Raw genomic sequence first — 57,671 nt, forward strand, 5'->3', positions numbered from 1 at the left:
GCGGCAGCGTCAGATGGGATTATGCGACAGCCCCATTACAGTTTGAGCCGGCCCTCGGGCCGGCTCTTTTGTATTAGCCCGCATTCCGGCAATACGATGGTGTCGACCCCGAGGGGTCGCTGGCCGACCGCCCCGGACGGCCCTTCCGCCCTGCCTCTCGCGAAGGCCCGGGGGGTGTTGCCGCCGGGGACGGCTCGCCGCGGCAGGCGACTGATAGAGACATGCCGGGGGACGCCCCCACGGCTCCGTAATGTGGTTGTCGCTCCCGCGGCCGGCGGTCAGCCAACTTGAGGAGAGGATACACCATGGGAGCGAAGTCAAAGGGGGCCGCCGCCTTCCTGGCCTTCGACGTCGGCAAGGCGGCGCACCGCGCCCGCGCCGTCGGGGCCGCCGGGGAGGTGCTGTTCAACCGGGAGGTCGCCAACAGGCCGGCCGACATCGACCGCGCGCTCGCCGATGCCGGGCCGGGCGCCAGGGTCGTCGTCGACCAGAAGCGCAACATAGGCGCGCTCGTCGTCGCGAGGGCGCGCGCGGCGGGCAACCCGGTCTCCTACCTGCCCGGGACCGCGATGAAGAGGGCCCGCGACATGTTCCCCGTCACGGCGAAGACCGACGCGATAGACGCGGAGGTGATCGCGCGGACGGCAGCGGGCATGCCCTGGACGCCGCGCGAGGTCGCCGAGGAGACGCCGGCGGCGGCCTCGCTCAGGATGCTCGCCGCCCAGAGGGACTTCGCGGTCGGCTCGAGGACGCGGGCCGCCAACAGGCCGCGCGCCGTACTGCTCGAGGCGGACCCCGCCTTCGAGGCGGCGGTCGATCCGTCGAGCCGCTGGCAGCTCGCCGTGCTCGCGGAGCTCGGCGGGCCGTTCGGCATCAGGGCCGCCGGGCTCAGGCGCTTCCGGTCGGTGGCGGAGCGCGCGCACGGGGCGAGGAGGCCCGCCTCCGACCGGCTCTGGGCCGCCGCGGTAGCGTCGGCGTCCTCCGGCAGGCCCGAGCTCGCTGCGGAGTCGGAGCTCGTGCGCTCGCTGGCCGCCAGGATAGCCTCCGACGCCGCCGAGGCCGCGCGCCTCGACGCGCTCGTCTCCGACTCGCTCGCCGGCGACGAGGCCTACGAGGCCCTGCTCACCGTGCCCGGCGTGGGACCGAAGACGGCCGCGGCGCTCGTGACGCTCGTGGACGTGTCGATGTTCCGCAGCCACGACGAGCTCGCCGCCTACACGGGCCTCGCGCCCTGCAACCGGCAGTCGGGGACGTCCCTCAACTCGTCGTCGCCGTCGCGGAGCGGCAACAGGACCCTGAAGAACCTGCTCATATACTCCTGCACGTCCCTGGTGGGGACGCGCAACCGCTTCGGGCGCTACTACGACGCCTGCAGGGTGCGCGGCATGCGGCACAACAAGGCGCTCAAGGCGGTCGCGCGCAAGCGCCTCAAAGTGATCTACGCGGTCATGCGGGACAGGGCACCGTACCGGGAGGGCTGACGCCGCGGGAGACCCGGCTTCGAGGCGGCCCCGCCCGCGGGGCCGGCGCCAGCATGCCGAGGGGCCGCGGGCTCGAGGCTTGACAAAACTATAGAGACACCCCCCTCGCTACTGCCTCAAGAAACGAGATTCCGACTCATTTACTTTATCAACGCGGGGAAGAAGAGGCTCTCTCGATGAACACTTCGTACTTCCTCGCTCGTCATCCCATCGAGAATGATTGTATCGATGAAGACGCTGAAATTCCGCATCGATGCATATTGTCAGCCACCTAGGAGGCATTTCCCAAGTTTGAAGGGGGCGCTTCCAGAACAAACAAACTCGGAATATACAGAATCCCTTTTATAGCAAGATTAAGCTTCGGATGAATTGAGCGACTTGAGTGAATGAGATAAAAAACTGTCTCAAACTTGCACTACAGGGCATCCTTCAGAAAGGCATCTGCTTGAAGAGCATCTATAGAATCCAGCTACATCATGCATTCAGTGAGCAAGAATAAGGCAAAGCTATCAGCCGTCCTTCACTGATGAAGATATGTTCGAATCAACGCGGGCATATTGATACCGTTATTCTGAGTTAAAAGATAGCTAAAGCCGCCGCGAGCAGTCAGTCCCATGTTGGGTGCCCCTATCGAATAGATCCAACCTAAACGATTTCGAACCTGTTTTTCTCCGAATTATAATTACTGAAAAAGGAATCGGCTTAGATTAAGGATCCCCTATGCCCCTGACCCAAGACGCCCAACGTACCGAGCTGCATAAAACCATCTGGTCCATCGCCGACGACCTGCGCGGGAGCGTGGACGGCTGGGACTTCAAGCAGTACGTGATCGGCACGCTGTTCTATCGGTTCATCTCCGAAAACCTAACCGACTACCTCAACGAACAGGAGGGCGACGGATTCGACTACGCGACCCTCCCCGACGAGGAGGCCGAGAACGGGCGCGAGGAGACGGTCAACGAACGTGGGCTCTTCATCCTGCCAAGCGAGCTTTTCGCCAACGTCCGCCGAGACGCCCTCGCCGGCAAGCACGATGAGGACCTGAACGAGGTCTTGGAGCGAGTCTTCAAGAACATCGAGGCAAGTGCCGCGGGCACCGACAGCGAGGACGACCTCAAGGGGCTTTTCGCCGACTTCGACGTGAACAGCGCCAAGCTGGGCAACACCGTGCTCGAGCGCAACAAGAAGCTCAAGATCCTGCTGGACAAGATCGGCTCCATGGACCTGGGCAGCCGCTACCAGGACAACCGCATCGACGCCTTCGGCGACGCGTACGAGTTCCTCATGAACATGTACGCCAGCAACGCCGGCAAGTCGGGCGGCGAGTTCTTCACCCCGCAGTACGTCTCCACCCTGCTCACCAAGATCGCTCTGGCGGGTAGGACCAGCGTGAACAAGGTGTACGACCCTTGTTGCGGATCAGGGTCGCTTCTGCTTAATACTGCCAAGCAGATCGGCGCGGCGAACGTGCGCGAGGGCTTCTTCGGCCAGGAAATCAACCTGACCACCTACAACCTGTGCCGCATCAACATGTTCTTACACGATATGAACTTCGATCATTTCAGCATCAAGCTCGGCGACACGTTGAAAGATCCCCGTCACTGGGATGACGAGCCGTTCGAGATGATCGTCTCCAACCCGCCCTACTCTATCAAATGGGAGGGCAAGAACAACCCGCTCAACATCAACGACCCGCGCTTCAGCCCCGCGGGCGTGCTGGCACCCGCCAGCAAGGCGGACCTCGCCTTCACCATGCACATGCTGAGCTGGCTTTCCGCCGACGGCACCGCCGCCATCGTCGAGTTCCCGGGCGTGCTCTACCGCGGAGGTGCCGAGGGCAAGATCCGCACGTACCTGGTCCAGAACAACTTCGTGGACACGGTCATCCAGCTGCCGCCGAACCTCTTCTACGGCACCACCATCGCCACCTGCATCATCGTGCTCAAGAAGTCCAAGAAGACGAGTGACGTGCTCTTCATCGACGCGTCCAAGGAGTTCGTGCACGTAGGCAACCTCAACAACCTCTCCGATGAGAACATAGAGCGCATCTACCGCACCCACATGGACCGCGAGGAGGTCCAGTACTTCAGCAAGCTCGTGAGCAACGATGACATCGTGACAAACGACGCCAACCTCTCCGTGAGCTCATACGTGGAACAGGAGGACACCCGCGAGAAGATCGACATCAAGGAGCTCAGTGCCCAGATAGAGCAGATCGTGGCCCGCGAGGACAAGCTGCGCCGCGCCATCGACGCCATCGTGGCGGATCTGGAGGCGTAGGAATGAGCAGGATCGATGAGCTTATCGAGCGTCTTTGTCCCGATGGAGTAGAGCACAAGGCCCTTGGTGAAGTTGGCACTTTTACACGCGGAAGCGGCATACAGAAAAAGGATTTCGTCGATGAAGGCATCGGCTGCATCCACTACGGGCAGATTTACACCTCTTATGGCTTGTTTGCCGATAAAACCCTCAGCTTCATCTCTCCCGATTTTGCCAAAGGCAAACGCATGGCAAAATCGGGTGATTTAGTAATCGCAACAACAAGCGAGAACGAAGAGGATGTTTGCAAGGCAGTCGCGTGGCTAAGCGATGAGGAAATTGCCGTAAGCAATGATGCCTATATTTACAGCCATTCTCTTAACCCTAAGTATATGGCCTACTTCTTTCAATCAGACCTGTTCCAAACGCAAAAAGCACCTTATATCACTGGAACTAAAGTCCTCAGGGTTTCTGGGGATAGCATGGCGAAATTCAGAATTCCCGTCCCTCCCATGGAAATCCAAGAGGAAATCGTGCGAATACTGGACTCCTTCTCGGAGCTCGAGGCGGAGCTCGACGCGGAGCTCGAGGCGCGTCAGAAACAATACGAATGTTGCATAAATCAATTATTTGAGTATTGCGATTCATTGCCAGTATCTCGACTCACCTTGAACGATGCATTTGAAATGAAAGCGGGACAATCGATTAAATCGGACTTGATACATCCAGTATGTAGCACCGGCCACACGGTTCCATGTTATGGCGGCAATGGCATCAGAGGGTATGTATCTGCTGCAAACCAACACGAAGGTGCTGTGTTAATTGGACGACAAGGGGCGCTTTGCGGAAACGTTTGCTATGCACCAGCGGGTTTCTATGCCACTGAGCATGCTGTCGTAGTTAGGCCTAAAATCGAAATGAATATACGCTTTGCTTACTACTTGCTGTGCCAAGCAAATTTGGCACAGTACAAGACGGCGGGAGCTCAGCCAGGTCTATCTGTGAATCGACTAAAAAGAGTAGAAGTAGTTGTCCCAGACATTAATGAACAACACCGTATCGTCGACATCCTCGACAAGTTTGACGCCCTCGTGAACGACCTCTCATCCGGCATCCCCGCTGAGATAGAGGCACGCCGTAAACAATACGAGTACTATCGAGACAAGCTCCTCACCTTCAAAGAGAAACCCGGAGACTAGCCATGCCCTCGAGCGACATCGAATACGATTCGTCGGATCGCCAGACCCTGGACGTCGAGTACGCCTCGGCCCCCGATGCGCCGCAGGCGTCCGTCCTCGATGGCCTCCCCCGCGATGTCTCCTTCGATGTGCTCGCCACGGGCGGTCAGGCAACCGTGTGCTCCGTGAGCCCGCTCGATGGCCCCCGCTCCGAAGGCTACCAGAGCGAGGCCTCGCTCGAGCATGCCTTCATAGAGCAGCTCCAGCGACAGGCATACGAGTACGTCACCTTCGCAGACGAGGCCTCCTTCATAGCCAACCTGCGCCGCCAGCTCGAGTTCTTGAACGGTTATCACTTCACCGACGGCGAATGGAAGCGCTTCTTCCGTACCAGCATCGCCGCCGCCAACGAGGGAATCGTGGAAAAGACCCGCCGCATCCAGGAGGACTACATCCAACCCCTCCAACGCGACGACGGCACCACCCGCAACATCCGCCTCATAGACAAGCGCAACATCCACAACAACCGCCTGCAGGTCACCAACCAGTACACGCAGGACGGCGGGAGCTACGAGAACCGCTACGACGCGACCATCCTGGTGAACGGCCTGCCGCTCGTGCACGTGGAGCTCAAGCGCCGCGGCGCTGCCATCAAGGAGGCGTTCAACCAGATCGAGCGCTACCAGCGCGACAGTTTCTGGGGAGGTTCGGGGCTCTTCGAGTACGTGCAGATCTTCGTGATCAGCAACGGCACGCACACCAAGTACTACTCCAACACCACGCGCTGGTCCCACCTCAAGGAGATGCAGGGCAAGCGGCCCGGCGGCAAGAAGACCTCCAACAGCTTCGAGTTCACCAGCTGGTGGGCCGCGGCGGACAACGAGCCCATCCGCGACCTCATCCCCTTCACCAAGACGTTCTTCGCCAAGCACACGCTCCTGAACATCCTCACGCGCTACTGCGTGTTCGACACCGAGCAGGTGCTCAAGGTCATGCGCCCCTACCAGATCGTGGCCACCGAGCGCATCCTCAACCGCATCCTCATCTCCGAGAACGACAAGTCCATGCTGGGCACCACGCGCGCCGGCGGCTACGTGTGGCACACCACCGGATCGGGCAAGACGCTCACCAGCTTCAAGACCGCACGCCTCGCGAGCGGCATGGAGGGCGTGGACAAGGTCATGTTCGTGGTGGACCGTCAGGACCTGGACTACCAGACCATGCAGGAGTACGAGAAGTTCGAAAAGGGCGCGGTCGACGGTTCAAAGAATACTGCCGAGCTCACGAAGAACCTCGCGGACGACACCAAGCCCATCCTGGTGACCACCATCCAGAAGCTCTCCCACTTCATCAAGGCCAACCCCAAGCACGACATCTACGCCAAGCACGTGGTGATCATCTTCGATGAGTGCCATCGCAGCCAGTTCGGCGAAATGCACCAGGCCATCACCAAGCACTTCAAGAACTACCACCTGTTCGGCTTCACCGGCACGCCCATCTTCGCCGAGAACGCCCTTTCCAGCGGCAACCCGCACCTGCGCACCACCGAGCAGGCCTTTGGCGACAAGCTGCACACCTACACCATCGTGGACGCCATCCGCGACGGCAACGTGCTGCCCTTCCGCATCGACTACATCCAGACCATCAAGAAGAAGGATGACTTCTCCGACGAGAAGGTCTACAACATCTACCGCGAGGGTGCCTACAAGGACACCCGCCGCGTGGACCTGGTGACCAACTACATCCTGGACCACTTTGACCAGAAAACCAAGCGCCAGTACGGCTACAAGCTCAAAGACAAGCGCGTCATGGGCTTCAACTCGATCTTCGCCACCGCCTCGATCGACATGGCGAAGCTCTACTACACCGCCTTCAAGCGCGTGCAGGCCGAGCGCGGCGGCGAGCCCCTCAAGGTTGGCCTCATCTACAGCTTCGGCGTGAACGAGGACGATTCGGGCTGCGGGCTGCCCGAGGAGAACTTCGACGTGGACAGCCTCGACACGCCCGACCGAGACTTCCTGGAGGGGGCCATCGAAGACTACAACGCGATGTACAAGACGAACTTCTCCACCACAGGATCGGGCTCCGACGGGTTTAACAACTACTACAAGGACCTCTCGGCGCGCCTGAAGAACCGCGAGATCGATCTGGTCATCGTGGTGAACATGTTCCTCACGGGCTTCGATGCCACCACCCTGAACACCCTGTGGGTTGACAAGGACCTGCGCCTGCACGGCCTCATCCAGGCGTTCTCGCGCACCAACCGCATCTTGAACGCCGTGAAGGACTTCGGCAACATCGTGTGCTTCCGCGACCTGGAGGATGAGGTCAACGCGGCCATATCGCTCTTCGGCGACAAGGACGCCAGCGGCATCGTGCTGCTCAAGCCCTACCGCGAGTACCTGGCCGAGTACCGCGACCGCCTGGCCCAGCTGCGCGAGATGCTCGCCCCCGGCGAGGAGCCCTTCGGCGAGGAGGCCGAGAAGGCGTTCATCCGCCTGTGGGGCACCATCATGCGCCTGCGCAACATCCTCACGAGCTTCGACGAGTTCGCCGAGGACGATGACCTTGCCGCATGCGACGAGCAGGACTACCGCAGCGTCTACAAGGACCTCTACCAGAAGTACCGCCCCAAGGAGGGCGACGCCGCCATCATCAACGACGACCTGGTCTTTGAGATCGAGCTGCTCAAGCAGGTGGATATCAATATCGACTACATCTTGATGCTGGTGCAGAAGTACCACGACGGCAACTGCAAGGACAAGGTCCTCATAGCCGACGTGGAGCGAGCCGTCGCGGCGAGCTACGAGCTCCGCAACAAGCGCGACCTTATCGAGCAGTTCATCGACAGCTTGGACCACTCCGACGACGTCGAGGCCGACTGGCGGGCCTACATCGCCAAGAAGCGCGAGGCGGAGCTCTCGGCCATCATCGCCGACGAGAAGCTGGACGACGAAGGGACCCACGAGCTGGTGGAGCGCGCCTTCCGAGGCGGCGGCATCCCCGAGAGCGGCACCGAGGTGGTGGACCTCATGACCAAGAAGCCCAGCCGCTTCGGCGGGGGTGGCGCCTACGCCACGGTGAAGCAGCGGATCCTGGACAAGCTCAAGGCGTTCTATGAGAGGTTCGCGGGGATGGAATAATCCTTCCACAAGGCCTGCTGAGGTGACTGTCGCCATAGCAAAGAATCACGTCCTCTACGCAGTCGCTTTCGGCTAAAGCAGCTCCTCCTTGCGATTTTGCCGGCATCGATAGAAGGCCGATAATCATTTCGAGCCTGAGAATCGCGATATAATCGGCATATCGGAGATGAAAACACGACCCCGTCGGGTAGTCGGGGTGCGGGCGGCGCCCGTCAGTAACCTGCCTCCTTGGTTGTCCCTTCTCCGCGTGGCTTCTACATAAAGGAGGAATGTGCCATGCGGAAGACAACCGTGTCCTCCACCCTTGTCGTGCGCTTCGACGGCCAGTTTTGGGTGGGGTATGTGGAGCGCGTCGAGAACGGGCTCCTCAGCTCGTGCCGTGTTGTATTCGGCGCCGAACCGTCAAATGAGGAAATATTCGAGTTCGTGCTCAGAGAGTGGACGAGGCTCCCCCTCAATCCAACCGTTGTCTGCGAGGTAAAGGGGGTGGCGGGCAACCCAAAACGCCGACAACGCCAGGTCGCGAAGGAGCTGAAGAGGTGTGGTCCTTCCACCAAGGCGCAAATAGCCCTTTCCGAGCAACGCGAAGCCCGAGCACGGGAAAACATCGCCCACGAGAAGCAACGCCGAGAAGAGGAGAGGCGTCTGCACTTTGAGCAAAAGCAGGAGAAGGCGAAGAGGAAACGCCGTGGTCACTAGCGAGGCGGCGGCTTGGACAACACGCCATCCATTACTGTTCGACAAGCATGACTGCCACATATCGGTCATCGTAGGAATTCGTATAGTCAGGGACACACGCTAGCAAACAACATGCCAACATATATCAATTAACATATCTAGTACGAAACAAATTGTTTTTCTGAGACAACCTTGAAACGTGCTTGGATAAAATGGACACTCACAGCAGCTGTGAAGCAATTATTATCCACTTAGTCTTTTTTATCCCCACCCCGAGAGCAAGGAGCCATCAGGGCGTAAGAGTAAATCCTCCCGAGGCAAGATAACAAGGGCGGATCAACGAAAAAAAAGCATCACAGAAACGAGACCCGTCCATGGACAGTTACGAGATAATCCCGGTTTCTGACGAAGGTGTGTCAGAAATCGATATAGATACCCCTGGAAATCCTTCAATTGTCGACTCCTTCGAAGCGCTGGAGTTCGAGTTCGATGAAAGCGTCGACAAGGCCAGCCGCATCGATTACGGGGTCGCCGCTGGCAGCGGCCTCATCACCGGCCTGCTCAGCGTTCTCCTCGGAAAGCCGCTTTCGATCGAAGAGGCATCGAAGGTCGGTGGGAAAGAGGCGGACAGGATCGTCGTCGGTACCGCGCGCTCTCTCGGCTGCAAGCTTCCGAATGACAAGGTCATCTTCGGCAAGGACGGAAGATGCGACGTTGAGGCGTTGGCCAAGGCAATCGAGTTCCTGGAAGGCAAGTTCCCGATTCCCCAGGACAAGCTGACCCCAGAATTCGGCGGTGGCCTGCAACACCACCTCAGGGACTACGCGCACCACCCGACCCTCCTCGGCCTGTTCTTCTCGATCCTCGCCCAGCTCACAGGCGTGGGGTACGGAACGGACACTGCGGGAAACTTCATAAAGCCCCCACTGCCGGCCGATGCGCTAGTGGAGAAGAACATCCCAGAGAAGATCGCGATAGGAACGTTCAACTGGCTCTTCCACCTGATTAGCGACATCGACGGATCGCATGCGAACGCGGGCAAGGGCACCGGCATACCCGGCCCTATCCTCTCCGTGTTGAAGGAGCTCTCGTCGACGCCGCTCTTCCAAAACATCAAAGTCAATTTCAAAGACAGCGAGATCCCGTTCTCGCAATGGCTCTCCAAGCTGTTCAACGGCACCTATTTCAAGGATTCCGATGGCAAGGTCGTCCGCTTCGACTTCAGAACCGAGATGGGCCTGGCAACGCAAATCGCCGAAGAGTCACTTTTCGTCCTGGCAAACGAGGTCATCGTCCGCGTCTTCTACATGGTCTCGAGGCTCGCGTCGGAAATAAGGTCCAAGAACATCTCCTCGCCGCGTGATCTCGACAGGCTCGACCCGAAGAGCTTCATCCCCATCAGGAGCCGCGCCCTCACGAGAATGTGCACCGTGTCGAGCGGCACGTTCGTCGCCGTCAACTCCGCTGGAAGCGCAATCAAGGCGGGAATAGCCTCGAAGGGCAACGCCGGCATGTTCGCGAGGGCGTTCTTCCTCAACGTGAACTACCCGGGAATCGGCAGATTCGCGATCGCGTGCTTCTTCGATGCGGGATATGTCAAAGAAGACCTCTCCGCCGCATACGAAAGAGCCGTGAGGAGGCAGGAGGAGCTCAAGCAGAAGCGTGAAGACGAGCTCCAGCGGCTGTCGGCCAAATACAAGTTCTTGACGCTCGATACGAGCCAAACCAGACTTCTCTATTCGTTCGAGTCAATGATGGTCGCATTCGACATCCTGAACACGAAGAAGGAGGAGGACGCGAAGGAGAAAACCAAATGGAAAGATGAATGGGAGGCGAACGTCTGCGAGTCCCTAGACGTCAATTGCGAGGACTATTTCATCCGAAGCGGAAGGCAGGCGTTTGACCTGATGGATGAGATTTCAAGCAACGTTGGGGACAAATCCTGGATCGATCTCATGGTGCTCGAGCTCTCGCAGTTCAAGCCTTATTTCCAGCTCGGCGAGGAAGGGAGCAAGCCCCTCAATAAAGTAAAGCTTGAAGTTGATTACCTTATCGACGTATTCTGCAAAGGCCAGGACTACTTAAGAGCGGAAGACATAAAGGCCATCCGGAGGGCGTATTCATCGGCTGTCGGCACCGTGACCGGAAGCCATAAACGAGCCGCAGTAACGGTAGCCGCGGTTGCCGCGGCAACCGCCGCCACAACGGGCGGAGCCTTGGCCTTCGCCCCTCAGATTGCTGTGCTGGTCGCGGGAGACGCCGTCGCTGGCCTTTCGGGAGCAGCGCTGACCAGTGCGAGCCTCGCATTCGTCGGCGGGGGCTCCCTAGCAGTGGGAGGTCTGGGAATGGCAGGGGGTACGGCCATCCTGACAGGAGGCGGAGCTCTCATCGGACTGGCCGGATCGGGAGTCGCCAGCGCGGCGTCCATCATCGCCCAATCATCGGAGGCGTTCGTTCAGAGCGAGTGCTCGAAGCTCCTCGCATTCTGCAAAGAGATCGCACTAGAGAAGTACGGACGAGCCGAAGACGTCGTCCTCGCGCGGGAAGGAATTGCGGGCTGCATTGCCGAACTTGAAACGGAAATCGATAAACTCACCGATGCAGATAGCAAAACGGATAGGAAGCTCATTTCTCAGATGAAGAAGAGCCTAAAGTGCCTGACACGATGCGAGAAGGCGCTATCAAAACTGAGCGGCAGACCTACAGAGCACAGGGCACATTGCTCCCCAATAGAGTCGAAGGATGGCATCGATGGCCGAGCATGAAGGATGGAGTTACCTAGACTCGGATAACTTGGAGGAATTCTCCGAGCGCATAAGTGAAGATGGGTCTGCCTACACGAATGATGACGGTAGCAGCTCGTTCTATGGCGATGACGGAAGCTGGGGCTACACAAATGCCGACGGCAGTGGATCGTTCTATGGAGCAGACGGCAGCTGGGGTTATAGAAATGCCGATGGAAGCGGCTCCTACTATGGGGAAGATGGCAGCTGGGGATACAGGAATGCCGATGGAAGCGGCTCGTTCTATGGTGATGGTGCCGATTGGGGCCACTGGGACGGTGATGGCAACAAAGCGTATTACGGCGATCTTGATGACGTATCAAACGACATCGATGATGGCAAGCCCGTTTTAGACGAAAGCTCGATTGCCAGCGTGGCTGCTGCGGCAATTGGGGGCGCTCTTTTTTTGGCAGCCGCTAGAAGAAATAGCAGAAAGCGCAGGGAGGCAGAACCCGAACGTGCTCAAAATGAAGGGGATGGAGAGCAGCAGGAAAAAGCAAAGAAGCCGAAAGCATGGATGAAAAGCCCCGCTGGACGCAAAGCCCGAAAAGCCGGGCTTATCTCGCTGGCGATTCTGACCGTAGTCTTCTTGGCCGCCTTGCTAGTAAGTTCTCTGAAAGTCGTTGGGCGTTCTTCGAGTGAGTTAATTGGTAGTCGATATGATATCGTCGCAGACCACCTTCACCAAGCGGGTTTCTGGGATGTTGAACAAACGGAGATTCCTGATCTCGCCCCATCGCAAAGCGATGAAGATGGCCTGGTCACTCAAGTGAAAATCGGACCTATTGAGGACTTCTCGGCAGACCTCAGAATACCGTGCTTCATTAAGCCAGAGATTATCTACCATACATTAGCGCTCCTCAATCCTCCGATTTCTAGCGAAGATGCCAACGGGATGAACTACCGGGAAGTTGTGTCTATATTCAAGGGCGCCGGTTACTTGGATGTCGTTGTCGAACCGAAGAGAGATGTGATCTTTGGCCTCCTTAATAAAGAAGGTGAAGTTTGCGAAGTCCGCATTGGTGATACGGGAACATTTACTTTAGACGATGAGTTCAGGCCCGATTTGACTGTAACCATCGTGTATCACTCCAAAGTATTCGGATAGCAGAAGCTAACTGGAGGCAATCTATAACTAACCCCTTGCTGTTTATATCGGATCGAATGCCTGCCGGCTAGTGTGCCCTCGGTGATAAAGGCGAATTATCAACTGAAAGCGCTAATCATCACAACAAAACAACTTCGTTTAGACCAACTGATGAGTGATTTACATAGCGAGTAGATGCTTCATCATCTCACTCTAGATTTGATTATTATCATGATTCAATTCATCACGAGCATTGTAATGTATGATTAGCTGACTCGACAAAAGGCTTGGTGGAAAGAATGAGCGATAACGTACAACGCGCAAGAGAACTGATACTCCATCAAATTGAGGAACTAAAAAAGTCTCCATATCTAAATAATATTGTATTATTGCGAAATGATATATGGCATTTTGCACAGAATCATTGCCCAATAACTTTATATCGGTATAGGCCAAACAAGCCTTATGAACTTGATGCATTAGTAAGAAACGAGATCTATCTTTCTCAAATTTGCGAGTTTGAAGACCAGTTGGATACGTTCCCCTCATTATGCCCTGATAAAATTGACGAAGTTATCGATTCACAGTGTACGGAATCGAATATAAGAATGCTCGTCGAAGAACAATCCCCATGGTTGTCCGACGAAGAAAAAGACCAGCATTGTTCTATTTTTACTCATTGGCTCACCACAAAGAGCTATGACGACTTTAAATGCCAAATCAAAGAAAAAATGCGGCGGAGGGTCGACGAGTTGCGACAAAGACTTCGCTGTGCTTGTTTTACCGAGACAAGCGAATCGGAATTCATGTGGAATGAGTATGCCAATAATGGAAAGGGCTTCTGCCTCGAATACCGATTGAATTTCAATATGCCCGAGTGCGAATGCGGTCTTTTTGGTCCATGTGGTACTAATTTGGTGACATCGTTGCTTCCTGTTGTATACGATGGACAGGCAGAAATATACCAACAATCCTATGTTCTTGCTGGGTACTATGACAGTTGGCCCATTCCGTCCGGTGAAGAGCATCTTGTAAAGTTGATAATGGCGCTGCATAAGCGGCCGCAATATAGAAACGAAAGAGAGTGGCGCTTACTGGCGGAAGACTGCGGCGAATGCGAGGGTAATGTTTTCGTGAAAAAATCCCCATCAAAAATCATTATCGGACCTAGATGCTCCGATGAAACGCGTCTATGTTTGAAGGGGATAGCAAGTGAACTGAACATTCCAATCGTAGACTCAATATGCGATAGGAGCCCCACGGTTGATGTTGATTGATTCGCATTCCGCTAGCATTCTGGCCATTACGCTAAGTCAAACAGAGCGAATCATATTCAAACCAGCACGCGACATCGATGCTACAGCACATCTAATGCCTCTCGATATTGATTCGTAAGATCGTGCATGGCCGGATTGTGATATACATCGTTTGTCGTCGTAATTACCCAACCGTTTTGCCGTTCATTGAGCTTCGCTAGCGTGTGTGCCTCGCCGGCCTCGATTTCTCCAGCAAAATGCAGACTTCCATCTGGGTTAAATAGAAGAATAGCCAGCAGGTCAAAATCCCATGACCGAATGATGCCGAGTGAGGTAGCAGTGCCTTGTCGCAGCATTCGGGACTTGACTTGAACCCTTGTACCGTCTTGCAGGATAACGTCAGAGGACTTCGAGGAAGCCGGGAGCAGGGCTCCATCGTGAACTCGCGCAACAAGAAGCTCAGATATTTCTCCCAGCGCATTCGATGATCTGCCGAGAGCCCCAACGAGAGCGTTGAGTGCCTCCGAGTACGCGCGCCAAAGAGCAGCAATCTCCCCATTGCCAGCTTGGACGGCATTCTGTTGCAACATATGAGTCGAGCAACCACTCGAAGTTTCTGATAAGGGAGCCGCAGGTTCCCCGCCGCCCATCGACGATCCGTTAAGGAGGCCCTCGACTGGGTTATGCAGGAGCCACGTCCGAAATTTAGAATACAGATTAACTGAGCTGCGATACGTTGCGAGATTGGTATTTGCGTCACCATTAATGAGGTGAACGAGCTGATAGGAATTCCCGTCGTCGCGGGAAAGCATCGCAAGCATACTGACGCACCTATCGCAATCGAATGCGACATCGAGGTCGCCAACGTTTGCCTCGATCCATTTGCAATTTGAAATGCGAGCACTGATGGTACTGTCTGCAAGGCCATGTATCGTATGAGACCATGCCCTAAACAACGCTTCTTTCATAATGCAACTCTCCATAGAAACGAATGAGTCAAACAAAGGAATGAGAAATAGAGATAAAAGGAGCGTTGATATTATATAACGGAATAAACAAACAAAAGAGAGGTCACCAACCAAGCTCGATTCCAAACCCGTGCGCAACCGACTCTCATGATCCGCCTGCACATCGATCAATACATGGAACTCGCCTTTCGCCCTCTCGCCTAGATTCATAAGAACGGAGTAACCGTGAACACCAATAATGCCATTGCCGCCATTTCAGCCATAATCAGCGGACTAACCGCCATTGTCGGACAAGCGATAACCGCCTCGGGCTTATTTGATGGATGGACTCGCCGCGTAGCAAAAATGATCGAGCTCTACGAGCGTCTTCCATCAGACAATTACACGACCGCACTAGAGGAGTTCGCCAAGGTGCTACTACGACGGGAGATATTTACCAGCGTGTACAAAAGGTTTGGCTATAAGATCGAAGATGAAATACCGGTTCCATACGAGCGGAAAATGCCAACAAGCCGTGAAACATTGATGCAAATCACATGTTCCCTTTTTGCATCGCTCATTGTTATCGGAATACCCGAGTCTCCAAGAGAGTGGCTGTATCTCCTTCTCGGTCAAGCAGCAGGGTGGCTAATCGTGAGAATGGGCGGGGATGTTCTTCGCCATTGGCCCGCAATCAGCAGAAATCCATTTTATCAAGCAGAGCAACACAGAGTCGAGCAGCTGAAGAAAGACAGGGAGATGACTAGAAAGACACTCGAGTTAGTTGACCGAGCATTAATCATGAGGCAGCCCCGGAGGGGGACAAGCAAAAACGAGTGATGAAATGGGATCCTCGCAAGCAATGCCATATGTAACAGTGCTGGTGGCAAGGGTCCTGAAGCATTTGTAGGCACCCACGGGAATACTCCTTTCCGCAAAGATCAGGTAAGACTACTGTCGCCGCTGCCAAATAGACAGAGCTCTCGCGTATACGAACGGCAATCCTACGAACGACAGCGTAGAGAATCCACCCGAATTCAAATGAGATATCTTCAGATGAATTGAAAGGTGATATTAGGACCTATTCTTATTTCAATTATTACGCTGGTTTCCCCTGCTCGACAGGATGCATGTTTTAGTCCAGCCCCCCCACACAGCTCCACGCACCGCTCCAGCCACCTGCAGTCGTTCTCCTCGCGCATAATGGCGTGCGTCAGCACCAGGTAGTCGCCGAACTCGGGCGTGTCCCGCGGCGGTACCCCGTTAAACTTCCGCTGGTTGCCGCGCAAGTGCTCCAGGCGCTCGCGGTGGAGCTCCAGCTGATGGTTCAGCATCTCAACCTGCCGCTCCGCCGGCAAGCAGCCCGAGAAGAACACCTGCAGCCTGGGCTCGCTCCTGGGCGTGGGCGGAAGCTCCAAATCCGCGTTCATCCACCTCATGAACTCCTCGCGCCCCCTGGGCGTGATCAAGTAGAGCTTCCTCTCGAGCGACGCCCCCACGACCTCCACCCGGTACTCCGTCAGGCCGTCTTCGGTCATCCTCTTCAGCTCGGGGTAGATCTGGCTGTGCTTGGCGCTCCGCAAACTCGTTGAGCGCGTCCTGGAACTCCTGCGCCATCTCGTAGCCGCTGCAGGGCCGCTGATAGAGCAGGTCAGCGGTCTCGGCCATCGCCCCCTATATCGCCCTGCTCTGCCGTGACAATACCGCCGGATACGTCTGCACCCGGTATGAGCCTCCCCTCTCCCGGGTACCCACCTAGCAAACATCCGCCCCGCCCTCACGGCGCCCATCCCGCAGGAGAGACCCATGAACCTCGCGCGCATCCCCCTCATCGCATCGATCTCGCTCGCCCTCGCGTCCCTCGCGGGGTGCGGCGTCTCGCCCGAGCAGGCGGGCTACCGGAAGGTGAGCGCCGCCGAGGCCCAGCAGCTCATGGAGACCGAGCAGGACTATGTCATCCTCGACGTGCGGACGCGATCCGAGTACGACTCCGGCCACATCCCGGGCGCCGTCTGCCTTCCCAACGAGGACATCGGCTCAGATGACCCCGCCGCTCTGCCGGACAAAGACCAGCTCATCCTCGTCTACTGCCGCAGCGGCAACCGCAGCGCCCAGGCGGTGCGCAAGCTCGCCGCACTCGGCTACACCAACGTGGTCGATTTCGGCGGGATCAACGCCTGGCCCGGGGAGATAGAAAGGTAGAGGGCCCTAGGGGATCCCCGCTCCCGCATCGGCCGCCATCTTGATTGGCCCCGCAGCCCACCGTCGCCCCGGTGGTATGCATGTGAAATTGGGTCAGACGCAATTTCACATGACCCCTGCTCGCTCGGGTCCGCAACAACCCGTTTCTTGCCGCACCGCCCCCGCCGCCGCACAATCAAGACGCAGGGGGCGGACGGCGCCCCGGGCGTATGCGAGGAGGAACCATGGCAATCAAGGACACCATCGCCCAGATCCGCCAGGAGGCGGGCGTCACGCAGGAAGAGATGGCGCGCAGGCTCTACGTGACGCGCCAGGCCGTATCGCGCTGGGAGACCGGCGAGACCGCGCCCGGGATCGACATGGTCAAGCTCATCTGCGTGACCTTCGGGGTGCCGCTGGAGCGCTTCTTTGACATGCCGCAGAGCTATTACTGCCAGTGCTGCAGCATGCCCATGCCCGAGCCCGATCTGCACGGCACCGAGGCCGACGGCTCCCCGAGCGAGGACTTCTGCCGCTACTGCTACGACCACGGCGACTTCACCGCCACCGGCGTCACCATGGACGAGTTCATCGAGGCCACGGCGCCGATAGAGGCCGAGGCCCTCGGCATCTCGCGCGACGAGGCGGTGTCCCTCATGGCGACGCTCCTGCCCCACCTCAAGCGATGGCGCGAGGTGGCCGCAAACGAGAAGGCCTACGGGGAGGAGCTGCGCGCCGCGCACGGCGACGAGGTGATCGACGCGGCCAACAAGCGCTACGTGGGCATGGGCGAGGCTGCGCACCTGCGCGCCGACGAGCTGGAGCTCGCCATCAAGGAGAGCTGCGACGCGCCCTGGAAACGGGTGACGAGCATGGTCCCGAGGCCGAACAGCTCGTGCGCATGCACGCGACGTGGCTTCAGATGTACTGGCCCGAGGGCCTCTACTCCCCCGAGGCGCACCGGTCGCTCGCCGACGGCTACCTGGCCGATGAGCGATTCCAGCGCTACTACGATGCCGTTGCCCCAGGAGCTGCGCGCTTTTTGCGCGACGCCGTGCACACCTGGGCGTGACGGTGCACGCGTCGGGGGCGGCAGCCGCGCAGGCCGCCGCCCCCGACAGAATGGCACGGTGTTGTCTTGGCTCGGGCCCGGGGCTTACGAGCGTCGCGACCGCATCATTGCGAACGTCCCCGTAGCGACGGCCGCCGCCGCGAGAGCGCAAAGCGCCGCCACGACGGACACGGAGCCATCGCCTGTCTTGGCAAGCGATTCTCGATCGTCATCGGCGTTGTCCGTTGAGGTGGAACTGGAGCGCATCGCACCGCAAAGCTTGCAACGGCCGTCTTCTCCCCAGTCGTGACCGGTGGCGGGAACGGCTTCGCCCTCCGCGAGCACGAAGCCGCACACGGAGCAGACGGCATCGCCCGAATAGCCGTCCTCGGTGCAGGTGGGCTCCTTCGCCCCGACAACCTCCGGCTCGTGCCCGGCGTACTCGAGCCTCTCGCCGCAGCCGTTCAGGCAGGAGCGCCAGTGCCCGCCGGCGTCGCCCTCCCACCCGTCGGCGGGGTCGTGGCCGGTGGCGGGAATCGCGACGTCCCCGAGCTTGATCTCCTCGTTGCCGTCGGCGTCGCCGAAGACCTTGTCGCAGGCCTCGCAGGCCCAATACTCGTCGTTGCCGTCATCGGTGCAGGTCGCGGACTTCGCCTCGACCTTGACCAGATCGTGCACCACGGAAGCGGAAAGCTCGAGAGCCGCGGTGGCGGTGTTTTGCCCGTTGACGCCGGAGATGACGACGCTCTCGCTGTATGTGCCCGCATCAAGGCCGTCCTTGGGCACGATAGAAACCTCGACCGCGTCGCCGGGATCTAGCTGGCCCGATGACGCCTCGAGCACAAGTTCGAACGCCTCCGACTGAGAAATCCGAATCTCAAGCGGCTGGTTGCCCGTATTGGTAATCGTAACCGTCACAGGCTGGACCTGCCCCTGAAGCGAGCCCTCAACGAGCTTGCCGAAATCCACGTCAGCCGGATCGAGGGAGATCTCGAAGACGGGTTTGGCGATAACGGTCAGGGTCGCGGGATCGCTCGCGGCCATGCCGAGCCCGCCGGTGACGAGGCAGCGGAATTGCATGCCGTCCATGTCCGCCGTCGTCGCGGGCGTGGTATAGGACACGTCGTTCGCGCCCTCGATGTTCGTCCACTCCCCCTCAGTGCCCGAGCGCTGCTGCCACTGATAGGAGAGCGTGCCCGTCCCGCTGGCGGATACCTCAAACGTGGCGGAATCGCCCTCGTCGACCGTCGCGCCCTTGGGCTGCACGGAGATGCGCGTGACGTCATCGATGCCACCGCTCGCGCAGCGGAAGTACGACGCGCTCTGAACCAGGTCGACGATCTGCTGCTCGGCAGTAAACGGGGAGCCGTCGACCGGCGCGGCGCTCTTCTCATCCGCGCCCGCGATGCCCGCAATGGCCTGGTCCTGAGCAGGAGCGATTTTGAGGGTACCCGGATCGGTCTTGCCGGTAGACGCCAGACTCCTACCAGCCCCGACGGCGCTTACCCCTTTGTACGTTTGAGCGATGACGGTGCCGCCGGTGATGGTGACGTCGGCGCCGTTTCCCGCCGCGCGGTCCCCGATATTGCCCCCACCGCCGATTGCGGCGGCATCGCTGACGCTGTCCGAGACATAGACGGTGGTCGCCGTGACGACACCACCCTCGACCAAGACGGTTCCGCCGTCGCCCCCAAGTCCGCCTCCGATTGCCGCGCCGAAGCTTTTTCCGCCCGTCGCGCTGACGACGCCGCCGGCGACGGTGAGGCTTCCGCCGTCGCTTAGCTGACCGCCGCCGATGCCCGCGGCGTTCCACCCGCCGAACGCCGTGACGACGCCGCCGGTGATGGTGACCGTTCCACCCTTTCCGGCGTCGGGATACCAGTAGCCTCCGCCGATCCCCGCCGCACGCGAGTATCCACCCGCGTTGTCGGCCGTGACCGCCCCGCCGTGAATCGTAATCGTTCCCGCATCCGCAGTGTCCTCCGTAGCGCCTCCGCCGATAGCGGCGCAATCGGCGAAGCCCGAGTTCCTCGTCGTGGCGGTCAGCGATCCCATCGTGGCTTCATCCGTGGATTGGGCGTAGATGGTGAGGCTGTTGCCCTTCGTCACCTCGATGCCGCCCTTGACGTTCAATGCGTTTCCATCGGTTAAAATCAGGTTCACATCGCCATCGACGACGATGCGCCTCTCGACGCTCACGTTTGAATCGACCGCATACCAGCCGTCTTTCCATTGCTCGTCGCCCGCAACAACCGGCAAGCAATCGGTCCTGGTCCGCTCGACGCCGTTCTCGTCGAGATGGGAAACGGTCAGGAGCTTTGTGGTGCTGCAGGAGAAATATTTCCTTCCCATCTCATCGATCGGCACCTGGACAGATGTGCCCGACATGAAGGGAGAGCCGGCAAGCGCCACGGCGCTCTCCGCGCCGTCGCCCGTGCTCGCGGAAACGAGCCTACCGCTTTTCGGGGCAATCGTGAGCGTACCGTGGTCGGAATTGCCCGAGCCGCCGCCGATGGCGGCACCTGCGGCGCTGATTGCGGTGACGCTGCCGCCGGCGATCTCCACCGTACCGCCTTTGCTGTAGCCGTTCGCATCCCGACCTCCGCCGATGGCAGCGCCGCCGCCGGTCGCAAGGGCGTTGACGATACCACCGTTAATGGCCACAGGGCCGCCCGGGGCGTTCCATCCGCCGCCGATGGCAGATCCGGAGCCGAAGGATCGAGCTTCGATCCTTCCTCCGTTGATGGTGATGGGGCCGTTGGTGTCAGAAGAGAAATTGATATCCCCTCCGATGGCGGCGTCACTACTGGAACTGCTCGCATAGAGCTTCCCCATCGTGCCCTCGTCCTCGGACTGTCCGTAGATAAAGAGGCTGGCCCCCTCTTCCACCCCGATACCCTTGCTTGCAGTAAGGGTGCACCCGTCCGCCAAAATCAGGCTCACATAGCACGTTGTGGGATCGTCGCCCGTAACTTCAATGCGCTCGGAAATAGTGACATCGCCATACACCACATACCAGCCGCGGGTCAACTGGGTGTGCTCGCTCGTGATTTCCGTAGCCTCGAAAATCGTTTTGGAGTTCCCGTCCCCATCGATATATGGAACGCTTCTTGCCGCCAGCGCCGTCGTAGGCAGACCAAGGCACAGGACTAGTGCGCAGGCCAGGCTCAGCAACATTCGCCTCATCATGAGAGTCTCCTCGTCTCGCACGCGGTCTCATCTCCCCATCCGCGCCATTATCTCATGATAACTCGGCTGCTACCATGCGCTATCCCATGAACAGGTGAAATAATGTCTGACGATTTTTCACCTTGATTGCCAAACTTAGTGCAGGCATGCCTGCACTAAGTTTGGCAATCAAGGAGAGATGCATCTTAGCCAAGATAATACGGTTGGCCTTAACTTGCCGCATGATTCGTGTGTTATAGTTAGATGTCTCTAACTTTTTGGGGGCGATAGCCATGCACGAACGCAAGGGCTTCTGGGACAAGAATGCCGGTCGGTACGACCGATTCATACGAAACGACCGGGCGGCGTATGAGAAGATGTATGGGCTGATCCGGCCGGTGGTGAAAGCAAAAACCGTACTGGAAGTTGCCACCGGCACGGGGCTTATCGCAAAGAGCATCGTGGATGCGGCGGCGCACATCGAGGCTACGGACGCTTCTGCAAAGATGATCCTTGAAGCAGAGCGGGGCAATCAATCCGCGAAGCCGCACTTTTCCGTACAAGATATGTTCCGCCTGCCCTATGCACAGAAGTCCTTCGAAGTGGTGATCGCGTCCAACGCGCTTCACATAGTGCCGCATCCGGAAAAGGCCCTGCGAGAAATCAGGCGGATGCTGAAGGACGACGGCGTGCTCATCGCGCCAACCTTCACCCACGCGGGGAACTCGGTTTCCGGCAAGGCAAAAGCCTTTTTTATGAGCATGGCGGGATTCCCCCTCCACAGCAGGTGGACAAGCGAGGAATACCTGCGTTTCCTGCGTCAAAACGGCTGGGCGGTGCAGAAAAGCGCGGTGCTGAAGGCCTCGTTCCCGTTGACCTATGCGGAATGCACGAAATCGGAGGGGCCGGATGTCGTTCTTTGAAAACACCCGCAAGCCCGTGGGCCTCGGCGGAAAACTTATGGTTGCCATGATGAATCTGGGCCACAGCCCTGTGGCACGGTGGGGACTTCGATTTCTACGGCTTGCGCCAAACGCCAAGGTGCTGGATTGCGGCTGCGGCGGCGGGGCGAACATAAAACGGCTGCTGAAAAAATGCCCGCATGGCGTCGTCAAGGGCATCGACTATTCACCCGTCAGCGTGGAGAAGGCTAGAAAGCTCAACCGAACCGCAATTCAGGAGGGGCGTTGCGCCGTTCTGCAAGGCAGCGTGGCGGATATGGCGTTTGAGGATAGCTACTTCGATGCTGCCACGGCCTTTGAGACCGTCTATTTTTGGCCTGATTTACCCCGATGCTTCCGTGAGGTCTGGCGGACGCTGAAGCCAGGCGGGACAATTCTTATCTGCAACGAGAGCAATGGCGATACGGACAAGGACGAGAGGTGGACGCAGATCATCGGCGGCATGACCATCTACAAGGACATTGAATTAAAGGCGTGTCTGGAGCAGGCGGGCTTTCACGAGGTGCAGATACGCAAAAAGAAAAAGTGGCTCTGCGTCACGGCACGGAAGTAAGGACACCAAGCACGGGCATTTTTGCATCCATCCTGCACATGGCGATAGGCATGACGGTCATAGCAGCTGTGCTGGCGGCAATTATGACAGTTTTTATTCACTGAGGAAGAAACCTATGAAATGCAAAATTGAGAAAAACACCGTGCAGGAGACGTTGATCCTCCCCCTGTATTCCCGGAAGCTGTGTACGGAGCTGTACCCGAATCTTTACAAGGATGAAACAGCGGCTCGTCTGCTCGACCAGATCGACTACGACTTTTCAGAGGCAGAGAAAAACTCCCGCAGCCTGATGCAGCGCTTTGGTGCGCTGGAGGTGGCCATGCGGCAGGGTGATCTTGCTTTCGAGGTGCGGGATTACCTGAAAGGCCACCCCGATGCGGCGGTGGTCAATCTGGGCTGTGGGCTGGACAACACCGGCAGAACCTGCGACAACGGTAGATGCAAGATCTACAATCTGGACTTCCCGGATGTGATTGCCTTGCGGCAGCAGCTGCTGCCCGCCGAGGATCGAGAACAAAATATCCCCTGCGATCTGAAAGACACCGCATGGTTCGGCAAAATCGATGCCTCCGGCGGGGCGGTGTTCTTTGCCTCCGGGGTGTTCTATTACTTTCTGACCCAGCAGGTCCGGGAACTGGTGCGGGAGATGGCGGACGCTTTCCCCGGCGGTGTGCTGGTCTTTGATGCTGCCAATCGAACGGCAGTAAAGATGATTGCAAAAACATGGCTTAAGACTGCAAGAATCAAGGATGTGGGGGCATATTTTGCGGTTTCGGATGCCGCCAAGGAAATCGGCACGTGGAACAGCCGTCTGCAGGTCACAAGTCGCGGCTATATGCTGGGTTACAACGATTTGAGAGACCCTTCTGTTAGCGGCTTTTTCCGGTTTCTCGCAAGGGTCGGTGACAACGGGATGAAAATGCAAATCGTGAAAATAAGATTTTGAGAGGCGAAAACGAAGCGCATTCACTTTAACGTTGAAGAAGACGGCTTTTACGGCGCATATTGGGCGTGCAAGGACGCACATACAGCAGCGGGCACGGATTCGATTGAAACCGTGCCCGCTATCTGATACTATATTATTATATCAAACATCTGTTCTATTCCCACCCGATCGTAGCAAATTTAAAATACATGCTATATCGTGTCATCTTGTTGCTCCTCTTTCAGGAAGTTCCTTGTAGAGCGAATCATTTTGTAATCGGGCGGGGTGATTACAAAATGAGGTTTCTGCTTCCGTTTCATCTGATTTGCGACTATTCCCTGGCGACTACTCCCATATTTACGAAGGGGAGTGGTCACAGGTGGTTTTCAACGGGCGCGCACGCCGTCTCTGATACGGCAATCGGGGGATGCAAACCATGCGCCCTCGGAGGCTTCCTCCCTGCCTTCCGTCAAGAGCGGAAGGCGGAAAACATTCTTTTTATGGGAAAAACATTCTTTTTATGGGATAATAAAACAATGGATTATTCATAAGGCGAGGAGACCCGTCATGAAGAAAAGTATTTTAAGTCTACTCTGCCTCCTGGCATTTGCTTTGCCTTTCGTCGCAGCCACGCCATGTTTTGCGGATACGGGCGAAACCACGATAGGCCCAATAACCTATCAATACGATGCGGAAACCAAAGAGGCGATGGTGACGCACGCCGACTCTGGCATTTCTGGCGATGTTGAAATCCCTGGAACGATAGAAGTCGGTGACCAGAAATACAAGGTCACCTCTATCGGGGATCATGCATTTAGCTGGTGCACAGACTTGACCGAGATCGCCATTCCCGAGGGCGTCACCTCTATCGGGGATCATGCATTTAGTGGGTGCTCAAGCTTGACCCAGATCGCCATTCCCGAGGGCGTCACCTCTATCGGGGATCATGCATTTAGTGAGTGCTCAAGCTTGACCCAGATCACCATCCCCGAGGGCGTCACCTCTATTGGTGATGGCGCGTTTTCTTATTGCTATGGCTTGACCCAGATCGCCATTCCCGAGGGCGTCACCTCTATCGGGGGTGTGGCGTTTAGAGGGTGCTCCAGCCTGACGGAGGTCGCCATCCCCGAGAGCGTCACCTCTATCGGGGATGGGGCGTTTAGCGGGTGCTCCAGACTGACCCAGGTCGCCATCCCCGAGGGCGTCACCTCTATCGGGGACGGCACATTTTTCTATTGCTCCAGACTGACCCAGATCACCATCCCCGAAGGCGTCACCTCTATCGGGGATTATGCATTTAGTGGGTGCTCAAGCTTGACCCAGATCACCATCCCCGAAGGCGTCACCTCTATTGGTGATCGCGCGTTTAATAATTGCTCCAGCTTGACCCAGATCGCCATTCCGGAGGGCGTCACCTCCATCGGGGATCATGCATTTGACTTTTGCTTCAGATTGAAAGAGATCACCATCCCCGAGGGCGTCACCTCCATCGGGGATTACGCATTTACCTATTGCTCCAGCTTGAAAGAGATCACCATTCCCGAGAGCGTCACCTCTATTGGTGATGGCGCGTTTTATGGATGCGTTAACTTAACCAATGTCTATGTAAGGGAAGGCTTGAGCTTAGGCACCGATCCGTTTATAGATGGGCCACAGGGCGCACATGTATGGTGCTACGAAGTGTTGAAAAGCGCTGAGGAATCCGAAGACGGCAAAGTCCATGTTGCAATCGTTTCCGTAGAAGACAAAGACGGCACCGACATCGCTGATTCTCTCGCCATTTCCGACGGCGCTATGGGCGATGGCTATGTGATTGACGAAGTGAAGCCAAGTAATCTCACTTTGAAACATACGCTCACCAAGACCGAGGCGACCCCTGCCACCTGCACCGAGCCCGGCAATGTTGAATATTGGACCTGTGATGCCTGCGGCAAGCATTTCAAAGATGAAAACGGTACAGAAGAAATAGAAGAAAGCGAGTGGATAATTCCAGCTGCTGGGCATAGCTATGGCGATGACGGGCATTGCATGGCATGCGGCGCGGTCGACTCCGATTTCGCCCCCGCTATCATCGCCGGAGCCAACGCCACCTGGCAAAAGGGTAGCGAGGACGGACTGTCCTTCACTTCCAACGCCGCCTTCGCTGACTTCCAGAAGGTGCAGGTGGACGGAAACGACGTGGACTCCTCCAACTACACGGTAAAGGAGGGCAGCACTGTCGTCACCCTGAATGCCTCCTATCTTGAAACCCTGTCTGCAGGCAAGCACACGCTGGCGATCGTCTCCGATACAGGCACCGCCGAGACCGAGTTCACCGTCGTCGCAGCAGAGAAGCAGCCGGCCGATGATGAATCTGCGAACGATAAGGCCGCCAGCGACGGCGACAAGGAATCGCTCGCCAAGACCGGCGACGACTCCATGCTGCCGATAACAGCGCTTTCTATCCTTGCCGTCGCCTCTATCGCAACAGGGGTGTTCGCTCTGAGAAGGTCTCGCATCTAGGCTTCGCCAAAAGCGCTCTACGAGTTCTATTCCGCCTCGCAGGCAATCCTGCGGGGCGGTTCTCTTATATGGTCGTCGAACAGGCGAGGATTCGAGAGGTCGGTGTCAATGCGTCGCCTGGAAGGACTCGTCCAGGGCGCAGTCGAGCCGGACATGGAGAAAAGGGCCCCGTCAGAGGCTTTTTCACGCCGTGACCCAGCTTTGACCCAAAAGCTGGTTTTTCTCTTTCGAAAAAATGATACGAAAACGTATCAGTTCTGGAATTGCAGGCGGCTTACGGGTCGATGGTCCCGCATAGGTTGGAAAAGCGCAGGAAATGATACGAAAACGTATCAAGTGACATTCTTTGGGCGTCGTCATAAATATGCCGAAAACGCCTGGTAGAAAGACGAACAACAACTCGTAAGCCGCGCGCAAGACGCTATCGCAGACGTTGTCGTTTCGTGGGCCACGATAATACGTGACCGCATCATCAAAACATAATAAATACCCTCTGAGCAGGCAATACTCAGAGGGTACGATGGGTCACAAACTGATACGAAAACGTATCACCATTTATTCCCACTCAGTAATCGAATCGTGCATTTCCATGGCCTCTCGTCCACGTGGTGTACCGTCGTCTCCCCGTTAACCGAAATCAGGCACATTTCGCATGTCCGAGTTGAACTCAAATTGAACTCAACGCCGATTTGTCGGTCGGGGGCTTCAAAGCAGAAATATGCAACAGAGCGAGCTCCGCGAGGAAACTCCCATTGATGATTCTATCAAAGGAGGGCGTCAAGCCGACTCACTTGACCGGCCGTGCACCCGACTGCTGAAAACCTCCGTTAAGGGGGTATCCGTCGGCGTTTCGACAGAGAACGCCCCCATAACCGCCGAAATCTACCTTCCGGTGAACCCGCGCTTCCAGTCGAGGTACTCCTCCTCGGAGATCTCCCCAGAGTCCCGCCTCGCGCGCATCGCGGCCCACGCCCTGACCGCCGCGTCGAGCTTCTGGGCGCCGGGCGCCGCTGGGTCCACGGCGACCCGTGCGCCACCCGCGTCCGCCTCGGGCCTCGCGCCGAAGCTCTCCTCGAGCCGGAACAGGACCTCGATCGCGTCGCGCGCCGTCTCGACCCCGTAGTCGGCGAGCGCGGCGGGGGCGACCCCGAGCGCCCTCGCGAGGGCCTCCAGGTGCTGCGGCCGGGGCGTCCTAAGCCCGAGCTCGTAGTTGCGCACCGCGGACTCGGTCACGCCCGCCATCTCGGCGAGCTCGCGCTGCAGGAGGCCGCGCCTCGTCCGGAGCTCGCGTATCCTGCTGCCGTCCGCCATGTCTCCCCTGTCTCTCTCGTATATCTGGTGTACCTGCTTATCTCAGGATAACGCATCAGGATATGAAGGATTGTCATGTTGACCGTTCGATTTCGTGCTGCTAGTATCCGAACTGACAGCACGTTTTCGTGCTGTCGCGAGATTGGAGAGAGATGGAGAGCAGAACCATCGGCGCGGACGAGGTCGCCGAGGCCCTCGGCATGTCGCGCGCCTACGCCTACAAGCTCATCCGCCGGCTCAACAAGGAGATGGAGGAGCGGGGGTGCATCACCGTGCCCGGGCGGGTCAGCCGCGCGTACTTCGAAAAGCGCCTGTTCGAGGGCGAGGGGGATTCCGATGTCGGTGACAAGGGATAAGCGGAACGGCACCTGGTACGTCCAGGCCTGGTACAAGACCTACGACGGCAAGCGCGCCCACAAGGTGAAGCGGGGCTTCAAGACCAAGCCCGAGGCGCTCGCGTGGGAGCGCGACTTCTACGCCGTGCAGGCGGGCGACATGGACATGAAGCTCGTCGACTTCCTCGAGCTCTACAAGAAGGACATGGGGCCGCGCCTGCGCCTGAACACCTGGAAGACCAAGGAGTCCATCATCACGAAGCGCATCCTCCCCTACCTGGGCGAGAAGCGCATGAACCAGATCGCCCCGGTCGACATCGTGAGGTGGCAGAACGAGCTGATGGCCCTCGAGAAGCCGAGCGGGGGCGGGTTCTCCGCGACCTACCTCAAGACCGTCAACAACCAGCTCTGCGCGCTCTTCAACCACGCCGTGCGATTCTACGGCCTCTCGTCGAACCCGTGCCGCAGGGCCGAGTCCATGGGGTCGAAGTCCGCCGGCGAGATGAGGTTCTGGACCAAGGACCAGTACCTCAGGTTCTCGGACGAGATCATGGACAAGCCGCTCTCCTTCCACGCCTTCGAGACGCTCTACTGGTGCGGCGTGCGCGAGGGGGAGCTGCTCGCCCTGAAGCCGCGGAGGTTCGACTTCGAGCGGGGGACCCTCACCGTCGCGGAGTCCTACCAGCGCATCGACGGGCAGGACGTCCTCACCGACCCGAAGACCCCGAAGTCGAAGCGCGTCATCGCCATGCCGCGCTTCTACGCGGAGGAGATGGAGGCGTTCCTCTCCGCGCTCGACCTCGACCCCGACGAGCGGATCTTCCCCGTGACCAAGTACTTCCTCAGCCACGAGATGGCGCGCGGCAGCAAGGCGGCGGGCCTCGAGCCGATCCGCGTCCACGACCTCAGGCACAGCCACGTGTCGCTGCTCATCGACATGGGCTTCACCGCGCTCGCCATCGCGGACCGCATGGGCCACGAGGCGGCCGACATCACCTACCGCTACGCCCATCTGTTCCCCAGCGTCCAGGCCGACATGGCCCGCGCCCTGGACGGGGCGAGAAGGGAGAACTGACATGCCCTGCCCCAACTCCGCCCGCGAGAGGAGCGTCACCATCGGCTTCCGCGTCACGCCCGAGCAGGCCAGGCGCATCGACCTCATGGCGCGCACGTCGGGCATGACCAAGCAGGACTACCTCTACAAGCGGGCCCTCGAGGAGGAGGTCGTCGTCAGGCCCGACGTGCGCGTCTACAAGATGCTCCGCGACGAGATGGCGCGCGTGTACCGGGAGCTCAGGCGCATACGGTCCGCCGGAGAGGTCGACGAGGGGCTCGCCTGGACGGTCGATTTCCTCGCGCGGGAGTTCTCCGCCATGCGCGGCGAGGCGGAGCCCTCGGACGTCGAGCGGGAGGACGCCCTCATCTTCGGCATGTCGCGGAGGTGAGGGGCGAGCCTACCCCCGCCCCCGCCGGCGCCAGCGTGATCGTCGTGCGCGCAGACCCCTCTGTGTCGAGGGTGTGGGACTCCTCTGATGGATGACCCGCACTTCCCAAGCGCTTTCCCCCGTCCGCCTCAATCGGGTATACTTCAGTCATTGTGAAAAGCCCTAGGGCTTTTAGCGGCTGCGGGTACCTGTACCTTCAGCCGCATTTTTCTTATCTTTTGGAGCCGATATGGAAGACCCCGGCGCAGCGACAACAAAGGAACGGCCACTCATCGACGCCGCTCAGCAGGTCCGTCACCTCAAGGAGCGAGGGGTCCGCTTCGAGCTGACGGACGAGCGGGAGGCCGAGCGATTCCTACGGGAGAGCAACTTCTTCTTCAAGGTGAAGGCGTTCGCGAAGTGCTTCTCCAGATACACCAACCCCAGCTCGGAGCACTTCGGCTCCTACATCGGCCTCGACTTCGCCTACCTCGCCGAGCTCACGAAGCTCGACCACCACCTCCGCGAGACGGTCCTCTCCCTCACCCTCGACATCGAGCACTACATGAAGGTCGAGCTCAACAGGATGATCATGGACGCGGGAGACGACCCCTATGAGCTCATGGCGTCCTTCTTCGACTCCGAGCGCGAGAGGAAGGTCAGGGTCCTCGAGAAGAGGGTCGACCTTTGCTCCGTTCGGTCGAAGGCCCCGACCGTCATGGACCTGTCCGGAGGCCTGGCGGCATCGGACGCCAGGTCCGCCATCTCCGCCCTCGCCTCCCTGCTGCACCTGGCATCGGACTCGCTCGGCGGGATAGACCCCGACCACACCGAGAGGAGCCTCGCCGGGCTGGGCGGGTCCTCGTACACCCGCGGACTCGTCGAGAAGTACGGGAACCCCGGGCACATGGCGGTCTGGAGCTACCTCGAACTCGCATCCTTCGGGGGCGTCATCTCGCTCTACAAGTACTACGTCTTCGAGCGGCAGGCGATGAAGGACGGGGAGGCGGTAAAGGGCCTGCTCTTCCCGACGAAGGCGCTGAGGAACGCCGCCGCCCACAACGGGAACATGCTCAGCACGCTCGGCTCGAAGCTGAGGAAGCCCGTCGGCTCCATCTCGAGGATGGCGGTCGAGGAGCTGGGAATCGACCGAGAGCTCGTGTCGCTCACCAAGAGGGCGCCCATCGTCCACGACTTCACCGCCCTCGCCCTCTGCTACATGCACCTAGTCAAGAGCGAGGACGCGAGAGGGGACGCCGCAGAGAAGCTCCGAGCCCTGCGCAGGCGATTCATGGCGCACAAGGGCTACTTCTCCAAGCAGGGCGAGTTGAAGAACGGTCTGGCCATGCTCAGCGAGGTCATGGACAGGGCGGCCGACCGGCTCTCACGGCCATAACGGACACGTCTCGTAGCACCAGAAGTCAGCTCTCCGTATCCATCACCGCCCAGCTCACAGGCGCAATACCCGGAATAGACATTAGACAAGAGGGATGGGTGGCCTGATAGTCCCCGGATTTTGTCCTACGTTGCATCGAGGCGGAGGCATACACCGCCTTTCGAGCGCGAGTGACGCCGACGTACAGCAGGCCGATTTCCTCGATAAGCCCGTCTGGCATTCTCCTCATATCGACAATCCGGCAACTTTGCGCGGAACGTGAGCACATACCAGTCCTATCGCACTGAATACACATTCCTCCCGGCCAATCTAAACGCGTGACACCCGGGATGAAAACGCTGTCCCACTCGAGCCCCTTGGCGGAATGAACGGTCATCATCGAGATGCCAGCATCGAGGTAATCCGAGAAACGCCGCAGGGAGCCCTCGGAGAAGATGCTCAAGATATAGTCGCGCCGCTCCGAAGGGCTCATCGCCGCGCAATCTGCCGCAAGGTGTTTCCTCAGCGCTCCGAGAAGCATGGCGTAGGACCGCCCATACTCGAATCCCTTGGAGCCGGAAAGGAGCTCTTCGGAGACGGACTCGATGATTCTGTCTGCAGCGGAACGACTGACGCCTTTTTCACCAGGTGCTGCATCGACAATCTTGGAGAGGGCAAGCGCGTTGAACGCCATGAATTCCGAGCTTGTATCTGAGAAGAGTCCGTTGAAGTACGAGACGCCCTCTTCGTCCAACCCGTCCATGATGAGGTCGGCAAGGGGGCCGCGCTTGCGAACGAGAATTGCGGTTCTCCCTCCCTCGCCTTGCGCAAGCTCTGCGACTTTGGAAACGATGGCAGCCGCTTCGCCTTGCTGCGTTGAGCTGATGAGGACGGGCAGTCGGGGTGTTCCGCCGACAGGGCCTCCCTTCATGTTGGAGCGAATCGCGGCACCGAGCTCTCCGATGATAGATCCTTCGGAAAACCTATGGTTATGCTCGAGTTCAAGCGGCAAGAGGCGTAGGTCGGTAGATGCCTTTTCCTTTAGTCCCGTCATCGCGCCAATAAAGCCGTAGACGCGCTGGATGGGATCGCCGAACATGCAGATTCCCGACTCTTCTGAAAGCAGACCATTTAGGAAGATATAGCACAGGGCATTTGTGTCCTGCGCCTCGTCGACAAGCACGACAGGATAAGCTGCCGACAGATAGGACCTCAGCTTCGGACAGAGGGCAAGCAATTCGATTGCAAGGGAGATCATCGCGGAGTATGGCAAGATGCCATTCGGCACAAATCTATCCCTGATGACTTTATTAAAGGGGCAAATCAAGCGCCTCAAGTCTTCGTCTCGACCGTGTCTCATGGAGCTGAGAAAGCTGTCGACGACTTTCTTTTCATCGTAAGTTATGCCGCCGCCTCGCGAAATCAGTTCGTCGACAGCACCATTGTCATCAAGCATGGAAAGCTCGTCGACGCAGGCTGGCAGCGAGAGCGATCTCCAGTACCTTCGCAGCAGAGCCCATGCGAAACCGTGGAAGTTGGTTGTCATGACTCTGCCCTCGAAGCGCCGTGCCGCGGAACCGGGAAGCGCCGACAAGGCGGCGCTCATGTCCGCCCGCATCCTCCGCGCCGCGGCGACGCTAAAGGTCAGGGCCATGACCCTTTTTGGTGGTGGGACTTCACCGGATGCCAGCAGCCAGCATGCTCGTCCGGTCATCGCCGTCGTCTTCCCATAGCCCGCCGGCGCCTCCACAAAGACCCTCCTTGATGACGTGAAGATCGCAAAGAGCTGTGACTCGTCCCCACCGCAGCGCTCTTCGATCGCAGCCCTGACACCATTTCTCAGGTCATCTTGCCTCCACAGCATCAGAGCCCCGCCGCCCTGCGAATGATGCTCTCGTAGCATGCGGGAACGCTGTCGGCACCAAGCTCCTCCGCCAAAGCCACGCCGAATCTAACGCCCTTGTTCGATGAAAGCCATGCATGCATGAGCGCACGCGCTTTGGGCGTGTCAGCGAATTCCCCATCGAACTCCACTCCCTGGAAATCGTACTCAGGGTCCGTCAAATTGACGTCGTAGGCAGCGCACGCCTTTTGTAGCACATTGCTATTGCCCTTAATGGGTGTTGCCCTTTGCAAGCGATCCTCAGACTCAAGAAGCGTGATGAACGAGCTCTGGTTGCCTTTCGCAAAGAGAGCGTCGATGACCTCGGCTTCGAAATCCCGCTCGGTCGTCGTTATGTGATCTCCCGAAGTGTTAGGCGCCCCGTTATCCCTGTCGACGATGGAAAAGCTTGGGATCTCGAACTCGCCCAGGAGCTCACAAAGTGGCCCCACACTCCCCTTCCCTCCGGCCTTAATCGCCACAACTCCATAATCGTCCAAATCCATCCCAAGGCTGCGCGCGAAGACTGGGATGGCTCCGGACTCCGTCTCCCCCTCAAAGGCCAAAACCGACCAGGCGAAAAAAGCCTCCCTTATCGAATCAAAGCTCCGTATTAGGTGCTTTTCCGCCTTGCTGGACAGGGCGATATCCGTTCCGCACTTGACCGTCGGGGAACCTTCGCCTTGCCCAAACCGCACGATGTTCTTGTAGCCGCGAGCCAAAATGTTTGGGGAATGCGTCACCATGATGAGCTGGGCCTTGATTGAATCGATTCCGAAATAGGTCTTAAGAAGGGCGTTGAACTTGTCATCCTTCCCCTCGCAAATCCTGTGCAGGCTCTTTGAGAGCCGCCTCTGCATATACGGGTGGAGGTGGGCCTCGGGCTCGTCGTATGCCAGCACGGCATGCAGCACAAGCTCGCCGTCGGCGCCCAAGCAGAGGCTCTCTAAAAGGCGTGTGGGCGAGAGGCGCATAATGCTCTCGACTATCGAGAGAGAGGCGATGGCAAGGTACTGCAGGCCTACCCCCGCCTTTTTGAAATGGACGCCACTTTTATCCAGCAAGGCAACCAAGCTTCCAAGCGATCCATCATCCGACACATCGACGCCCGTCTTCACCCCATACGACGACAAGATGGGGACATCGTCGACGATTGCATTGAGCTCTGAAGCCAGACCCTCAAGCTCCTTATCGTCGAGAAAGTCGGAAACTCCCTTACTCTCCTTTTCAAGGTAAAGCGCGATGCCCTTGGCGAGAACCTTGCCGACCCCTCGGGTACCGTCAAACGCCAAGTCTCCCCTGTTGAATGTTGCCGTCGAGTACCTGAACATGTGCACGGACCTCATCAGTGAAGGAGGGATCTTTTCCCCGCTTCCCTCGAGCTCGAACTCTATTCGGGAATCCGGGTCGTCGGCAAAGGCGTGTACGGTGATGGTGTCTCCGGTCATGGGGTCGATGTCGAGCCCCGTCGTTCCGAGCTCGTCCTCGTCCATCTTTAGCGTGACTACAGCCCCTGACCGCTTTCCGACGTCAGCGAAGTCCTCCTCGCTGATCATTGCTTGATTGAAGATTGTATTGAGCAGGTCGAGCACGTTCGATTTGCCGAGGTTGTTCTCCCCGACGATATAGTTCACGTCCTCGTCAAGCTTTATCGACACGCCATCGAGGTTCCGGTAGTTCTCGATCGTTAATTCGACAATCCTCATGTGGCCTCCGACCTTTAAGGTTCCACAGCTTCCATCAGTCTGACACGTTGCGTGTTGTGCTAAGCCGAGGCCGGCGGATGCCGGTTATTCCTCGTACGCGCAGCCTGTCACGGGTCCCGCTTTCCCCGCAAGGGCCGCGATGCTTTTCCGGCTTCGCCTTCGCTTCCTCCCTTGCAGCGCGCGGAGTCCCCCTCCGCTCCCGTCCTGAACGGTCGGCAGCAAACGAAGTGTAGCCGTCACGGAAGGAGCGTGGGGACGAAGGGGGAGAACCTAGAGGCCGGCGTATTCTCCATGGGACCAAAACGGCCCCGCACGCTTATGTTCCAAGAACCCGGCTCTTTGCGACTGCAAATTCCTCATCGCTGAGCTCTCCCTTCTTATGAAGCTCTGCAAGCCTCGAGAGCTCGTCTACAAAGGAAGTGCTCGCGTTGTCGGCGGATTCCGACGAGGGGAATGACAGGAAGACCGGATTCGAAGCGGCATCGTACCGGATCGGGCTCTCGGCGCCCTGCGCAAGTCGTAGTATCGCTGTCCGGGGACACGAGGGGTTCTGGGCGACGTTCCCACGTACGCCCCAGCTCGTATCATCTGTGAGCCGCTCCAGCGCCCCAAGCGGGCACAAGGGGTTCCCGGCGACGCTCTCGCGCACGTCTCGGTCCGCGTCGGCGGCGAGCCGTGCCAGCGCCTCAGGCGGGCACGAGGGGTTCCTGGCGACGCGATTGCGGACGCCCCGATCCGCGTCAACGGCGAGCCGCGAAAGCACGCCAGGCGGGCACGAGGGGTTCCCGGCGACGCCCTCGCGCACGAACGGGTCCGCGTCGGTCGCGAGTCGTACCAGCGCCTCCGATGGGAGCGAGGGATTCCGGGCAACCCACAAGCGTACGCCCGAGTCCGCGTCGGCAGCGAGCCGTGCCAGCGCCTCAGCCGGGCACAAGGGGTTTCGGGCGGCGGAGCGGCGCACGTCTCGGTCCGCGTCGGCGGCGAGCCGCGAAAGCGCGCCTGGCGGGCACGAGGGGTTCCCGGCGACGCCCTCGCGCACGACCGGGGCCGCGTCGGCCTCGAGCCGCGAAAGCGCGCCTGGCGGGCACGAGGGGTTCCCGGCGACGCCCTCGCGCACAAGCCAGTCCGCGTCGGCCTCGAGCCGCGAAAGCGCGCCAGGCGGGCACGAGGGGTTCCCGGCGACGCTCACGCGCACGAACGGGTCCACGTCGGTCGCGAGCCGCGTCAGCGCCTCCGGCGGGCACGAGGGGCTTCGGGCGACGCACTTGCGCACGTCCGAGTCCGCACAGGCGGCGAGCCGCGCCAGCGCCTCCGGCGGGCACGAGGGGTTCCCGATGGCGTACTCGCACACGAAAGAGTCCGCGTCGGCGGCGAGCCGCGCCAGCGCCTCCGGCGGGCACGAGGGGCTCTTGGCGGCCGGACGACGCACGAGCCAGTCCGCGTCGGCGGCGAGCCGCGAAAGTGCCTCCGGCGGGAGCGAGGGGTTCCCAGCGGCGTTCTCGCGCACGACCGGGTCCGCGTCGGCGGCGAGCCGCAAAAGCGCCTCCGGCGGGCACGAGGGGTTCAGGGCGGCGTTGCGGCGCACGCCCCGGTCCGCGTCGGCGGCGAGCCGCGCCAGTGTTTCCGTCGGGCACGAGGGGTTCCGGGCCACGCCGGAGATCAAGTCCGTAGGCCAACCTTCAGAGAGAAGGTCGTAAACATCTCGGGGGATCTCGCACTTGTCAAATGCGTCAGTAAAGATGGTCCGGCGTCTATTCTGAGTCTCCTGTAAGATATCCATGATTCCCCAACCCGAATAATGTCTCGCCCCAGGTTAGAAACAATTATATTTGCGAAATGTCCAGTTTGCTTTTGACAAGTCGCCGAACGAAAGGACACATCAGCAGTAACGGCCTTTGCAACTGCAATGTCCCCAGCCATATAGAAGGTACCCGAAACATCAGTGAGCCAATGAAATGTAGGGGTCGCAAACAGCCGAGAAAGGCGAAAAGGACTCTTCGCCGTTCACCTGCCATCGCGCTTCCGGATCGCCCCGTCATCGCCGTACAACATGGTCTGGCACTTCCGATTCCGCATGGGCCCCACTGCCATCTTCTCAGCGCGCCACCGGCTTTTGGCATTGCCGTGAACTTGATGACACCACCGATGACAATCTCACGCGTTTGCTTCTCCGCCCTCTTTTCGCGCGGCAAATCCTTTAGCCGATTGCGTGTAGATCCTGACTCTGATTCAGCGGTCGTACTGGACGGCAAACCCATCGGGCTTCCGGAAAGCGTGTCGCGCGCGAGGCGCATGCCACCGAGCGCGGAAAAGCCCCGGTAAAGCTCCTGGACCTAGAGGCTTCCGGGTCAGAGCTTTCTCCATATCTCCCTTCCGCGTCTCCGCACTATCGAGCGCAAACCCGTTGGCTGAAACGGAAAATGTACGTTGGTGGAATCGGTACCGCCCGTTGGTCTAAACTGCGAATCTCAAATTAGTGGCGACACACACTCCCCTCCTCGTCCTGTCCGCCGTGAGATCGTCTATCAGACAAGTCTGGATGACCTCGTCGAGTTCCGCGAACTCGCCGCGCATCGCGTTCTCGATGGCGGAGAAGCTCGCAATCATGTCGTGTAGGATCTGCTTCTTCTCCTCGAGGGTGTAGCTCTCGGGCGAGATGTCCACGAGCTCCGCCATGAAGTAGGCGTGGTCCTCGGCGTCCTCGAGTGCCTTCCAGTCGGTCATTTTTGCGCTCCTTTTCTCCTCCCCTGGGGCTCCAGAGCCCTCTGGGGCGGTACGAATTCCGGTACGAATAAACCCGAACGGAGCGTTTCCCCGCGTGACGAAGGGTTCTGCCCGACTTGGACAAAACCCTTCGTTGACCTGCTATTTTGTTACTTTTCGCTCAGAATCGTTGCGAACCGTTTTGAGGGGCGAATCACTCCCACTCGATCGTCGCGGGCGGCTTGCTCGTGATGTCGTACGCCACGCGGTTCACGCCGGGGACCTCGGCCACGATGCGGCCGGAGATGCGCGCGAGCACGTCGTAGGGCAGCTTGGCCCAGTCGGCGGTCATGGCGTCGCTCGACTCCACGGCACGCAGAATCACCGGGCGCGCGTAGGTACGCTCGTCGCCCATGACGCCCACGCTCATGATGTCGGGCAGGACGGCAAAGTACTGCCAGCAGCTGTGCTCGGAGTTGCGCTCGCCGGTCGCCTCGAACAGGCGCGCGTTGTAGGCATCGAGCTCCTCGCGCACGATGGCGTCGGCGTTCTTCAGGATCTCGAGCTTCTCGGGGCTGACCGCGCCGATGATGCGGATGGCCAGGCCCGGACCCGGGAACGGCTGACGGTACACGATGTGCTCGGGCAGACCGAGCGCCAAGCCGAGCTCGCGCACCTCGTCCTTGAAGAAGTGGTCGAGCGGCTCGATGAGATCGAAGTGCACGCCCTCGGGGAACGGAATCAGGTTGTGGTGGCTCTTGATGGTCGAGGCCTTGCCGCCGGTCTTGCGCGCGCCGCTCTCGATGATGTCGGGGTAGATCGTGCCCTGGGCCAGGTACTTCACGCCGTCGAGCTGCTGGGCCACGGCGAAGAACTCCTTCCAGAACTGCGTGCCGATGATGCGGCGCTTCTCCTCGGGCTCCGTCACGCCGTCGAGCAGGGCGGCATAGCGCTCCTCGGCGTGCACGTGGATGAAGTCCACGTCGAACTGCTTGGTGAAGACCTCCTCCACCTGCTCGGGCTCGCCCTTGCGCAGCAGGCCGTGGTTGATGAACACGCAGGTCATCTGGCGACCGATGGCGCGGGCGCCGAGCGCGGCGACCACGCTCGAGTCGACGCCGCCCGACAACGCCAGGATCACGCGATCGTCGCCCACGGTCCTACGGATGTCCGCGCACATGGACTCGACCAGGTTGTCCATGGTCCACGTGGGCTCAAGCCCGCAGATGCCGAACAGGAAGTTCGAAAGGATCTGCTGGCCGTACTCGGTGTGACGAACCTCGGGATGGAACTGCGTGGAATACAGCTTCTTCTCGGGGCACTCCATGGAGGCCACGGGGCACACCTCGGTGGAGGAGGTCACCACGAAGCCCTCGGGCGCACGGGAGACGGCATCGCGATGGCTCATCCACACGGTCTGCTCGATAGGCGTGGCGTTGAACAGCGCGCTCTCGCGGTCGCGCTCGATCGTCGCCGGGCCGTACTCGCCGATCTCGGAGTGGGAGACCTCGCCGCCCAGAGCAACCGCCATGGTCTGATGACCGTAGCAGAAGCCCAGCACGGGAATGCCAAGCTCGAGCACCTCGGGGTCGATCGACGGGGCGTCCTCGGCGTACACTGAGGCGGGGCCGCCGGAGAGAATGAGGGCCGACGGGTTCAGGGCGCGAACCTCGTCAGCGGTGATATCGCACGGAACGATCTCGGAGTACACATGCAGGTCGCGCACGCGGCGGGCGATGAGCTGGCCGTACTGCGCGCCGAAGTCAAAGACCAGAACCTTCTGGCCGGCACTATTCGAAGAAGATTGCGACATGCTGCTCCCTTTCTGCATGCAATCGGTAGGCGGCGGCATGCGCCGCGCGCTCGAACCCCCCTATCATACATGCTCGCAGGGCATCTCCCGAAAACTGCACCGCATCAGCGGGTTTATGGGGCCGCCGATGCGCACGCGTCCCAAAAGGGGCCGGAGATGATCGGCGCGCTGCCGACAAGTTTGTACCTGGCACCATCTTGTCGCACAATAGGTGCGAATCGGTCCGCAAACGAACGAGGGGTGCGCGATGAAAAAGATTCTGCTTCTTGCCACCGGCGGCACCATCGCCTCCGCCGAGGACGGCCACGGCCTCTCGCCCACGCTCACCGGCGACGACCTGGCCCGTGCCGTGCCCGAGATCGCGAACCTCGCCCATATCGGCGTGCAGCAGCTCATGAACATCGACAGCACCAACATGCGCCCGCGCGACTGGCGGCGCATCGCGCGCGCCATCGTCGAGGCCTACGACGAGTACGACGGCTTCGTGGTGCTCCACGGCACCGACACCATGGCCTACACCGCCGCGGCGCTCTCCTACCTCATCCAGGACAGCCCCAAGCCCATCGTGCTCACCGGCTCGCAGAAGCCCATGGGCGATTCGTTTACCGACGCCAAGCTCAACGTGTTCCAAAGCATCGTCTACGCCGTGGACGAACGCAGCCACGACGTGGTCATCGTGTTCAACGGCGCCGTGATCGCCGGCACGCGCGGACGCAAGCAGCGCACCATGAGCTTCAACGCGTTCAAAAGCGTCAACTACCCGTCGCTGGCCTACGTGCGCAACGACCGCATCATCCGCAGCGGCGATGCGCTCGCGCGCGCCCACGGCGTGATGCTGCCGAAGGCCTCCATCGACTGCCCGCACTTCTTCGATGAGCTCGATGAGCGCGTCTTCGTGCTCAAGCTCACCCCGGGGATCGAGCCGGAGGTCTTCGAGCTGCTCAAACCGCGCTACGACGCCATCATCCTCGAGACGTTCGGCATCGGCGGCATCCCCGACTACGAGCGCACCACACCCGGCGCCCTCACCTTTAAGCAGGCGATCTTTGATTGGGTGGACTCCGGCCGCACGATGGTCATCACCACGCAGGTGCCCGAAGAGGGCCTCGATCTGGGCGTCTACGAGGTCGGACGCGCCTATGCGGAGCACCCCGGCATCCTCAAGGGCGACGACATGACCACCGAGGCGCTCGTCGCCAAGACGATGTGGGCGCGCGGCCAGACAAGCGACCCCACCCGTATCGAGGAGCTGTTCTACCAGCCGGTCAACTACGACCGCCTGCCGACCGCTTAGTTTTTTGCGAGCGCTCCATCGAATCAGGCGTCTATGCACAGGGGCCCGCGCGCGTGCGGGCCCCTGTGCATAGACGCCTGATCTGATTTCACGGACCTCGCAAGACGAGGTCCCCGGGCTAGAACACGAGCGGGTTCGTACCCGTCAGCACCATGTACAGCAGGTAGGCATTGGCCACGTTGATGACCGCGGTGGTGATGACGCCGCTGCGCAGGAAGCGCTCGGCCAGGCTCACGGCCATGGTCATGGAGTCCTTGGCGTGCTCGGCGGCCTTGCGCGCCGTCTGCACGTAGATGCCAAAACCGAACGCGACCGACATCGCCGCCGGAATCAGCATCTCAAACTTGCTGCCGTACCGCGTGACCGCGCCGCTGGCATCGAAGCGCATGGGAACCTCATCGGGAAGCCCCGGGACGAGCACGAGCGCGATGACGACCGGAATGAGCGCGAGCACGATGGTGGCGATGCCGAGGTAGCCCGCCTTCTTTCCGTATTTGAACATAGACAGAGAGGACATTGCAGGTAGCTCCTTTATGCGCGCGCGGGACAGCCGATGCGCGCAGCGTTTGCGAAACGGATACGAACGACTCGCCCCACCTTACACGTTAAAGCGGAAGTGCACCACGTCGCCATCTGCCATGACATACTCCTTGCCCTCCATGCGGAGCTTGCCGGCGGCCTTGGCGCCCTGCTCGCCCCCGAGCTCGATGTAATCGTCATAGCTGATGACCTCGGCCTTGATGAAGCCGCGCTCGAAGTCGGTGTGGATGACGCCGGCGGCCTGAGGAGCCGTGGCGCCCTGGCGCACCGTCCACGCCTTGACCTCCATCTCGCCCGCCGTGAAGAACGACTGCAGGCCGAGCAGCTTGTAGGCGGCCTGGGCGAGCACCTCCAGGCCCGGGCGCTCGAGCCCCAGCGTCTCCAGGTACTCGGCAGCTTCCTCAGGGTCGAGCTCGGACAGCTCGGCCTCGACCTTGGCGCAGATGGGGATGGGGGTCACGCCGTCGATGGGCGCGAGCTCCTCCCCGAGCATGTCCTCGTCCACGTTGGCGACGTACAGAATCGGCTTCATGGTGAGCAGGAAGAGGCCCTTGGCGGCGGCGCGCTCCTCGTCGGTCATGTCGAGCGCGGCGGCGCGGTTGCCCTCGTTCAGCCAGGCGACCAGGCGCTTGGCGATCTCGAGCTTCGGCACGAGGTCGTGGTCGCGCTTGGCCTCCTTCTCCAGCTTGGGCAGCTGCTTCTCAAGCGTCTGGATGTCGGCCAGGATGAGCTCGGTCATGATGGTCTCGGCGTCGCCCGCCGGGTCCACGAAGTCGCCCGTGCGGCCGACCTCGCGCATGACGTTGGGGTCTTTGAAGTAGCGCACGACCTCGCAGATGGCGTCGGTCTCGCGAATGTTGGCCAAGAACTGGTTGCCCAGGCCCTCGCCCTCGTTGGCGCCCTTGACGAGGCCGGCGATGTCCACGAACTCAACCGTCGCGGGCACGATGCGGCCAGGGTGGACGATCTCGGCCAGCTTGCCCAGGCGGTCGTCGGGCACGTCCACGATTCCCACGTTGGGATCGATCGTGGCAAACGGGTAGTTCGCCGCAAGGCCGCCCTTCTTGGTAAGCGCGGTAAAGAGCGTCGACTTGCCCACGTTGGGCAGGCCCACGATGCCGATTGACAGTGCCATGAATCGCTCGCTTTCTATCTTCGGGCCGCCTCGCTTGAGGATGCGGCCATCTCATCTGCACCTATCGTAGCGACGCGGCGCGTCGCACGGGATGGCGGCCTACTCGGCCATCTTCTCCACGGAATCGAGCACCTTGGTGAGGACCTTCTTGCCCTCCTCCTTGGTCTTGGCGATCTCGGCGCGCGTCTTCGCGGCGTCGGCAGCCTTCTTCTGCGCATCGGGATCGGCCATGACCAGGTCGCTCGCATCGTGCTCGACCATCTTGAGGGCGTGCTCCTCGCAGACCTCGACGCACAGGCCGCAGCCCACGCAGTACGCCGGCTCCACCGTGAAGCGGCCCGACCCCAGCAGATCGGTCGCGTGCGTGGGGCACTTCTTGACGCAGTCCCCACACGCCGTGCACTTCTCGAAGTCGCATTCGGGCGTGCTCACCTGGATGTTCTTCGCAAGCTCGGGATGCTCCTGCAGGGTGGACAGCACGAGCTGCCGGCGCTGGATGAGCAGGCGGCGACGCTTCTGCGTCGTGGTGCCGCATGCCGCCTTGAGCGTCTTTTCGAGCTCGCTGATCTTCTTGGAGTGGTCGCGCAGGCGCTGCGTGACCGAGGCGACGGCGGCGGTTGCCGGGTTGAGCTTGCTCACCGCCAGGCCGGTCGTCTTCATGATGTTGTCCATGAACTCCTTGCGCTCATATTCACGGCGCTTCACGCATTTGAGCTGCTTGGCATCGACCTCAAGGCCCAAACCGGTGCCCGCCCACTCCTCGGCGGTGGCGATCGAGTCGCCCAGGACCTCCTCGCCGGTGGTGGTGCGGCAGCGCTCGCAGATGTCGAGCGGCAGGTAGACGCTCACGTTGGGATAGTCCGCCATGACCGAGAACCACACCTCGGGCGGAACGTCACCGATGCACGCGACCACGACCTCGTTTTCGCGCGGCATCCGGCGCAAAGCGCGGGTACAGGTCACATATGCCGTGTTGTACGCCGCCGCGGCGCCGGCGATGGCGTCGTAGAGTTTCTTGGGCGTCAGGCGCGGCGTCACGAAGGCCTCGGTGGGGCACACGCTCACGCACAGGCCGCACTTGCGGCAGCTGTCCTTGATATCGATGCTGAAGTCCTCGATCTCGATGGCGTTCACCGGGCAGGCGTCCATGCACGCCGTGCAGCTGCTCTTCTCGTAGTTGCACACCAGGCACGGGATGGAGTTCGCGCGCGGCTTGTCCTTGTAGTCAGCCGGGTTCCAGTGCGGCGCGCCGTCGCCCTCGCCTCCCATGAGCGCGTCGGTGACGCCGCCCAGGGGGTTCTTCAGGGCGCTCAGGCCCTTGCTGATGTCGATGATGTCGTCAAACAGATCGTGCTGTTGCGCCATGCGGCTCTCCCTATGCAGATGCTGAAGGCCTTTGGGGCCCCTCCTGTGCAACCGTTTTATTTTAGCGGGAATGGCCGCACGTCACACGGCAAAGCGCCAAATCGCGCCGAAGGCTCATGCGGTCGCGGTGCGAACGCGCAGGCGCGACGTCGCGTGCTAGTCGACCGGCCCGCGATAGAAGCGGCCGTAGAAGCTTTCCGTGCGGAAGACGTTGATGACCGCGCGGTCGTCGTGCGCGCGCACGAGCGCCACGATCTCGCCCACCTCGTAGGACGACACGACGGTCTCGATGCGCCAGAACGTCTTGCGGCTGTAGCCGCCGATCATCTCGTAGCACGACGAGCCGTGCTTGAACGCATCGTGATAGGCCTCGAGGATGTCGTCGGGCTTGGTCGTGGTGATCTGCAAGGTCATGCGATCGTAGCGGTGATAGAACATCTCGATCGTCTTGGTCGAGATGAACTGGAAGATGATGGAGTAGGCGGCGGCGGTCCATCCGAACAGGGAGCCGAAGATCAGCAGCACCACGCAGTTGCCCGCGAACACGAGCCCCCAGATGGACTTGCCCGTCTTGTTGGAGACCATGAGCGAGATGAAGTCGGTGCCCGCGGTCGAGGCGCCGCCGCGCAGCGCGATGGCAATCGACAGGCCGTAGATGAACCCGCCGAACACCACGAGCAGCACCGGCTCGTTGAGCATCGGCTCGAAGCGCATCTGGCTCAAGAAGAAACTGGCGAGGAAGACCTGAATCATCGAGAAGATGACGAAGCGCTTGCTGATGCTCTTCCAGCAAACGATGGCCACGGGAATGTTGAGCACCACCATGCCCACAAACGTCGGGAAGCTGAAGCCGAACAGCGAGGTGATGCGGTCGATGAGGATGGCGAGTCCGGTGAATCCGCTCGACAGCAGGCCGGCGGGCTGCACGAACACCTGGATGGCATAGGCCTGCAGCAGCGCCGAGACGATCACGAAGCACAAGGTGATGGCGCGGCGGACGATACGGCGGCGGCGAAGGCTGCGCAGATGCTCGACCTCGGCGACGACATCGGCGACGACCGGCGCCTCGCTGATGCGGCGGTGCTTTCCGGAAGATCCCTCTTTGCGCTCGCGCTCCTTCAGCGCCGCGCGCGCCTGCGCGTCGCGCACATAGGTACCCTCTTCCGGCTTGTCCCACTCCTCGGCCATGCCCGCCAAACCTCCCTGCGAACCCAAGGCGACCCAAGATGCAACGGCATGGTAACACCGGCGGCATGGAGCCAAGGCGACAATTCAAGCAGTGGCTGGCGCATCCCCGTCAACGCCCCAACCCAAGACAACGCCCGGGACACCCCCTTCACCGCCCGCCGCTCACAAGGGGGTAAACGCAGGAAGGCCCCAAGGCCCTCTCCTGAGCGATTCCGCAGCGCCGTAACGGCGAGGAGATTCGCAAGAACCCCTTCCTCGCCCGCCGTCACAAGGGGGTAAACGCAGGAGCGCCCCTCGGTGATCCCGCGCGAACATTCCGCAGGCCGTAAGGCCGAGGACGTTCGCAAGGGACACCGAGGGGCGCTCCGGTGGGAGTTTATCCCCTTTGCGGCTTAGTACATGCCGCCACCCTGCTGACCGGCGGAAGCGGCAGCGATGGCATCCTCAAGAGCGGTGTTCTTGGGGACATCGGTGACGGTGGCCTCGGTGATGAGGATCAGCGAGGCGACGGAAGCGGCGTTCTGCAGCGTGGTGCGGGTGACCTTGACCGGGTCGAGCACGCCCATGGCGATCATGTTGCCCCACTCGCCGTTGGCGGAGTTCAGGCCCTCGCCCGCAGGCAGGGACGCGACCTTGTCGACCACGACAGCGCCCTCGAAGCCAGCGTTCTTGGCGATGGTGGCGACCGGAGCGGTCAGCGCCTTCTTGATGATGTCGATACCGATCTGCTCCTCGGGATCCTCGACCTCGATGCTGTCGAGCGCAGGGATGGCGTCCATGAAGGCCACGCCGCCGCCGGCGACGATGCCCTCCTCGACGGCTGCGCGGGTCGCCTGCAGGGCGTCCTCGACGCGGTGCTTGATCTCCTTGAGCTCGGTCTCGGTCGCAGCGCCGACCTTGATGACGGCGACGCCGCCGGAGAGCTTGGCGAGGCGCTCCTGGAGCTTCTCGCGGTCGAACTCGGAGTCGGTGTGCTCCAGCTCGCCCTTGATCTGGGCGACGCGGTTGGCGATAGCCTCCTTGGAGCCCGCACCGTCGACGATGGTGGTGTTGTCCTTGGAGACGGTCACGGACTTAGCGGTGCCCAGCATATCGGCGGTGATGTCGGCAACCTTGATGCCAAGCTCGTCGAGGGCAGCCTGGCCGCCGGTCAGCACGGCGATGTCCTCGAGCATGCGCTTGCGGCGATCGCCGTAGCCGGGGGCCTTGACGGCGCAGACGTTGAGGGCGCCGCGGATCTTGTTGAGGACGAGCGTGGGCAGCGCCTCGCCGTCGATGTCCTCAGCGATGATCAGCAGGGCCTTGCCGGCGCGGGACACGGCCTCGAGCACGGGCATGATGTCCTGGACGTTGGAGATCTTCTGATCGGTGATGAGGATGTAGGGATCCTTGAGGGTGGCCTCCATGCGATCGTTGTCGGTGACGAAGTACGCGGAGACGTAGCCCTTGTCAAACTGCATGCCCTCGACGGTGTCGATGGTGATGTCGAAGGTCTGGCCGTCCTCGACGGTGATGACGCCGTCCTTGCCCACGACGTCCATGGCGTCGGAGATCTTGGCGCCGACGTTGGGGTCGCCCGCGGAGATGGTGCCGACCGAAGCGATCTGCTCCTTGGTCTCGACCGGCTGCGCGTGGTCCTTCATGGCCTCGACGGCGGCGTTGACGGCCTTGTCGATGCCGCGGCGGATGGCCAGCGGGTTGGCACCGGCGGCCACGTTGCGCAGGCCGTCGTTGACGATGGCCTGGGCGAGCAGGGTCGCGGTGGTGGTGCCGTCACCCACGGTGTCGTTGGTCTTGGTGGCGACCTCCTTCACCAGCTGAGCGCCCATGTTCTCGATGTTGTCCTCGAGCTCGATCTCCTTGGCGACGGAGACGCCGTCGTTGGTGATCGTGGGAGCGCCGTAGGAGCGCTGCAGGGCGACGTAGCGGCCCTTGGGGCCCATGGTGACGGTGACGGCGTCGGCCAGGGTGTTGACGCCCTTCGCGAGTTTGGCGCGCGCGTCGGTATCGAACGTGATGTTCTTAGCCATTGTGTATTCCTCCAAAGAAAGATTCAGCAAGCGGAAGCGTTGGAAAAACGCGTGCTACTCGACGATCGCGTAGATGTCGTCGGCGCGCATGAGGAGGTAGTCCTCGCCGTCGACCTTGATCTCGTTGCCGCCGAACTTGCCGTAGATGACGTGATCGCCCACCTTCACGTCCATGGGGACACGCTCGCCCTTGTCGTTGACCTTGCCGGCGCCGACGGCGACGACCTCGCCGCGCTGCGGCTTCTCCTGGGCGTTGCTGGCGATGTACAGGCCGGAAGCGGTCTTCTGCTCGGCTGCATCCGGCTTGATCAGAACACGGTCTCCAAGCGGCTTAAGGCTCATGCTAGGTTCCTCCTTCGTTCGGTCGGGGCGGTGCGCACACGCGTCCGCCGCGGCCCTTGCCTTAACTACGCCAAGAATAATACCCACCTCTATCGACTTATACAACGCAAAGGCAAAAAATCTAAATTCTTGGCACTTAGATTTCTTCAGTCCCAACCCGCAAGTACGCGAACTGGGGGCGACGGCGCGCCGACACGTGAAATGACGCCAGTCGTTTCTTTGCAATCGGAGAGCCCGTGGCGACCCCGTCCCACATCGGGCCTTCACGTCGGTACAATGTCTCCGTACCGCCATACCGTCGCCAAGGGGACATGCCATGGGAACCGAGGACATCACCGCCACCATCCAGAAGCTCGTGGGCGCAACGGAGCCCTATCTCATCGAGCAGCGTCGCCACTTCCATCGGCATCCCGAACTCAGCCTGCAGGAGTACCGCACCACCGACGACATCGCGCGCGAGCTCGAGGCGATGGGCATCCCCTACGAGCGCCCGCTGCCCACCGGCCTGGTCGCCACGCTGCGCGGCACGGCGGCAGGCGCCTACGGACCCGACGGGCAGCCGCGCCGGCGCCTGCTCATGCGCGCCGACATCGACGCCCTGCCCGTCCTCGAGCGCTCCGGCGTGGACTTCGCGAGCGAAAACGAGGGCGTCATGCACGCCTGCGGCCACGACTGCCACATCGCCATGCTCCTCGGGGCGCTGCGCGTCCTCTCCCACCTGACCGACCGGCTCTCCGGCGAGATCCGCGCGGTGTTCCAACCCTCCGAGGAAAACGGCAGCGGCGCCCAGATGATGATCGACGCCGGCGTGCTCGACGGGGTCGACGGCGCCTTCGCCCTGCACGTGTGGAGCGAGGTCGACGCTGGCAAGATCTCCTGCGAGCCCGGACCCCGCATGGCCAACACCGACTGGTTCCGCATCGACATCGAAGGCGCGTCCTGTCACGGCGCCATGCCCGAACGCGGAACGGACGCCATCGTGGCGGCCGCCGAGATCGTCTGCGCCCTGCAGACCGTCGTCTCGCGCAACCTGTCGCCCTACGAGCCCGCCGTCCTCACGATCGGCGAGCTCCATGGCGGAACGGCACGCAACGTCGTCGCCGGGTCCGCCTACCTCACCGGCACCATCCGCACCTACTCCGCCGAGGCCCACGACCGCATGCCCGCCCTCATCGAGCGCATCTGTCAGGGCACCGCGTCCGCTCTCGGCGCCGAGGCCTCACTCACCGAATACACCGTCGCGCACCCCGCCGTCGTCAACGACGAGGACGCCGCCGCGCGCTGCCGTCGGGCAGTCGTCGACGTGCTCGGCGAGGACGCGCTGGCCTCCTACCGCGGGACGCTGTCGGGCGAGGACTTCTCGATGTACCTGCAGCACGTTCCCGGCGTGCTCGCCTTCGTGGGATGCCGCAACCCCGAGGTCGGCGCCACCTGGCCGCAGCACTCGTGCTACTACCGCGTCGACGAGGGCGTCCTCGCCCGCGGCTGCGCGCTTGCCGCCCGGTACGCCGTCGACTTCCTTGCAGACTAGGCCGCACCGCTCGGTCGCCGCGCACGCGAAGGCGCCCCGTCCCCGCTGCAATCGCACGGGAACGGGGCGCCTCATCACATGCTGAAGCGATGGAGAGCGCCGGCTCAGTCCTTGAACATGATGCCGCATACCGCGCTCGCAGCGGCCGCGAGCAGCGTGAGCATCGCACCGAAACCGGGCGAGACGAACGGCTTGAAAGCGGACATGGTGGCGATGGCGGATGCGTCGGCCGTCCCGCTCATCATGAGGTCGTTGACCGCGCCCTCGATGATGCCGTTGATCACGAAGGCGGCGATGATGCACACGAGCGCGAGCACCGCGGTGGCTGCCAGTGCGAAGAACAGCACGACGTCGATACCCTTGAAGGCGCGCAGCACGACGCCCGCCACGATGCCGACCAGGCAGATGATCCACAGGACGAACAGGGCCGTCAGCAGGAAGGACGCCATCGAGCACGAATTCACGACCTGCTGGGCGCTCTGCATCGTCGGGTCGGCCTGCATGCCGTAACCGTAGGTCATCTGGATGAGCTGGTTGATGTAGTCGGCCATCGCGCCGAGCGCTCTGCTGATGCTGGGCAGGTCGGGAACGGAAAGACCCGTGCTCAGAGCGTTCTTGAACGACGCCATGTACTGACCGGTGGAACCCGCGGAGGACACGAACATGTCGAACGCCTTGGAGACGACAGGCAGGTCGAACCAAGCCTGGAACATCGTGATCAGCGTGATGAGCGCACCGGTGAGCATCGCGGCGGTGCGGCGACCGAGCGGTGCAGCCGAGGACAGCTTCTTCGGAGCGGTAACCGGCATGCTCGCCGGCGCCGGCTGAGGCGCAGGCTGGAACGCGGGGGCCTGCGCAGGCGCGCTCGAGGGCGCAGCCGACGGGGCCGCCGCGGAGATGGGGTTGCCGCAGACGCCGCAAAACGTCGCGGTATCAGGCTGCTGGGAACCGCAATGAGGACAGAACATGATTGCACCTTTCCCTCGAACGCGTCGCGCGGACGCGGACTTATCTGCTGGCCATAGTATCGCCCCAACGGCATCGGGACGTGTTGCGCAACTTTCCCCGCACGTCCCGTAACAAAACGGGAGCCCATCTGGACTCCCGTTTTACCCACACCGTTCGCAATGAAGGCAGCGCCCTGCGAGGCGCGAGGCTACATATAGGCGACGCTGGCGACGCCGACGCATGCGGCGACGCCGATGATCAGGATGAGGCCGAGCAGCGACAGGATCGTGCCGGCGATCGCCAGACCGCGGGGCTGCTTGCCCAGGCCGATCAGCGACAGGACCAGGCCGACCAGCCACAGGACCCAACCGAGCACGGGAACCCAACCGATGAAGATATCGACCAGGGCGATCACGAAACCGGCCGTGCCGACGCCGTTGGTCTGCTTGACCGGCGGCATGACGTTGACGACGGTCGGCGTGCCATACGGGCCGCCCGGCTGGGCGTATCCGCCCGGCTGCTGGGGCGCCGCCTGGGGCTGGGGCTGCTGGGGCGCCGCATGCGCCTGGGGCTGCTGCGCCTGGGGCTGCTGGGGCGCTGCCTGAGCAGCGGGAGCGCCCGCGAGCGACGCACCGCACTTCGGGCAGAACGACGCTCCGTCCTGGATGGAAGATCCGCACTGGGGACAAAACATGATGGCTCCTTATAATGCGTAAACTCGACGACGTTCGAAGGTGCGGCCGCTACAGGACAGCATCGACCGTGCCGGTGGCACCGGGCAGCTTGAACGCGTAGTCGGTATCGCCCTCGTGCACCCACTCGGGAGCATAGCGCTGCGCCCAGTAGCCGACGGCGCGGTACTTGAGCATGCTCGTGAACGCGCCCACGAACGCGACCGCGAAGATGATGAGCGCGATGATCAGAATCGCGCCGATCCCGCCGCCGAACAGCGCCGAGAAGAAGCCGCCGCTATGGGAGACGCCGGCGAGGATGGCGATCAGGATGCCCAGCAGGATGAGTACGACCACCGCAAGGATGGCGCCGGTGATGATACCGGGAAGAAGCGAGGCACAGAACAGCTTGCCGAGCTGCTTTTTGTACGACTTCCAGATCTTGCCGAACGCGAAGGCGGACTCCACGCGACCCGTCACGGCCAGATGCATGACGGCGGCGTCGGAGAACATGGTGAACAGGATGCTGAGCGCAAACGATGCGACGTTCAGCACAAACGTCAGCAGCATGATGATGAGCAACACACCGGAAAGGCCGGACGCAGCGCCCTCATAGCCGTAGGAGTAGGAGCTGTACGCAACCGCGCCGATGCCGGCGGCACCGCCGAGCAGCACGAGCAGCTGAGCGATGAGCGAGGGCAGCAGGGCGATGATCGACAGGACACCCGACAGCGAGCTGCTGAAGAAGCCGAGCGAGAACAGCGAGGTCCGCAGGATCGTACCGCTGGTGTCGAAGCCGCGGCCGCGCGAAAGCTCGCGGCCCCACTCGATCGCGTAGCCGTTGCAGCAGATGCCCGCGATCCACGAGAGCACCAAGCCGATCGGGCAGGCAACCCAGCCGATGATCGGGATGATGAGCACGAGCAGCGACACGAGCGCGATGATCGCCGGCAAAAACGCGATCTGCAGCACGCGCTTCATGACGCCGGGCACCTTGGTGATGTCCTCGAACGCCTGCGCGAGGCAGCCCTTCATGTAGAAGGTGGAAGGCGTCATGGGCGTCACCGGAGCGGAGGCGTCACCGGGCGCCTGCTCGGCAGTCGCACCCTCCTGCGACAGCTTGGCGTTCGGAGCTCCGCACGCAGGGCAGAACTTCGCGGTATCTTCCATCTGGGCACCGCATTTATTGCAGAACATGGTCTCCCCTTTCACTTGCGAACGCCAAGGCGGCGCTCGACACGTCCCGCTATTGTACGCTACCGACCGCTTCCGCGCGCGCAGGGCCGCGTTGCGTAATCGGCTGTTTGCACCTCTGTTATACCGGCATGCGCGCAACGAAGATTGCGCAACTTACCGCTCCTGCGACCACATCGCCTACATCGTGCGAAAAACGCCCGCCGGGCGCATCCGTCCGGAGCGCTGAGGTCGCGCAGCGGACGGGCGTCCCGGCGGGCGTTACGCACCCGGAGTCGAGATGACTAGAAGGCCGCGAGCACCGCGCCGTCGTAGGTCTCGTCCAGATAGGCCTTGAAGTCATCGGTCGTGAGCACGGCAACGAGCGCCCGGATGGCCTCGTTGTCCTCGCGGTCGGGCGTGGTGCAGATGACGTTGGCGTACTCGGTCTGGATGACCTCGGACTGCGGGTCCTCGGAGGCGATGGCGTCTTTCAGGGACAGGCCGGCATCGATGGCGTAGTTGCCGTTGATCACCGAGAGGTCGACATCGGCCAGGGTGCTCGGCAGCATCGCCGCCTCCTGCTCGATGATGTCGAGGTTATGCGGGTTGTCCACGATATCGTTCTTGGCGGCGGTGATGCCGGCGTCCTCGGCCAACGTGATCAGGCCCAGATCCTGCAAAAGCAGCAGGGCGCGACCCTCGTTGGTGGGGTCGTTGGGCACCGAGACCTTCGCGCCGTCCGCCACGTCGGCGATGTCGCCGAGGGTGTTGGAGAACACGCCCATGGGCTCGAAGTGGATGGAGCCCGCGTTCACCAGGTCGGTACCGTTCTCCTCGTTGTAGTTGTTGAGGTAGTTGATGTGCTGGAAGTAGTTGGCGTCCACCTCGCCGGAGGACGTGACCTGGTTGGGGATGATGTAGTCGGTGTACTCCTTGACCTCGAGCTCGATGCCCTGCTCGGCAAGCAGCGGCTTGGCGTAGTCGTTCAGGATCTCGGCATGCGGCGAGGGGGAGGCGGCGACGGTCAGCTTGGTCGCGCCAGCGGTGCTGCCGGCAGCCTGCTCGCCTGCGTCCTCGGAACCGCAGCCGGCAAGACCGGCCAGGCCGGCCAGACTCAGACCCGCGGCAATCTGGAGGGCGCGGCGACGGGTGATCTGGGAAGATGCGATGTTGTTCATGATGAAACCTCTCTTGAATCTCGTTGGTAACCAAAGGGTTGGATGGCGCGATGCGCCCTAGCGGTGGTCGACCTTGCGGGCGATGAGGTCGCAGACGCTCTGAATGAGCTGGACCACGACCACGAGCAAGACGACCGTGATGATCATGAGCTCGCTTTGATAGCGATAGTAACCGTAGCGAATGGCGATGTCGCCCAAGCCGCCCGCGCCCACCGCGCCGGCGATGGCCGTATAGCCCAGCACGGCGATGAGCGTGACCGCGACGCCGCGGACGATGGAGGGCAGGGCCTCGGGCAGCAGTGCGGAGAACACGATGCGCGGCACGCTCGCGCCACAAGCCTCGGCGGCCTCGACGGCGTCGCGCGGAACCTCGGCGAGCGACTGCTCAATCATGCGCGCCACGAAGGGCGCGGTCGAGACGACGAGCGGAACGATGACGCCGCGCACGCCGGTGATGGTTCCGGCCACGGTGCGCGTCACCGGGATGAGCAGGATGAGCAAGATGATGAACGGCATCGAGCGGCCGATGTTGACGATCCAGCCCAAAACGGCGTTGGCGACGGGCGCGGGGCGCAGGCCGCCGGGTGCGGTCAGATGCAGGATGACGCCGAGCACGATGCCGATCACGTAGGCGATCGCGCAGGACAAAAACAGCATGATGAACGTATCGAGCGTGCCCTGGGCGAGCAGGGCACCGTACTCGGAGAGAAACTCGTTAAGCATCCCACTCCACCTTTCCGAGCAGCACGCGCGTCGCCTCGGCCTTAGGCTCGGCAAAGACGCGCTCCACACTCCCCTGCTCCACCACGCGCCCGCTCTCGAGCACCGCGACGTTGCGGCAGATCTTCTGCACGACATCCATGGAATGGGTGATGACCACCAGCGTCACGCCCGTCTCGCGGTTGATGTCGCGCAGCAGCTTCAGGATCGTGTTCGTGCTCTTGGGATCGAGGGCGCTGGTGGCCTCGTCGCACAGGATGACCTCAGGCTCGCAGGCGAGCGCACGCGCTATGGCGACGCGCTGCTGCTGTCCGCCGGAAAGCTGGGAGGGATACGAAGCTGCCTTCTCACGCAGGCCCACACGGTCGAGCAGGGCGAGCGCGCGCTCGCGATCGGCAGTGGTGACCTTGCCATTTGCGGCAAGGTACGGGAAGCACACGTTGTCGAGGACCGTCTTTTGCGCCAGCAGGCCGAAGCTCTGGAAGATCATGGCGACGCGGCGGCGGTAGCTGCGCAGCGCGGCGCCGGACAACCCGGTCACATCGGTTCCGTCGACGACGACGGAGCCGCTCGTGGGCCGCTCGAGCAGGTTGATGGTGCGCACGAGCGTGGACTTGCCCGCGCCGCTCATGCCGATGATGCCGAAGATGTCGCCGTCGGCGATGTCGAGGCAGATGTCCTCGAGTGCATGGACCTTGCCGTCGGCGGCGGCGAGAGATGCCGCGGCCTCGGACGTCGCCGCCGTCGCGGCGGCTGCGGCCATCACGGGATTGCCGCTTTGCGCCGACGCGAGCGCGACGGCGTCATCCGTGGCGCGCGCCGTGCGTCCGGCGCCCTTTTTGGGCAGGTCATACGTCTTGTATACGTGTTGTATGCTTATCACGGGATTGGCTCCGCTCGATGATATGGATGAGGTAAGAAGGCGGGCCGCCTCCCGCCGGAGACGACCTAACGAAGGCGCCCGGTCTCCCCATGCGCGAGAACATCGCTCGGCATGGCAAAGTGCCCGGGCGAGGGCATCTCCATGACCATCATCATCGCGATATGTGCGGCAACCGTAAACATAACGGTTAGAGTAGCAGGGCGCTTTAGCAGATGCAAGCGCGCGCCCGAAAATAGGGGGCGCGCAAACAAGTCGAAACCCGATACCGCCACCGTGCGCCTATGGGACACAGCAATCGGGACGAGCCATAGCACGCTTTACGAAGTGAGCGCTTCGATTCGAGATTCCCGAGTAGACAGGCGCACGCTTACAGTAAAACAGCAGGTATAGAAATTGTCACCGCAGCGGTATACAAAGCGAATCCGATTTCTCGCACACACTTCGCGAAGTAGGGTTATCTGATCCTGCCCGGACAAGCCTCAGATACCCCAATCTGGAGCACAAGCAACCTGCCGCTCTGCCCCACCACATGAAAACGGCGCGGCGAAGCGGGTCTTCCGCTCCGTCGCGCCGGACAGATCAGCAAATTGGAACCGAGATGAACGCGAGGACGGCCTACTCCGCGGACTCCTGCGCGTGCTTGTGGCTCGCAGCGTACTCCTCGCGCGTCATGACATCCTCAATGCGCAGGTTGATGCCGGCGACCTCGAGGCCCGTCATGGCCTCCAGGCGCTCGGTCACGCGCGCCTTCACGTCCTCGAAGATGGCGGGCGCGTAGGCGCCGTACTCGATGATCACGGAGATGTTGACGATCACGCGGTTGTCGTCGGTCACCTCGACCGAGACGCCCTTGGTAAGGTTCTCGGCGCCGAGGGTCTCCTGCACGAAGTGCATGAGGTTGCCCTTCATGCCCAGCACGTGATCGGCCTCGCGCGTCGCGATCGCGACGATCTTCTCGATCACGCCGTTGGAGTAGGTGAGCGAGTCCTCCGAGTCGAGGTCCTCGTCCTCCTCGTCCTCCTCGTCGTCCTCGTCGTCCTCGACGAGCTCGATCCCGTCTGCGGCGGCGTCATCCGCCGTATCGGTCGCTTCGGATACGGTAGCCTCGAGTTCGTCGTCAGGTGCGACCTCGACCTTGAGCTCATCGGTCATGGGATACTCCCCCTTCTCGTTTGCGCGACGTTCTCGCCGCGAAGCCTTGCGTACGTGAGCGGGAGCGCCGCCTAGCGCTTGCCCGAGAACAGACGTCTGAAGAAGTTGACGATGCCGTTGTCGCCATCGCGAATCTGGCCGAGCGTGGCGCCGACGCCCGCGAAGACGGCGATGACGATGGTCGCCCACAGGCCGAGCGTCAGGATCAAGATGGCGAGGATGAAGCCGATAAAGCCATAGAGCACCGTGTAGTGATGCGAATCGGCGTACGCCCACACCGAGGCGCCAAGCCCCTTGATGAAGCCGATGGCATCCTCGTCGATCGAGCGCCGCGCACGCTTGGGCTCCTCGGGATGCTCGAAGTCCTCGGCATCAACGGGGGCCTGATCGATGGACAGCTTGGGAGCCGCAGACGCTTTGCGCCTATCGGAGCTCGCGTTATTGCTCATCTGGGACCTCCTTGGTCACAATCGTGGTCTTGCTCGGCAAAAAGCGCACACGCACCTCGGTATCGATCGTGCCGAGCAGGCGCTCGCAGGCGTCGCTCACGCGCGCCCGCATCCGCTCGGCCAAGCGGTCGAGCCCCTCGTCTTGGAAGGCGATGGCCTCGACGGTCAGCCGAACGCGCTCGCGGTCGCGACCCGCGATGCGGCCCGTGACCGACTCGATCAGCACGTCGTCGGCCTCCGCGGAGCGCCGCGCCGACGACGTGATGGCCGCAAGGCTCACCTCGATGGCAGGATCGCCCCCGGGGTGCACGCAGGCGGGTTCGGCGCGCTGAACGTAGGTGGCGATCACGTTTATCAGCACGCCCAGCCCGAGAATGCCGAGCGCGACGAAGGCGGCGATACGGCCGGGGAAGGTGGAGAGCAGGGCCTCGACGCGATCGGCCCAGGTGCCCGTCAGCAGACAGACCGCCGCGCCGACGACCGCCGCGCCCGCCAGAAGGTAGGCGGTGGCGAGAAGGTTTCTGAACACGCGCATCGCCAATTCCCCCTTTCGCGTCCCTGCGGGGCGGCGAGCGACGCGCCCCATGGGTTTAGGTATACCCCGCGGCGGCCGATCGCTTGCAGCCGCCGCCCTACGCGTGCGCATACAACCAAAGAGCCGGGCCTGCGGCACGCGTCGCAAACCCGGCTTTCACATGAAACTATCCCGCAAAGGACAGGCACCGCATGGGGCCTACTCCTCCTCCAGGGCGGCGACGACCTCGTCGGTCATGTTCATGGTGTGGTAGACGTCCTGGACGTCGTCGAGGTCCTCGAGGCGGTCGATGAGACGCTGGACCTTCTTGGCGTCAGCCGGGGTCACGTCGGTCGGCGTGGTGGGAACCATGGTGAGCTCGGAGCCCTTGACCTCGATGCCCTGCTCCTCAAGACCCTTGGAGACGGCCATGAGGTCACCGGGATTGGTCCACACGACCCACTCGTCGCCCGCGTCCTCGTAGTCGTCGCCACCGGCCTCGGCGACGGCCATCATGAACTCTTCCTCGTCGCCCGCGGCGCCGTTGGCCATCATGTTCTCTTTCTTGTCGTTGGGGTCAACGATCTCCTTGGCGACGACGACCTGGCCCTTGCGCTCGAACTGGAACGCAACGGAGCCGCTCGTGCCGAGGTTGCCGCCCGCGTGGCTGAACGCGGAACGGACGTCGGCGGCGGTGCGGTTGCGGTTGTCGGTCAGGCACTCGACGTAGACCGCGACACCGGCAGGGCCGTAGCCCTCGTAGACGATGTTCTCGTAGACGGCAGCGTCGGCACCGGCACCGAAGGCCTTGTCGATGGCGCTCTTGATCTTGTCCTTGGGCATGGACTGCGCCTTGGCCTTGGCGACGGCGGCGGCAAGGCTGGCGTTGTTGTCGGGGTTGGGATCGTTGCCCAGGCGAGCGGCAACGGTGATGTTGCGGCTCAGCTTGGAGAAGAGCGCGGAGCGCTTGGCGTCCTGCGCGCCCTTACGATGCTTGGTAGTGGCCCACTTAGAGTGTCCTGACATGCGAGGCTCCTTCTAGATTACGCTAACCGCGCGGCGCCGGCGCGCCTGCGGTCCATAGAAACACACGTTCAAGCATGATATACCGAACGGGCATCCGGCGAAAGACCCCGCTGCCAACGCCACGCAATGAGCAACAGGGATCGACGGGGGCGATGGCGAAAGGGCCGGTTCGCAGCGCCGTCCGCGCCTCCCTGTCGAGCCGGCGGCTATTGCGCAACAGCCGCCGGCGAGCCTTCTCCCCCGGGCCCCCATCGTGCGTGGTAGTCTGGTGCCGTCGCGAAACCGTACGGGCGCGCCGAGGCGCTTGGGCGGCCCAGCCGTTCCCCATACGACGAAAGGAAGTCACCATGTATTGCGCTAACTGCGGAAAAGACAATCCCGAGGGCGCGAAGTTCTGCGCTGGATGCGGAGCCCCGCTCGCCGGTGCGGCACCGGTGACGCCCGCAGCGCAGCCCGCTCCCGCCGCCGAGCCGAAGCCTGCCGCCGATCCGACGCCCGCCGCCCAGCCGACCGCCGCGCCGCAGGAACCCGGGATCGTCTCCGCGCCGGCCCCGACCTACACCTACACGCCGACGTCCGGCCAGGCGCCCGTCGTCACCTATGGCTACCAGCCGCCTGCCATGTCCTCCAACGACCGCACGCTGCGCATGGTCGCCTTCATCTTCTGCATCGTCTCGTGCGTGGCGATCGGTTGGATGATCATCCCGCTCGCCTGGCTCATCCCCATGACCGTCCACACCTACGGCATCTACAAGGGAACCAAGAACAACACCACGGGCTTTGCCGTCTGCACCCTCCTGTTCTCCAACCTCGTCGCAGGCATCCT

Annotated in this window: 47 protein-coding genes and 1 pseudogene (1 of these 48 running past the window's edge); 23 read left to right on the forward strand and 25 right to left on the reverse strand. The window is 61.2% G+C overall.

The genetic code is table 11. The features are described from left to right. Window positions 1-305 precede the first annotated feature (305 nt). The 8 genes from QUW00_RS07455 to QUW00_RS07490 all read left to right on the forward strand — a co-directional run bounded on the left by QUW00_RS07455 (window position 306) and on the right by QUW00_RS07490 (window position 13,886). Window positions 306-1,481: an IS110 family transposase gene (locus tag QUW00_RS07455; protein WP_289613755.1), complete on the forward strand. Its 1,176-nt coding sequence runs from the start codon at window positions 306-308 to the stop codon at window positions 1,479-1,481. Window positions 1,482-2,201: 720 nt separating this feature from the next. Beyond that, window positions 2,202-3,761 carry a type I restriction-modification system subunit M gene (locus QUW00_RS07460; protein ID WP_289613756.1) on the forward strand — a complete coding sequence of 520 codons (1,560 nt, stop codon included), beginning with the start codon at window positions 2,202-2,204 and terminating at the stop codon, window positions 3,759-3,761. Window positions 3,762-3,763: 2 nt separating this feature from the next. Further along, complete coding sequence (locus QUW00_RS07465; RefSeq protein ID WP_289613757.1) at window positions 3,764-4,939, forward strand: restriction endonuclease subunit S; 1,176 nt, start codon at window positions 3,764-3,766, stop codon at window positions 4,937-4,939. A gap of 2 nt (window positions 4,940-4,941) precedes the next feature. Beyond that, on the forward strand, window positions 4,942-8,061 hold the full coding sequence (locus QUW00_RS07470; RefSeq protein WP_289613758.1) for a type I restriction endonuclease subunit R: 3,120 nt from the start codon (window positions 4,942-4,944) through the stop codon (window positions 8,059-8,061). A gap of 276 nt (window positions 8,062-8,337) precedes the next feature. Then, complete coding sequence (locus QUW00_RS07475; protein ID WP_289613759.1) at window positions 8,338-8,760, forward strand: YjdF family protein; 423 nt, start codon at window positions 8,338-8,340, stop codon at window positions 8,758-8,760. A gap of 353 nt (window positions 8,761-9,113) precedes the next feature. Further along, a complete protein-coding gene (locus QUW00_RS07480; RefSeq protein ID WP_289613760.1) occupies window positions 9,114-11,504 on the forward strand; it encodes a hypothetical protein in 2,391 nt (796 codons plus the stop codon). After that, window positions 11,491-12,630 (forward strand): hypothetical protein, encoded by a 1,140-nt coding sequence (locus QUW00_RS07485; RefSeq protein ID WP_289613761.1) that lies wholly within the window; start codon window positions 11,491-11,493, stop codon window positions 12,628-12,630. The genes QUW00_RS07480 and QUW00_RS07485 overlap by 14 nt, the downstream gene beginning before the upstream one ends. A gap of 278 nt (window positions 12,631-12,908) precedes the next feature. Then, window positions 12,909-13,886: a DUF2971 domain-containing protein gene (locus QUW00_RS07490; RefSeq protein ID WP_289613762.1), complete on the forward strand. Its 978-nt coding sequence runs from the start codon at window positions 12,909-12,911 to the stop codon at window positions 13,884-13,886. A gap of 80 nt (window positions 13,887-13,966) precedes the next feature. On the opposite strand, the gene QUW00_RS07495 is transcribed toward QUW00_RS07490, so the two are convergent. Then, window positions 13,967-15,004, reverse strand: coding sequence for a hypothetical protein (locus tag QUW00_RS07495; protein WP_289613763.1), 1,038 nt, complete (start codon window positions 15,002-15,004; stop codon window positions 13,967-13,969). A 54-nt stretch (window positions 15,005-15,058) separates the two neighbouring features. On the opposite strand from QUW00_RS07495, the gene QUW00_RS07500 reads away from it, so the two are divergent. Next, window positions 15,059-15,652, forward strand: coding sequence for a hypothetical protein (locus QUW00_RS07500; protein ID WP_289613764.1), 594 nt, complete (start codon window positions 15,059-15,061; stop codon window positions 15,650-15,652). A gap of 212 nt (window positions 15,653-15,864) precedes the next feature. Here the strand turns inward: QUW00_RS07500 and QUW00_RS07505 are convergent, their stop codons facing one another. Beyond that, complete coding sequence (locus tag QUW00_RS07505; RefSeq protein ID WP_354003415.1) at window positions 15,865-16,644, reverse strand: PadR family transcriptional regulator; 780 nt, start codon at window positions 16,642-16,644, stop codon at window positions 15,865-15,867. On the opposite strand from QUW00_RS07505, the gene QUW00_RS07510 reads away from it, so the two are divergent. The 3 genes and pseudogenes from QUW00_RS07510 (at window position 16,619) to QUW00_RS09390 (ending at window position 18,065) form a co-directional block, all read left to right on the forward strand. Further along, window positions 16,619-17,014: a rhodanese-like domain-containing protein gene (locus QUW00_RS07510; protein WP_289613766.1), complete on the forward strand. Its 396-nt coding sequence runs from the start codon at window positions 16,619-16,621 to the stop codon at window positions 17,012-17,014. The genes QUW00_RS07505 and QUW00_RS07510 overlap by 26 nt on opposite strands. Before the next feature lie 224 nt (window positions 17,015-17,238). Then, window positions 17,239-17,673, forward strand: a pseudogene (locus tag QUW00_RS07515) (zinc ribbon domain-containing protein); the annotation flags it as partial. Window positions 17,674-17,678: 5 nt separating this feature from the next. After that, the gene (locus QUW00_RS09390) at window positions 17,679-18,065 is read left to right on the forward strand and encodes a TipAS antibiotic-recognition domain-containing protein (protein WP_354003416.1); all 387 of its coding nucleotides are present in this window, start codon (window positions 17,679-17,681) and stop codon (window positions 18,063-18,065) included. 84 nt (window positions 18,066-18,149) lie between these two features. Here QUW00_RS09390 and QUW00_RS07520 read toward each other — a convergent pair whose 3' ends face one another. Further along, window positions 18,150-21,233 carry a hypothetical protein gene (locus QUW00_RS07520; RefSeq protein WP_289613767.1) on the reverse strand — a complete coding sequence of 1,028 codons (3,084 nt, stop codon included), beginning with the start codon at window positions 21,231-21,233 and terminating at the stop codon, window positions 18,150-18,152. Window positions 21,234-21,505: 272 nt separating this feature from the next. Here QUW00_RS07520 and QUW00_RS07525 point away from each other — a divergent pair, with 272 nt between their 5' ends. From QUW00_RS07525 to QUW00_RS07540, 4 genes are all read left to right on the forward strand, one after another. After that, entirely contained in the window at window positions 21,506-22,135 is a 630-nt protein-coding gene (locus tag QUW00_RS07525) for a class I SAM-dependent methyltransferase (RefSeq protein ID WP_289613768.1), read from the forward strand. After that, window positions 22,122-22,727 carry a class I SAM-dependent methyltransferase gene (locus QUW00_RS07530; RefSeq protein WP_289613769.1) on the forward strand — a complete coding sequence of 202 codons (606 nt, stop codon included), beginning with the start codon at window positions 22,122-22,124 and terminating at the stop codon, window positions 22,725-22,727. The genes QUW00_RS07525 and QUW00_RS07530 overlap by 14 nt, the downstream gene beginning before the upstream one ends. A 115-nt stretch (window positions 22,728-22,842) precedes the next feature. Then, entirely contained in the window at window positions 22,843-23,673 is an 831-nt protein-coding gene (locus QUW00_RS07535; protein ID WP_289613770.1) for a class I SAM-dependent methyltransferase, read from the forward strand. 546 nt (window positions 23,674-24,219) lie between these two features. Next, window positions 24,220-26,154, forward strand: a complete 1,935-nt coding sequence (locus QUW00_RS07540; protein ID WP_289613771.1) for a leucine-rich repeat domain-containing protein — start codon at window positions 24,220-24,222, stop codon at window positions 26,152-26,154. A gap of 882 nt (window positions 26,155-27,036) precedes the next feature. Here the strand turns inward: QUW00_RS07540 and QUW00_RS07545 are convergent. Beyond that, window positions 27,037-27,465, reverse strand: a complete 429-nt coding sequence (locus tag QUW00_RS07545; RefSeq protein WP_289613772.1) for a helix-turn-helix domain-containing protein — start codon at window positions 27,463-27,465, stop codon at window positions 27,037-27,039. A 152-nt stretch (window positions 27,466-27,617) separates the two neighbouring features. On the opposite strand from QUW00_RS07545, the gene QUW00_RS07550 reads away from it, so the two are divergent. From QUW00_RS07550 to QUW00_RS07565, 4 genes are all read left to right on the forward strand, one after another. Next, window positions 27,618-27,821, forward strand: a complete 204-nt coding sequence (locus QUW00_RS07550; protein ID WP_006720085.1) for a hypothetical protein — start codon at window positions 27,618-27,620, stop codon at window positions 27,819-27,821. After that, window positions 27,802-28,875, forward strand: a complete 1,074-nt coding sequence (locus QUW00_RS07555; protein WP_087202233.1) for a site-specific integrase — start codon at window positions 27,802-27,804, stop codon at window positions 28,873-28,875. Before QUW00_RS07550 ends, QUW00_RS07555 begins: the two co-directional genes overlap by 20 nt. A gap of 1 nt (window position 28,876) precedes the next feature. Beyond that, on the forward strand, window positions 28,877-29,245 hold the full coding sequence (locus QUW00_RS07560; protein ID WP_289613773.1) for a plasmid mobilization protein: 369 nt from the start codon (window positions 28,877-28,879) through the stop codon (window positions 29,243-29,245). Between the two features lie 229 nt (window positions 29,246-29,474). Next, the gene (locus QUW00_RS07565) at window positions 29,475-30,620 is read left to right on the forward strand and encodes an Abi family protein (protein ID WP_289613774.1); all 1,146 of its coding nucleotides are present in this window, start codon (window positions 29,475-29,477) and stop codon (window positions 30,618-30,620) included. Window positions 30,621-30,645: 25 nt separating this feature from the next. Here QUW00_RS07565 and QUW00_RS07570 read toward each other — a convergent pair whose 3' ends face one another. The 5 genes from QUW00_RS07570 to guaA all read right to left on the reverse strand — a co-directional run bounded on the left by QUW00_RS07570 (window position 30,646) and on the right by guaA (window position 38,703). Further along, the gene (locus tag QUW00_RS07570) at window positions 30,646-32,463 is read right to left on the reverse strand and encodes a UvrD-helicase domain-containing protein (RefSeq protein ID WP_289613775.1); all 1,818 of its coding nucleotides are present in this window, start codon (window positions 32,461-32,463) and stop codon (window positions 30,646-30,648) included. Continuing rightward, entirely contained in the window at window positions 32,463-34,187 is a 1,725-nt protein-coding gene (locus QUW00_RS07575; protein ID WP_289613776.1) for an ATP-dependent nuclease, read from the reverse strand. The genes QUW00_RS07570 and QUW00_RS07575 overlap by 1 nt, the downstream gene beginning before the upstream one ends. Before the next feature lie 316 nt (window positions 34,188-34,503). Then, window positions 34,504-35,967 carry an SHOCT domain-containing protein gene (locus QUW00_RS07580; protein WP_289613777.1) on the reverse strand — a complete coding sequence of 488 codons (1,464 nt, stop codon included), beginning with the start codon at window positions 35,965-35,967 and terminating at the stop codon, window positions 34,504-34,506. A gap of 674 nt (window positions 35,968-36,641) precedes the next feature. Next, window positions 36,642-36,911, reverse strand: coding sequence for a hypothetical protein (locus tag QUW00_RS07585; protein WP_289613778.1), 270 nt, complete (start codon window positions 36,909-36,911; stop codon window positions 36,642-36,644). 193 nt (window positions 36,912-37,104) lie between these two features. Beyond that, window positions 37,105-38,703, reverse strand: a complete 1,599-nt coding sequence (gene guaA, locus QUW00_RS07590; protein ID WP_289613779.1) for a glutamine-hydrolyzing GMP synthase — start codon at window positions 38,701-38,703, stop codon at window positions 37,105-37,107. Window positions 38,704-38,950: 247 nt separating this feature from the next. On the opposite strand from guaA, the gene QUW00_RS07595 reads away from it, so the two are divergent. Next, a complete protein-coding gene (locus tag QUW00_RS07595; RefSeq protein ID WP_289613780.1) occupies window positions 38,951-39,997 on the forward strand; it encodes an asparaginase in 1,047 nt (348 codons plus the stop codon). 118 nt (window positions 39,998-40,115) lie between these two features. Here QUW00_RS07595 and QUW00_RS07600 read toward each other — a convergent pair whose 3' ends face one another. The 6 genes from QUW00_RS07600 to groES form a co-directional block, all read right to left on the reverse strand. Next, window positions 40,116-40,514 carry a DUF1648 domain-containing protein gene (locus QUW00_RS07600; protein WP_289613781.1) on the reverse strand — a complete coding sequence of 133 codons (399 nt, stop codon included), beginning with the start codon at window positions 40,512-40,514 and terminating at the stop codon, window positions 40,116-40,118. Window positions 40,515-40,595: 81 nt separating this feature from the next. Beyond that, window positions 40,596-41,672: a redox-regulated ATPase YchF gene (ychF, locus tag QUW00_RS07605; RefSeq protein ID WP_289613782.1), complete on the reverse strand. Its 1,077-nt coding sequence runs from the start codon at window positions 41,670-41,672 to the stop codon at window positions 40,596-40,598. Between the two features lie 99 nt (window positions 41,673-41,771). Then, on the reverse strand, window positions 41,772-43,037 hold the full coding sequence (locus tag QUW00_RS07610; RefSeq protein ID WP_289613783.1) for a 4Fe-4S binding protein: 1,266 nt from the start codon (window positions 43,035-43,037) through the stop codon (window positions 41,772-41,774). A gap of 156 nt (window positions 43,038-43,193) precedes the next feature. Next, complete coding sequence (locus QUW00_RS07615; protein WP_289613784.1) at window positions 43,194-44,225, reverse strand: YitT family protein; 1,032 nt, start codon at window positions 44,223-44,225, stop codon at window positions 43,194-43,196. A gap of 392 nt (window positions 44,226-44,617) precedes the next feature. Further along, a complete protein-coding gene (gene groL / locus QUW00_RS07620; RefSeq protein WP_289613785.1) occupies window positions 44,618-46,255 on the reverse strand; it encodes a chaperonin GroEL in 1,638 nt (545 codons plus the stop codon). Between the two features lie 54 nt (window positions 46,256-46,309). Then, window positions 46,310-46,597 carry a co-chaperone GroES gene (groES, locus tag QUW00_RS07625; RefSeq protein WP_289613786.1) on the reverse strand — a complete coding sequence of 96 codons (288 nt, stop codon included), beginning with the start codon at window positions 46,595-46,597 and terminating at the stop codon, window positions 46,310-46,312. Window positions 46,598-46,913: 316 nt separating this feature from the next. Here groES and QUW00_RS07630 point away from each other — a divergent pair, with 316 nt between their 5' ends. Continuing rightward, window positions 46,914-48,128, forward strand: coding sequence for an amidohydrolase (locus tag QUW00_RS07630; RefSeq protein ID WP_289613787.1), 1,215 nt, complete (start codon window positions 46,914-46,916; stop codon window positions 48,126-48,128). 104 nt (window positions 48,129-48,232) lie between these two features. Here QUW00_RS07630 and QUW00_RS07635 read toward each other — a convergent pair whose 3' ends face one another. The 10 genes from QUW00_RS07635 to QUW00_RS07680 all read right to left on the reverse strand — a co-directional run bounded on the left by QUW00_RS07635 (window position 48,233) and on the right by QUW00_RS07680 (window position 56,845). Beyond that, on the reverse strand, window positions 48,233-49,096 hold the full coding sequence (locus QUW00_RS07635) for a zinc ribbon domain-containing protein (RefSeq protein WP_289613788.1): 864 nt from the start codon (window positions 49,094-49,096) through the stop codon (window positions 48,233-48,235). A gap of 188 nt (window positions 49,097-49,284) precedes the next feature. Further along, on the reverse strand, window positions 49,285-49,770 hold the full coding sequence (locus QUW00_RS07640) for a zinc ribbon domain-containing protein (protein WP_289613789.1): 486 nt from the start codon (window positions 49,768-49,770) through the stop codon (window positions 49,285-49,287). Window positions 49,771-49,819: 49 nt separating this feature from the next. Beyond that, the gene (locus tag QUW00_RS07645; RefSeq protein WP_289613790.1) at window positions 49,820-50,944 is read right to left on the reverse strand and encodes a DUF4013 domain-containing protein; all 1,125 of its coding nucleotides are present in this window, start codon (window positions 50,942-50,944) and stop codon (window positions 49,820-49,822) included. 281 nt (window positions 50,945-51,225) lie between these two features. Further along, window positions 51,226-52,101 carry a MetQ/NlpA family ABC transporter substrate-binding protein gene (locus tag QUW00_RS07650; RefSeq protein WP_289613791.1) on the reverse strand — a complete coding sequence of 292 codons (876 nt, stop codon included), beginning with the start codon at window positions 52,099-52,101 and terminating at the stop codon, window positions 51,226-51,228. 57 nt (window positions 52,102-52,158) lie between these two features. After that, window positions 52,159-52,824 carry a methionine ABC transporter permease gene (locus QUW00_RS07655; RefSeq protein WP_289613792.1) on the reverse strand — a complete coding sequence of 222 codons (666 nt, stop codon included), beginning with the start codon at window positions 52,822-52,824 and terminating at the stop codon, window positions 52,159-52,161. After that, entirely contained in the window at window positions 52,817-53,704 is an 888-nt protein-coding gene (locus tag QUW00_RS07660) for a methionine ABC transporter ATP-binding protein (protein WP_289613793.1), read from the reverse strand. The genes QUW00_RS07655 and QUW00_RS07660 overlap by 8 nt, the downstream gene beginning before the upstream one ends. A gap of 615 nt (window positions 53,705-54,319) precedes the next feature. Then, on the reverse strand, window positions 54,320-54,856 hold the full coding sequence (locus QUW00_RS07665; protein WP_289613794.1) for an Asp23/Gls24 family envelope stress response protein: 537 nt from the start codon (window positions 54,854-54,856) through the stop codon (window positions 54,320-54,322). A gap of 71 nt (window positions 54,857-54,927) precedes the next feature. Then, window positions 54,928-55,305 (reverse strand): DUF2273 domain-containing protein, encoded by a 378-nt coding sequence (locus QUW00_RS07670; protein WP_289613795.1) that lies wholly within the window; start codon window positions 55,303-55,305, stop codon window positions 54,928-54,930. Continuing rightward, a complete protein-coding gene (locus tag QUW00_RS07675; protein ID WP_289613796.1) occupies window positions 55,295-55,840 on the reverse strand; it encodes a hypothetical protein in 546 nt (181 codons plus the stop codon). Before QUW00_RS07675 ends, QUW00_RS07670 begins: the two co-directional genes overlap by 11 nt. Before the next feature lie 198 nt (window positions 55,841-56,038). Next, window positions 56,039-56,845 (reverse strand): YebC/PmpR family DNA-binding transcriptional regulator, encoded by an 807-nt coding sequence (locus QUW00_RS07680; RefSeq protein ID WP_289613797.1) that lies wholly within the window; start codon window positions 56,843-56,845, stop codon window positions 56,039-56,041. A 347-nt stretch (window positions 56,846-57,192) separates the two neighbouring features. Between QUW00_RS07680 and QUW00_RS07685 the strand changes: the two genes are divergently transcribed. Further along, window positions 57,193-57,671 carry the 5' portion of a zinc ribbon domain-containing protein gene (locus QUW00_RS07685; protein WP_289613798.1) on the forward strand. 28 nt of this gene lie beyond the right edge of the window, so the window shows 479 of its 507 coding nt (coding positions 1-479); its start codon is at window positions 57,193-57,195; its stop codon lies beyond the right edge, outside the window.

It is taken from the genome of Collinsella tanakaei (assembly GCF_030373545.1).
Taxonomy (GTDB): Bacteria; Actinomycetota; Coriobacteriia; order Coriobacteriales; family Coriobacteriaceae; genus Collinsella; species Collinsella tanakaei_C.

What these genes read in the sequence shown, in the direction of transcription:
- QUW00_RS07455 (WP_289613755.1), top strand. Translation starts at nt 306, where the DNA reads ATGGGAGCGAAGTCAAAGGGGGCCGCCGCCTTCCTGGCCTTCGACGTC.
- QUW00_RS07460 (WP_289613756.1), top strand. Translation starts at nt 2,202, where the DNA reads ATGCCCCTGACCCAAGACGCCCAACGTACCGAGCTGCATAAAACCATC.
- QUW00_RS07465 (WP_289613757.1), top strand. Translation starts at nt 3,764, where the DNA reads ATGAGCAGGATCGATGAGCTTATCGAGCGTCTTTGTCCCGATGGAGTA.
- QUW00_RS07470 (WP_289613758.1), top strand. Translation starts at nt 4,942, where the DNA reads ATGCCCTCGAGCGACATCGAATACGATTCGTCGGATCGCCAGACCCTG.
- QUW00_RS07475 (WP_289613759.1), top strand. Translation starts at nt 8,338, where the DNA reads ATGCGGAAGACAACCGTGTCCTCCACCCTTGTCGTGCGCTTCGACGGC.
- QUW00_RS07480 (WP_289613760.1), top strand. Translation starts at nt 9,114, where the DNA reads ATGGACAGTTACGAGATAATCCCGGTTTCTGACGAAGGTGTGTCAGAA.
- QUW00_RS07485 (WP_289613761.1), top strand. Translation starts at nt 11,491, where the DNA reads ATGGCCGAGCATGAAGGATGGAGTTACCTAGACTCGGATAACTTGGAG.
- QUW00_RS07490 (WP_289613762.1), top strand. Translation starts at nt 12,909, where the DNA reads ATGAGCGATAACGTACAACGCGCAAGAGAACTGATACTCCATCAAATT.
- QUW00_RS07510 (WP_289613766.1), top strand. Translation starts at nt 16,619, where the DNA reads ATGAACCTCGCGCGCATCCCCCTCATCGCATCGATCTCGCTCGCCCTC.
- QUW00_RS07505 (WP_354003415.1), bottom strand. Translation starts at nt 16,644, where the DNA reads ATGAGGGGGATGCGCGCGAGGTTCATGGGTCTCTCCTGCGGGATGGGC.
- QUW00_RS09390 (WP_354003416.1), top strand. Translation starts at nt 17,679, where the DNA reads ATGGCGCGAGGTGGCCGCAAACGAGAAGGCCTACGGGGAGGAGCTGCG.
- QUW00_RS07520 (WP_289613767.1), bottom strand. Translation starts at nt 21,233, where the DNA reads ATGATGAGGCGAATGTTGCTGAGCCTGGCCTGCGCACTAGTCCTGTGC.
- QUW00_RS07525 (WP_289613768.1), top strand. Translation starts at nt 21,506, where the DNA reads ATGCACGAACGCAAGGGCTTCTGGGACAAGAATGCCGGTCGGTACGAC.
- QUW00_RS07530 (WP_289613769.1), top strand. Translation starts at nt 22,122, where the DNA reads ATGTCGTTCTTTGAAAACACCCGCAAGCCCGTGGGCCTCGGCGGAAAA.
- QUW00_RS07535 (WP_289613770.1), top strand. Translation starts at nt 22,843, where the DNA reads ATGAAATGCAAAATTGAGAAAAACACCGTGCAGGAGACGTTGATCCTC.
- QUW00_RS07540 (WP_289613771.1), top strand. Translation starts at nt 24,220, where the DNA reads ATGAAGAAAAGTATTTTAAGTCTACTCTGCCTCCTGGCATTTGCTTTG.
- QUW00_RS07545 (WP_289613772.1), bottom strand. Translation starts at nt 27,465, where the DNA reads ATGGCGGACGGCAGCAGGATACGCGAGCTCCGGACGAGGCGCGGCCTC.
- QUW00_RS07550 (WP_006720085.1), top strand. Translation starts at nt 27,618, where the DNA reads ATGGAGAGCAGAACCATCGGCGCGGACGAGGTCGCCGAGGCCCTCGGC.
- QUW00_RS07555 (WP_087202233.1), top strand. Translation starts at nt 27,802, where the DNA reads ATGTCGGTGACAAGGGATAAGCGGAACGGCACCTGGTACGTCCAGGCC.
- QUW00_RS07560 (WP_289613773.1), top strand. Translation starts at nt 28,877, where the DNA reads ATGCCCTGCCCCAACTCCGCCCGCGAGAGGAGCGTCACCATCGGCTTC.
- QUW00_RS07565 (WP_289613774.1), top strand. Translation starts at nt 29,475, where the DNA reads ATGGAAGACCCCGGCGCAGCGACAACAAAGGAACGGCCACTCATCGAC.
- QUW00_RS07570 (WP_289613775.1), bottom strand. Translation starts at nt 32,463, where the DNA reads ATGCTGTGGAGGCAAGATGACCTGAGAAATGGTGTCAGGGCTGCGATC.
- QUW00_RS07575 (WP_289613776.1), bottom strand. Translation starts at nt 34,187, where the DNA reads ATGAGGATTGTCGAATTAACGATCGAGAACTACCGGAACCTCGATGGC.
- QUW00_RS07580 (WP_289613777.1), bottom strand. Translation starts at nt 35,967, where the DNA reads ATGGATATCTTACAGGAGACTCAGAATAGACGCCGGACCATCTTTACT.
- QUW00_RS07585 (WP_289613778.1), bottom strand. Translation starts at nt 36,911, where the DNA reads ATGACCGACTGGAAGGCACTCGAGGACGCCGAGGACCACGCCTACTTC.
- guaA (WP_289613779.1), bottom strand. Translation starts at nt 38,703, where the DNA reads ATGTCGCAATCTTCTTCGAATAGTGCCGGCCAGAAGGTTCTGGTCTTT.
- QUW00_RS07595 (WP_289613780.1), top strand. Translation starts at nt 38,951, where the DNA reads ATGAAAAAGATTCTGCTTCTTGCCACCGGCGGCACCATCGCCTCCGCC.
- QUW00_RS07600 (WP_289613781.1), bottom strand. Translation starts at nt 40,514, where the DNA reads ATGTCCTCTCTGTCTATGTTCAAATACGGAAAGAAGGCGGGCTACCTC.
- ychF (WP_289613782.1), bottom strand. Translation starts at nt 41,672, where the DNA reads ATGGCACTGTCAATCGGCATCGTGGGCCTGCCCAACGTGGGCAAGTCG.
- QUW00_RS07610 (WP_289613783.1), bottom strand. Translation starts at nt 43,037, where the DNA reads ATGGCGCAACAGCACGATCTGTTTGACGACATCATCGACATCAGCAAG.
- QUW00_RS07615 (WP_289613784.1), bottom strand. Translation starts at nt 44,225, where the DNA reads ATGGCCGAGGAGTGGGACAAGCCGGAAGAGGGTACCTATGTGCGCGAC.
- groL (WP_289613785.1), bottom strand. Translation starts at nt 46,255, where the DNA reads ATGGCTAAGAACATCACGTTCGATACCGACGCGCGCGCCAAACTCGCG.
- groES (WP_289613786.1), bottom strand. Translation starts at nt 46,597, where the DNA reads ATGAGCCTTAAGCCGCTTGGAGACCGTGTTCTGATCAAGCCGGATGCA.
- QUW00_RS07630 (WP_289613787.1), top strand. Translation starts at nt 46,914, where the DNA reads ATGGGAACCGAGGACATCACCGCCACCATCCAGAAGCTCGTGGGCGCA.
- QUW00_RS07635 (WP_289613788.1), bottom strand. Translation starts at nt 49,096, where the DNA reads ATGTTCTGTCCTCATTGCGGTTCCCAGCAGCCTGATACCGCGACGTTT.
- QUW00_RS07640 (WP_289613789.1), bottom strand. Translation starts at nt 49,770, where the DNA reads ATGTTTTGTCCCCAGTGCGGATCTTCCATCCAGGACGGAGCGTCGTTC.
- QUW00_RS07645 (WP_289613790.1), bottom strand. Translation starts at nt 50,944, where the DNA reads ATGTTCTGCAATAAATGCGGTGCCCAGATGGAAGATACCGCGAAGTTC.
- QUW00_RS07650 (WP_289613791.1), bottom strand. Translation starts at nt 52,101, where the DNA reads ATGAACAACATCGCATCTTCCCAGATCACCCGTCGCCGCGCCCTCCAG.
- QUW00_RS07655 (WP_289613792.1), bottom strand. Translation starts at nt 52,824, where the DNA reads ATGCTTAACGAGTTTCTCTCCGAGTACGGTGCCCTGCTCGCCCAGGGC.
- QUW00_RS07665 (WP_289613794.1), bottom strand. Translation starts at nt 54,856, where the DNA reads ATGACCGATGAGCTCAAGGTCGAGGTCGCACCTGACGACGAACTCGAG.
- QUW00_RS07670 (WP_289613795.1), bottom strand. Translation starts at nt 55,305, where the DNA reads ATGAGCAATAACGCGAGCTCCGATAGGCGCAAAGCGTCTGCGGCTCCC.
- QUW00_RS07675 (WP_289613796.1), bottom strand. Translation starts at nt 55,840, where the DNA reads ATGCGCGTGTTCAGAAACCTTCTCGCCACCGCCTACCTTCTGGCGGGC.
- QUW00_RS07680 (WP_289613797.1), bottom strand. Translation starts at nt 56,845, where the DNA reads ATGTCAGGACACTCTAAGTGGGCCACTACCAAGCATCGTAAGGGCGCG.